General features: G+C 70.8%; 54 protein-coding genes, 2 pseudogenes and 1 riboswitch (3 of these 57 only partly in view). Of the genes and pseudogenes, 36 read left to right on the forward strand and 20 right to left on the reverse strand.

Translation table 11 applies throughout. The annotated features are described in order from the left end of the window. The 11 genes from lepB (ABZ953_RS11830) to ABZ953_RS11880 all read left to right on the forward strand — a co-directional run. A protein-coding gene (gene lepB / locus ABZ953_RS11830; RefSeq protein WP_361720689.1) for a signal peptidase I crosses the window boundary here: on the forward strand, positions 1-76 show its 3' end. It extends 647 nt beyond the left edge of the window; the window shows 76 of its 723 coding nt (coding positions 648-723); its start codon lies beyond the left edge, outside the window; it ends in the stop codon at positions 74-76. Next, on the forward strand, positions 69-1154 hold the full coding sequence (lepB, locus tag ABZ953_RS11835) for a signal peptidase I (RefSeq protein ID WP_361720692.1): 1086 nt from the start codon (positions 69-71) through the stop codon (positions 1152-1154). Before lepB (ABZ953_RS11830) ends, lepB (ABZ953_RS11835) begins: the two co-directional genes overlap by 8 nt. Then, entirely contained in the window at positions 1039-2001 is a 963-nt protein-coding gene (gene lepB, locus ABZ953_RS11840) for a signal peptidase I (RefSeq protein WP_361720695.1), read from the forward strand. The genes lepB (ABZ953_RS11835) and lepB (ABZ953_RS11840) overlap by 116 nt, the downstream gene beginning before the upstream one ends. Before the next feature lie 80 nt (positions 2002-2081). Then, positions 2082-2837 carry a signal peptidase I gene (lepB, locus tag ABZ953_RS11845; protein ID WP_361720698.1) on the forward strand — a complete coding sequence of 252 codons (756 nt, stop codon included), beginning with the start codon at positions 2082-2084 and terminating at the stop codon, positions 2835-2837. Between the two features lie 73 nt (positions 2838-2910). Continuing rightward, a complete protein-coding gene (locus ABZ953_RS11850; RefSeq protein ID WP_361721016.1) occupies positions 2911-3429 on the forward strand; it encodes an NUDIX hydrolase in 519 nt (172 codons plus the stop codon). A 55-nt stretch (positions 3430-3484) separates the two neighbouring features. Beyond that, entirely contained in the window at positions 3485-3793 is a 309-nt protein-coding gene (locus ABZ953_RS11855) for a DUF2469 domain-containing protein (protein WP_005311352.1), read from the forward strand. Between the two features lie 143 nt (positions 3794-3936). Beyond that, positions 3937-4314: a YraN family protein gene (locus ABZ953_RS11860; RefSeq protein WP_361720701.1), complete on the forward strand. Its 378-nt coding sequence runs from the start codon at positions 3937-3939 to the stop codon at positions 4312-4314. Further along, positions 4314-5933: a YifB family Mg chelatase-like AAA ATPase gene (locus ABZ953_RS11865; RefSeq protein WP_361720704.1), complete on the forward strand. Its 1620-nt coding sequence runs from the start codon at positions 4314-4316 to the stop codon at positions 5931-5933. Before ABZ953_RS11860 ends, ABZ953_RS11865 begins: the two co-directional genes overlap by 1 nt. Beyond that, positions 5930-7090, forward strand: coding sequence for a DNA-processing protein DprA (gene dprA, locus ABZ953_RS11870; RefSeq protein ID WP_361720707.1), 1161 nt, complete (start codon positions 5930-5932; stop codon positions 7088-7090). The genes ABZ953_RS11865 and dprA overlap by 4 nt, the downstream gene beginning before the upstream one ends. 380 nt (positions 7091-7470) lie before the next feature. Next, complete coding sequence (gene whiG / locus ABZ953_RS11875; protein WP_361720710.1) at positions 7471-8313, forward strand: RNA polymerase sigma factor WhiG; 843 nt, start codon at positions 7471-7473, stop codon at positions 8311-8313. A gap of 104 nt (positions 8314-8417) precedes the next feature. Next, positions 8418-8975 carry a helix-turn-helix domain-containing protein gene (locus ABZ953_RS11880; RefSeq protein WP_361721019.1) on the forward strand — a complete coding sequence of 186 codons (558 nt, stop codon included), beginning with the start codon at positions 8418-8420 and terminating at the stop codon, positions 8973-8975. 104 nt (positions 8976-9079) lie between these two features. On the opposite strand, the gene ABZ953_RS11885 is transcribed toward ABZ953_RS11880, so the two are convergent. Next, on the reverse strand, positions 9080-9625 hold the full coding sequence (locus ABZ953_RS11885; protein WP_361720713.1) for a M23 family metallopeptidase: 546 nt from the start codon (positions 9623-9625) through the stop codon (positions 9080-9082). Between the two features lie 407 nt (positions 9626-10032). On the opposite strand from ABZ953_RS11885, the gene rpsB reads away from it, so the two are divergent. The 9 genes from rpsB to ABZ953_RS11930 all read left to right on the forward strand — a co-directional run bounded on the left by rpsB (position 10033) and on the right by ABZ953_RS11930 (position 19973). Then, on the forward strand, positions 10033-10983 hold the full coding sequence (gene rpsB / locus ABZ953_RS11890; protein ID WP_361720715.1) for a 30S ribosomal protein S2: 951 nt from the start codon (positions 10033-10035) through the stop codon (positions 10981-10983). Between the two features lie 100 nt (positions 10984-11083). After that, complete coding sequence (gene tsf, locus ABZ953_RS11895; RefSeq protein ID WP_361720718.1) at positions 11084-11920, forward strand: translation elongation factor Ts; 837 nt, start codon at positions 11084-11086, stop codon at positions 11918-11920. A gap of 185 nt (positions 11921-12105) precedes the next feature. Next, the gene (gene pyrH, locus ABZ953_RS11900; RefSeq protein ID WP_361720721.1) at positions 12106-12867 is read left to right on the forward strand and encodes a UMP kinase; all 762 of its coding nucleotides are present in this window, start codon (positions 12106-12108) and stop codon (positions 12865-12867) included. A 156-nt stretch (positions 12868-13023) separates the two neighbouring features. Next, entirely contained in the window at positions 13024-13581 is a 558-nt protein-coding gene (frr, locus tag ABZ953_RS11905) for a ribosome recycling factor (protein WP_361720724.1), read from the forward strand. 32 nt (positions 13582-13613) lie between these two features. Continuing rightward, the gene (locus tag ABZ953_RS11910; RefSeq protein ID WP_361720728.1) at positions 13614-14723 is read left to right on the forward strand and encodes a phosphatidate cytidylyltransferase; all 1110 of its coding nucleotides are present in this window, start codon (positions 13614-13616) and stop codon (positions 14721-14723) included. Between the two features lie 103 nt (positions 14724-14826). After that, positions 14827-15933: a 23S rRNA (adenine(2503)-C(2))-methyltransferase RlmN gene (rlmN, locus tag ABZ953_RS11915; RefSeq protein ID WP_361720731.1), complete on the forward strand. Its 1107-nt coding sequence runs from the start codon at positions 14827-14829 to the stop codon at positions 15931-15933. Between the two features lie 65 nt (positions 15934-15998). Then, a riboswitch (TPP riboswitch) is annotated at positions 15999-16115 on the forward strand. Positions 16116-16192: 77 nt separating this feature from the next. Then, on the forward strand, positions 16193-17278 hold the full coding sequence (locus tag ABZ953_RS11920; protein WP_361720734.1) for a thiamine ABC transporter substrate-binding protein: 1086 nt from the start codon (positions 16193-16195) through the stop codon (positions 17276-17278). Next, complete coding sequence (locus ABZ953_RS11925; RefSeq protein WP_361720737.1) at positions 17254-18945, forward strand: iron ABC transporter permease; 1692 nt, start codon at positions 17254-17256, stop codon at positions 18943-18945. The genes ABZ953_RS11920 and ABZ953_RS11925 overlap by 25 nt, the downstream gene beginning before the upstream one ends. After that, positions 18945-19973, forward strand: coding sequence for an ABC transporter ATP-binding protein (locus ABZ953_RS11930; protein WP_361720740.1), 1029 nt, complete (start codon positions 18945-18947; stop codon positions 19971-19973). Before ABZ953_RS11925 ends, ABZ953_RS11930 begins: the two co-directional genes overlap by 1 nt. A gap of 28 nt (positions 19974-20001) precedes the next feature. Here the strand turns inward: ABZ953_RS11930 and ABZ953_RS11935 are convergent, their stop codons facing one another. From ABZ953_RS11935 to ABZ953_RS11960, 6 genes and pseudogenes are all read right to left on the reverse strand, one after another. Then, the gene (locus tag ABZ953_RS11935; protein WP_361720743.1) at positions 20002-21144 is read right to left on the reverse strand and encodes a Rossmann fold nucleotide-binding protein; all 1143 of its coding nucleotides are present in this window, start codon (positions 21142-21144) and stop codon (positions 20002-20004) included. A 124-nt stretch (positions 21145-21268) separates the two neighbouring features. Next, on the reverse strand, positions 21269-21673 hold the full coding sequence (locus ABZ953_RS11940; RefSeq protein WP_361720745.1) for a VOC family protein: 405 nt from the start codon (positions 21671-21673) through the stop codon (positions 21269-21271). A gap of 143 nt (positions 21674-21816) precedes the next feature. Next, a complete protein-coding gene (locus tag ABZ953_RS11945; RefSeq protein ID WP_361720748.1) occupies positions 21817-22992 on the reverse strand; it encodes a hypothetical protein in 1176 nt (391 codons plus the stop codon). A 377-nt stretch (positions 22993-23369) separates the two neighbouring features. Beyond that, positions 23370-24059, reverse strand: a pseudogene (locus tag ABZ953_RS11950) (ATP-binding cassette domain-containing protein); the annotation flags it as partial. A 218-nt stretch (positions 24060-24277) separates the two neighbouring features. Continuing rightward, positions 24278-25663: an aspartate aminotransferase family protein gene (locus ABZ953_RS11955; RefSeq protein ID WP_361720751.1), complete on the reverse strand. Its 1386-nt coding sequence runs from the start codon at positions 25661-25663 to the stop codon at positions 24278-24280. Continuing rightward, positions 25648-26088, reverse strand: a complete 441-nt coding sequence (locus ABZ953_RS11960) for an Lrp/AsnC family transcriptional regulator (protein ID WP_150215914.1) — start codon at positions 26086-26088, stop codon at positions 25648-25650. The genes ABZ953_RS11955 and ABZ953_RS11960 overlap by 16 nt, the downstream gene beginning before the upstream one ends. A 270-nt stretch (positions 26089-26358) precedes the next feature. Here ABZ953_RS11960 and ABZ953_RS11965 point away from each other — a divergent pair, with 270 nt between their 5' ends. Then, the gene (locus ABZ953_RS11965; protein ID WP_361720754.1) at positions 26359-27798 is read left to right on the forward strand and encodes a gamma-aminobutyraldehyde dehydrogenase; all 1440 of its coding nucleotides are present in this window, start codon (positions 26359-26361) and stop codon (positions 27796-27798) included. A gap of 70 nt (positions 27799-27868) precedes the next feature. On the opposite strand, the gene ABZ953_RS11970 is transcribed toward ABZ953_RS11965, so the two are convergent. Together ABZ953_RS11970 and ABZ953_RS11975 are read right to left on the reverse strand one after the other, a co-directional pair. Further along, positions 27869-29410 (reverse strand): alpha/beta hydrolase, encoded by a 1542-nt coding sequence (locus ABZ953_RS11970; RefSeq protein WP_361720757.1) that lies wholly within the window; start codon positions 29408-29410, stop codon positions 27869-27871. Between the two features lie 17 nt (positions 29411-29427). Next, entirely contained in the window at positions 29428-29829 is a 402-nt protein-coding gene (locus tag ABZ953_RS11975) for a DUF4190 domain-containing protein (RefSeq protein ID WP_361720760.1), read from the reverse strand. Between the two features lie 139 nt (positions 29830-29968). On the opposite strand from ABZ953_RS11975, the gene ABZ953_RS11980 reads away from it, so the two are divergent. The 4 genes from ABZ953_RS11980 (at position 29969) to ABZ953_RS11995 (ending at position 36098) form a co-directional block, all read left to right on the forward strand. After that, the gene (locus ABZ953_RS11980) at positions 29969-31222 is read left to right on the forward strand and encodes a histidine kinase (protein WP_361720763.1); all 1254 of its coding nucleotides are present in this window, start codon (positions 29969-29971) and stop codon (positions 31220-31222) included. Next, on the forward strand, positions 31219-31932 hold the full coding sequence (locus ABZ953_RS11985; protein ID WP_361720766.1) for a response regulator transcription factor: 714 nt from the start codon (positions 31219-31221) through the stop codon (positions 31930-31932). The genes ABZ953_RS11980 and ABZ953_RS11985 overlap by 4 nt, the downstream gene beginning before the upstream one ends. A gap of 148 nt (positions 31933-32080) precedes the next feature. Then, the gene (locus ABZ953_RS11990) at positions 32081-34684 is read left to right on the forward strand and encodes an MXAN_6230/SCO0854 family RING domain-containing protein (RefSeq protein ID WP_361720769.1); all 2604 of its coding nucleotides are present in this window, start codon (positions 32081-32083) and stop codon (positions 34682-34684) included. A 250-nt stretch (positions 34685-34934) separates the two neighbouring features. Then, entirely contained in the window at positions 34935-36098 is a 1164-nt protein-coding gene (locus ABZ953_RS11995) for a spermidine/putrescine ABC transporter substrate-binding protein (RefSeq protein WP_361720772.1), read from the forward strand. Positions 36099-36131: 33 nt separating this feature from the next. On the opposite strand, the gene ABZ953_RS12000 is transcribed toward ABZ953_RS11995, so the two are convergent. The 5 genes from ABZ953_RS12000 to ABZ953_RS12020 all read right to left on the reverse strand — a co-directional run bounded on the left by ABZ953_RS12000 (position 36132) and on the right by ABZ953_RS12020 (position 39365). Beyond that, positions 36132-37112 carry an alpha/beta hydrolase gene (locus tag ABZ953_RS12000; protein WP_361720775.1) on the reverse strand — a complete coding sequence of 327 codons (981 nt, stop codon included), beginning with the start codon at positions 37110-37112 and terminating at the stop codon, positions 36132-36134. 126 nt (positions 37113-37238) lie between these two features. Continuing rightward, a complete protein-coding gene (locus tag ABZ953_RS12005) occupies positions 37239-38360 on the reverse strand; it encodes an epoxide hydrolase family protein (protein WP_361720778.1) in 1122 nt (373 codons plus the stop codon). An 11-nt stretch (positions 38361-38371) separates the two neighbouring features. Then, positions 38372-38839, reverse strand: coding sequence for an MFS transporter (locus tag ABZ953_RS12010; protein WP_361720781.1), 468 nt, complete (start codon positions 38837-38839; stop codon positions 38372-38374). 8 nt (positions 38840-38847) lie between these two features. After that, a complete protein-coding gene (locus ABZ953_RS12015; RefSeq protein ID WP_361720784.1) occupies positions 38848-39108 on the reverse strand; it encodes a hypothetical protein in 261 nt (86 codons plus the stop codon). Beyond that, a complete protein-coding gene (locus ABZ953_RS12020) occupies positions 39105-39365 on the reverse strand; it encodes a hypothetical protein (RefSeq protein WP_361720787.1) in 261 nt (86 codons plus the stop codon). The genes ABZ953_RS12015 and ABZ953_RS12020 overlap by 4 nt, the downstream gene beginning before the upstream one ends. A gap of 166 nt (positions 39366-39531) precedes the next feature. Between ABZ953_RS12020 and ABZ953_RS12025 the strand changes: the two genes are divergently transcribed. Beyond that, positions 39532-40116, forward strand: coding sequence for a CGNR zinc finger domain-containing protein (locus tag ABZ953_RS12025; protein ID WP_361720790.1), 585 nt, complete (start codon positions 39532-39534; stop codon positions 40114-40116). Here the strand turns inward: ABZ953_RS12025 and ABZ953_RS12030 are convergent. The 3 genes from ABZ953_RS12030 to ABZ953_RS12040 are packed head-to-tail and all read right to left on the reverse strand — an operon-like array spanning position 40089 to position 42765. Beyond that, on the reverse strand, positions 40089-40976 hold the full coding sequence (locus ABZ953_RS12030; RefSeq protein WP_361720793.1) for a DUF72 domain-containing protein: 888 nt from the start codon (positions 40974-40976) through the stop codon (positions 40089-40091). The genes ABZ953_RS12025 and ABZ953_RS12030 overlap by 28 nt on opposite strands. Before the next feature lie 23 nt (positions 40977-40999). Continuing rightward, positions 41000-41680, reverse strand: coding sequence for a glycerophosphodiester phosphodiesterase (locus ABZ953_RS12035; protein WP_361720796.1), 681 nt, complete (start codon positions 41678-41680; stop codon positions 41000-41002). Positions 41681-41700: 20 nt separating this feature from the next. Next, on the reverse strand, positions 41701-42765 hold the full coding sequence (locus tag ABZ953_RS12040; RefSeq protein ID WP_361720799.1) for an adenosine deaminase: 1065 nt from the start codon (positions 42763-42765) through the stop codon (positions 41701-41703). Between the two features lie 307 nt (positions 42766-43072). Between ABZ953_RS12040 and ABZ953_RS12045 the strand changes: the two genes are divergently transcribed. Next, on the forward strand, positions 43073-43642 hold the full coding sequence (locus tag ABZ953_RS12045) for a DUF4190 domain-containing protein (RefSeq protein ID WP_361720802.1): 570 nt from the start codon (positions 43073-43075) through the stop codon (positions 43640-43642). 38 nt (positions 43643-43680) lie between these two features. On the opposite strand, the gene ABZ953_RS12050 is transcribed toward ABZ953_RS12045, so the two are convergent. After that, positions 43681-45000, reverse strand: a complete 1320-nt coding sequence (locus ABZ953_RS12050; protein ID WP_361720805.1) for an aminotransferase class I/II-fold pyridoxal phosphate-dependent enzyme — start codon at positions 44998-45000, stop codon at positions 43681-43683. Positions 45001-45065: 65 nt separating this feature from the next. Between ABZ953_RS12050 and ABZ953_RS12055 the strand changes: the two genes are divergently transcribed. Continuing rightward, on the forward strand, positions 45066-46367 hold the full coding sequence (locus ABZ953_RS12055; RefSeq protein WP_361720808.1) for an MFS transporter: 1302 nt from the start codon (positions 45066-45068) through the stop codon (positions 46365-46367). A 10-nt stretch (positions 46368-46377) separates the two neighbouring features. Here ABZ953_RS12055 and ABZ953_RS12060 read toward each other — a convergent pair whose 3' ends face one another. Then, entirely contained in the window at positions 46378-46935 is a 558-nt protein-coding gene (locus tag ABZ953_RS12060) for an NADAR family protein (protein ID WP_361720811.1), read from the reverse strand. Positions 46936-47153: 218 nt separating this feature from the next. Between ABZ953_RS12060 and ABZ953_RS12065 the strand changes: the two genes are divergently transcribed. The 8 genes and pseudogenes from ABZ953_RS12065 to ABZ953_RS12100 all read left to right on the forward strand — a co-directional run. Continuing rightward, on the forward strand, positions 47154-48656 hold the full coding sequence (locus ABZ953_RS12065) for a gamma-aminobutyraldehyde dehydrogenase (protein WP_361720814.1): 1503 nt from the start codon (positions 47154-47156) through the stop codon (positions 48654-48656). A gap of 61 nt (positions 48657-48717) precedes the next feature. Next, entirely contained in the window at positions 48718-49968 is a 1251-nt protein-coding gene (locus ABZ953_RS12070) for a spermidine/putrescine ABC transporter substrate-binding protein (RefSeq protein WP_361720817.1), read from the forward strand. A gap of 120 nt (positions 49969-50088) precedes the next feature. After that, a complete protein-coding gene (locus tag ABZ953_RS12075; protein ID WP_361720820.1) occupies positions 50089-51258 on the forward strand; it encodes an ABC transporter ATP-binding protein in 1170 nt (389 codons plus the stop codon). Continuing rightward, the gene (locus ABZ953_RS12080; RefSeq protein ID WP_361720823.1) at positions 51255-52199 is read left to right on the forward strand and encodes an ABC transporter permease; all 945 of its coding nucleotides are present in this window, start codon (positions 51255-51257) and stop codon (positions 52197-52199) included. Before ABZ953_RS12075 ends, ABZ953_RS12080 begins: the two co-directional genes overlap by 4 nt. Next, a complete protein-coding gene (locus ABZ953_RS12085) occupies positions 52199-53011 on the forward strand; it encodes an ABC transporter permease (protein ID WP_361720826.1) in 813 nt (270 codons plus the stop codon). The genes ABZ953_RS12080 and ABZ953_RS12085 overlap by 1 nt, the downstream gene beginning before the upstream one ends. Positions 53012-53042: 31 nt before the next feature. Next, positions 53043-54461 carry an FAD-dependent oxidoreductase gene (locus ABZ953_RS12090; protein ID WP_361720829.1) on the forward strand — a complete coding sequence of 473 codons (1419 nt, stop codon included), beginning with the start codon at positions 53043-53045 and terminating at the stop codon, positions 54459-54461. 184 nt (positions 54462-54645) lie between these two features. Beyond that, positions 54646-55152, forward strand: a complete 507-nt coding sequence (locus ABZ953_RS12095; RefSeq protein WP_361720832.1) for a hypothetical protein — start codon at positions 54646-54648, stop codon at positions 55150-55152. A gap of 337 nt (positions 55153-55489) precedes the next feature. Continuing rightward, positions 55490-56472, forward strand: a pseudogene (locus ABZ953_RS12100) (chitinase) (its annotated part continues 22 nt past the right edge of the window); the annotation flags it as partial. Then, positions 56448-56472: the end of a phosphatase PAP2 family protein gene (locus ABZ953_RS12105; RefSeq protein ID WP_361720835.1), read on the reverse strand. It continues 686 nt past the right edge of the window; 25 of the gene's 711 nt are visible here — the last part of the coding sequence; the start codon falls outside the window, past its right edge — the gene reads right to left on this strand; the stop codon is at positions 56448-56450. The pseudogene ABZ953_RS12100 and the gene ABZ953_RS12105 overlap by 47 nt on opposite strands.

Consider the following 56472-nt stretch of genomic DNA (forward strand, 5'->3'; position numbering starts at 1 on the left):
GGTCGGCCGCTGGACGTCCCTGGAGCGGCCCGACGGGTACGCGCGCGTGCCGGACCCGGGTGGCACGCATGGGTAACCGGGGGCGGATGCGCGGCGCCGGCGACCAGGCGGACACCCGGCTGCCCACGGGGTCCCGGCCGACGGATGGCCCCGTACTGCCCGGCCGGGCCGACCGGCGCAAGCTCGCGAAGAAGGTCAAGCGGCGCAGGCGGCGCTCGGCGATCAAAGAAGTGCCGCTCCTCATAGGCGTGGCCCTGCTGATAGCGCTGGTCCTGAAGACCTTCCTCGTACAGGCCTTCGTGATCCCCTCGGGGTCCATGGAGCAGACGATCCGGATCGGTGACCGGGTCCTTGTGGACAAGCTCACCCCCTGGTTCGGGTCGAAGCCGGAGCGCGGTGATGTCGTCGTCTTCAAGGACCCCGGCAACTGGCTCGAAGAGGAGCAGGGCAAGAAGAAGGACGACCCGGTGGTCGTCAAGCAGCTCAAGGAGGGTCTGACGCAGATCGGTCTGCTCCCCTCCGACAGTGAGCGGGACCTGATCAAGCGCGTGATCGGCGTCGGTGGCGACACCGTGAAGTGCTGCGACAAGAACGGCAAGGTCACGGTCAACGGCGTCCCTCTGGACGAGCCCTACATCCACCCCGGGGACAAGCCCTCCGCCTTCGCGTTCGAGGTGAAGGTCCCCGAAGGGCGCCTCTTCATGATGGGCGATCACCGGAGCGACTCGGCCGACTCCCGCTTCCACCGCACCGAGAAGTTCCACGGCACCATCTCCGAGGACGAGGTGGTGGGGCGCGCGATGGTCATCGCCTGGCCCTTCGGACACTGGCGCAAACTGGAAGAGCCCGACACGTATGCGTCGGTTCCCGACGCGCGTGCGGCATCGGACACCGCCACAGGTGTGTCGCATAGGGTGGCCCCCGACGATCGATATGGATTGATCCGGCTCCCGACCCCTGCGGAACTCCCGCTCGTTATGGGAGTGGTGGGCCTGCATCGCATCTGGGGCAGGCGGCGGCACGGACTGAGGAGTGGATGTGGGGGATTTGGCGGTCGGCGCACGATCCGGACACGAGGGGCCCGAAGAGCGGCCGGAGCGATCCGACGAGCCGGGCGTCGAGGGCGTCGAAGGCGGTGCCACCCCCGGGAATGACGTCGCGGACGGCGATGGCGCGACGCGCGAGCAGGATGCCAAGCAGCAGAAGAAGCCCCGTTCCTTCTGGAAGGAGCTTCCTCTTCTCATCGGCATCGCCCTCGTCCTGGCGTTGATCATCAAGACCTTCCTGGTCCAGGCGTTCTCGATCCCGTCGGACTCGATGCAGAACACGCTGCAGCAGGGCGACCGCGTTCTCGTCGACAAGTTGACTCCGTGGTTCGGCTCCGAGCCCGAGCGCGGTGAGGTCGTGGTCTTCAGGGACCCGGGCCACTGGCTGGACGGTGAGCCCACGCCCGACCCGAACGCGATCCAGCGGGTCCTCGGCTGGGTCGGCCTGATGCCGTCGGCCGACGAGAAGGACCTCATCAAGCGCGTGATCGGGGTCGGCGGCGACACCGTGGAGTGCAAGGGCACCGGCCCGGTGAAGGTCAACGGCAAGGCGCTGAACGAGCCGTACGTCTTCGCGGGGAACACCCCGTGCAGCGTCGACGACCAGGGCGGCCAGTTCAAGGTGACCGTGCCCAAGGGCAAAATCTGGGTCATGGGTGACCACCGGCAGAACTCGCTGGACTCCCGCTACCACCAGAACCAGCCCGGCGGCGGCGCGGTCCCCGTGGACAACGTCGTGGGCCGCGCCATCGTGATCGCCTGGCCGCCCACCCGCTGGGCCACGCTGCCCAAGCCGGACACCTTCGACCAGCCGGGCATCAACGCGCTCTCCAGCGCGGCGCCGGGCGTCCTCGGTCTCGCGGGCTCGGTGCCGATCGTGCTGTGGCGCAGGCGGCGCCTGACGGTCGCGGCCGCGCAGGGCGCGAGGGTTTCTGGCGGGGGTACCGCCAGGTAGGGTGCCGTCCCAGATCGCCGATCTTCCGCCGTCCGTAGCTACGGACGGCGGGGTCGTCTCCGAGACGGGGGAGCACCGGGATGAGCAGGACACGTCGTACGGACGAGGGCCGCGGACGGCTCGGCAGCGTGCTGTCGGGTGTCGCCGTGGCCCTCGGCTGTGTGCTCTTCCTCGGAGGGTTCGCCTGGGGCGCCGTCCAGTACCAGCCGTACACCGTCCCCACCGGATCGATGACGCCGACGATCGGCTCCGGCGACCGGGTGCTCGCGCAGCGGATCGACGGTGACGACGTCCGCCGCGGCGACGTCGTCGTCTTCAAGCAGTCGACCTGGGGCGACCTGCCTATGGTCAAGCGCGTCGTCGGCATAGGCGGCGACAAGGTCGCCTGCTGCAAGGAAGGCAAGCTGACCGTCAACGGCGAGGAAGTCGCAGAACCGTATCTTCCCGAGGGCCAGGGCGCGGCGGCCACGGGCATCCCTACCACGACGGTCCCCAAGGGCCGCCTCTTCCTGCTCGGCGACGAGCGCAGCGGCTCCCTGGACTCCAGCGTGCACCTGGGCGACGGGGACCACGGTTCGGTGCCGCGCGGCGCCGTGAAGGCACGGGTCGACGCGGTGGCCTGGCCGATGGACAAGTTCGGCTTGCTGGCGCGGCCCCAGGGCTTCTCGGACATGCCGGGCGGCATCTCGCAGCCCGGTCCGCTGCGCATGGTGGTGATCGCGATCGTGGTGGGCATGGTGCTCGTCCTGGGCGGCGCGGCGTACGGACCGGTGGCCAAGCGCCTGGGCCGCGGACGCGGCAGGAACCGCACGCAAGAGGCCGCCGGTGTCGGCTGACGGGGCGTCGGTGTCGGCTGACGGGGCGTCGGGCGAGGGCGCGTCGACCGATGCGTCCGCGGCCGAGGAGACGGTGATCGCCGGAGGTCCCGGGCCCGCACTGTCGGGGCGGCCGCTGCGCAGGGTGGCGCGGGTGATCCTGCTCGATCCGAGCGACCGCATCCTGCTGCTGCATGGATACGAGCCCGGCGACCGGACGGACGACTGGTGGTTCACGCCGGGCGGCGGTGTGGAGGGCGACGAGTCGCGGGAGCAGGCGGCCCTGCGCGAGCTGCGGGAAGAGACCGGTATCACAGAGGTCGAGCTCGGCCCCGTCCTGTGGCGGCGGGTCTGCTCCTTCCCGTTCGCCGGGCGGCGCTGGGAGCAGGACGAGTGGTACTACCTGGCACGTACGGCACAGACGGCGACCGTGGCCGAGGGCCTCACCGAGCTGGAGAGGCGCAGTGTCGCCGGAGCACGTTGGTGGACGTGCCGAGAACTGACCGAGGCTCATGAGACGGTGTATCCGACCAGGCTCGCCGAGCTGCTTCGCAGGCTGCTCGACGAGGGGCCCCCGGACGGGCCCGAGATCCTCGACACGGAAATCGTGTAGCGGTTCGCGGGGCTGACGCACAATAGGGGGACGCACGGCTGAAGGGGAACATGCCATGAGCGCCGAGGACCTCGAGAAGTACGAGACCGAGATGGAGCTGAAGCTCTACCGGGAGTACCGCGATGTCGTCGGTCTGTTCAAATATGTGATCGAGACCGAACGGCGCTTCTACCTCACCAATGACTACGAAATGCAGGTGCATTCGGTCCAGGGTGAGGTCTTTTTCGAGGTGTCCATGGCGGACGCCTGGGTGTGGGACATGTATCGGCCCGCTCGGTTCGTCAAGCAGGTGCGGGTCCTCACGTTCAAGGACGTGAACATCGAGGAGCTCAACAAGAGCGATCTCGAACTGCCGGGCAGCTGATCGGCGAGCCGGGGAGCCAGGGGCCGGGCGCGGGGGAGTTCACCCGCAAGGGTGGCGGAGTTTTCCACAACCGGTGAGTTGTGCACCAAGATCCAATAGGTGCGGGCGGACGCGTGACTGTGGGTGCCGGAGGTGGTGCCGACATGAACGCACGGGGAGCGATCGGCAGGTACGGCGAGGATCTGGCCGCGCGGCGGCTGGTCGAGTCGGGGATGACGGTTCTGGAGCGCAACTGGCGCGCGGGCAGAACCGGTGAGATCGACATCGTGGCCATGGACGGGGAGGCCCTGGTCGTCTGCGAGGTCAAGACGCGCAGGGCGGGCCGGGCCGGCACCGCGCTGTTCGAGCATCCGATGGCGGCCGTGAGCCGGACCAAGGCGGAGCGGCTGCGGAGACTGGCCGAGCGCTGGATCGAGGAGCGCGGCGGTCCACCGCCCGGCGGCGTCCGCATCGATCTGATCGGCGTCCTCATCCCGCAGCGCGGTGTCCCCGTGGTCGAGCACGCGCGGGGGGTGGCCTGATGGGTTTCGCGCGTACGTGTTCCGTCGCTCTGGTCGGCGTCGAGGGCGTGGTCGTCGAGGTGCAGGCCGATCTGGAGCCGGGCGTCGCGGCGTTCACGCTGGTGGGCCTCCCGGACAAGAGCCTCACCGAGAGCCGCGACCGGGTCAGGGCCGCCGTGGTCAACTCGGGCGCTGAATGGCCCCAGAAGAAGCTCACGGTCGGGCTGAGCCCGGCATCGGTGCCGAAGAGCGGCAGCGGTTTCGATCTCGCGGTGGCCTGCGCCGTTCTCGGGGCGGCCGAGCGGATCGACCCGAAGGTCCTCGCCGACATCGTGATGATCGGGGAGCTGGGCCTCGACGGCCGGGTGCGGCCGGTCCGTGGGGTGCTTCCCGCGGTCCTCGCCGCGGCCGACGCGGGGTATGAGCAGGTGGTCGTCCCGGAGTGCACGGCCGCCGAGGCCTCGCTCGTGCCGGGCGTCTCCGTTCTCGGCGTGCGCAGCCTGCGGCAGCTCATCGCGGTGCTCACCGACGAGCCGGTTCCCATGGAGGAGCCGGACGAGACGGGCCGGCCCGATCCGATGCTCGCGGGGCTCTGCGTCCCCGGCACCGGCATCGGCACGGGCCTCAGCGGCGCCCTGGACGACACCCATGCCCTGGACCTGTCCGACGTCGTCGGACAGGGACCGGCCAGGACCGCCGTCGAGGTGGCCGCGGCAGGGGCGCACCACCTCTTCCTGCAAGGGCCACCGGGAGCAGGGAAGACGATGCTCGCGGAGCGCCTGCCGGCCGTCCTGCCCCGGCTGACCCGGGAGGAGTCCCTGGAGGTCACCGCGGTCCACTCGGTGGCGGGCATGCTGCCACCGGGCAAGCCGCTGGTGGACATCGCGCCGTACTGCGCACCGCACCACTCCGCGACGATGCAGTCGCTCGTGGGCGGCGGCAAGGGCATCCCGAGGCCGGGGGCGGTGTCGCTCGCTCATCGCGGGGTGCTCTTTCTGGACGAGGCGCCGGAGTTCAGCAGCCAGACCTTGGACTCCCTGCGCCAGCCCCTCGAATCGGGGCATGTGGTGATCGCGCGCAGTGCGGGGGTGGTGCGGCTGCCCGCGAAGTTCTTGATGGTGCTCGCGGCCAACCCTTGCCCGTGCGGTCGGCACACCCTGCTGGGTGACGGCTGCGAGTGCCCGGCCTCCGTCATCCGGCGCTATCAGGCTCGTCTCTCGGGCCCACTGCTCGACCGGATCGACCTGAAGGTCGTGGCGGAACCGGTCACCCGCTCCGAGCTGGCCGGGTACGGCACGCGCGGGGAGTCCACCCAGACCGTCGCCGACCGGGTGCGGGCCGCCCGGGAACGGGCGGCGGCCAGGCTGACCGGCACCGGCTGGCGGACCAACAGCGAGGTCCCCGGGCACGCGCTGCGCACACGCTGGCCGGCCGACCCCGGCGCGCTGGACGCGGCCGAACTGGATCTGGAGCGGGGCTTCCTGACCGCCCGCGGCCTGGACCGCGTCCTGCGGGTGGCCTGGACCGTCGCGGACCTCGCGGGTCATGGCAGGCCTTCCGCCCAGGACGTCGCGCTGGCGCTGCAACTGCGCACCGGAGTGTCACGCGGCGTGCCGATGGCGATCGGGGCTCCGACGTGACCGCCGCCCCGCCGCCGGAGGACGAACGGCTCGCCCGGGTCGCCCTGACGCGGGTGTTGGAGCCGGGGGACGCGATCGGCGGGCGGTGGCTGCGCGAGGTGGGGGCCGGTGAGGTGCTGCACCGGCTCCGGGGAGAGGAGAAACCGCTGGCGGGGGTGACCGCGCGGCGGTGGGAGGGGCTGCGGGCGCGGGCGGCGAAGGTGCGGCCGGAGCGGGATCTGGAGGTGGCGCGGGGCGTCGGGGGGAGGTTCGTGTGCCCGGGGGACGCGGAGTGGCCGGTGACGCTGGACGACCTGGGGGACGCGCGGCCGGTCGGGCTCTGGGTCCGGGGGCGGCCCTCCTTGCGGATCTGGGCGCTGCGGTCGGTGGCCGTCGTAGGGGCGCGGGCCTGCACGGAGTACGGCGCGCACATGGCGGCCGGGCTCGCCGCGGGGCTCGCGGAGCGCGGCTGGGTCGTGATCTCCGGTGGGGCGTACGGCGTGGACGGTGCCGCGCACCGAGGGGCGCTCGGAGCCGGTGGTGCAACCGTGGCCGTGCTGGCCTGCGGCGTCGACCGGCCCTATCCGCGCGGGCACACCGAGCTGATCGGCCGGATCGCGGAACAGGGTCTGGTCGTCGGTGAGTTACCACCGGGTGATCATCCGACGCCGAGCAGGTTCATCCAGCGGAACCGGCTGATCGCGGCACTGACCAGGGGGACCGTGGTGGTGGAGGCCGCCTACCGCAGCGGGGCGCTCGCCACGGCGCGCAGCGCTCAGGAGTTGGGGCGCTTCACCATGGGGGTTCCAGGGCCCGCGACCAGTGGCCTCTCCGCCGGAGTCCACGAACTGCTGCGGGGTGACGGCGTCCTGGTGACCGATGCCGCCGAAGTAGTCGAGCTCGTCGGCGACATGGGGGATCTCGCACCGGCCCGGCGCGGCCCCGTCGTGCCGCGTGACCTGCTCACTTCCGGGGCGCAGCGCGTCCTGGCGGCCCTGCCCGCACGGGATCGTGCCGTGGTGCGGGACGTCGCGGTCGGCGCCGGGACGACCGAGGACGACGCGATAGGGCGACTGTACGAGCTTCAGTCGTTGGGGTTCGTCGAACGACACGGCGACGGCTGGCAGTTGACACGCCAGGCGAATCCGCCTGTCTTCACCGAGGGAGGTGGGTCGTGACCGAGCGTGTTCCGCCGGACGGATGACCGCCGACGACCTTGAGAAATCGCGGAGTTGACGGTTCGGGGTCGTCACGCAGAGCGACCGGGTCGACTTGCTGGAGCGCCCAGCGGAACGTATCTGCGCCCGCGCGATCCCCTACTCTTCGCTCACTGCAACACTTCAGTCACGCTACGCTCACAAGGATTCCGGCACGGACAGGCAACCAGACGGACAACCTCATTCATTCCACGCACGCTCCCCATCGCACCGGCGCGAGCGACACCGGCGACTCGACCGGTTCGCGCGAGGCCACTGATCCACGCGATCTCCCCAGTCCACGCGATCTCCCCAGTCCACGCGACATCACCGGTTCACGGCAGAACGGCTCAAGGCGACGAATGCCCCAGCACACCTCAGGGTCCGACCGGGCAGCGGTTCCCCCCGCCGCTCGTAGCGGCGAGCGGGAGCGGCCTCCCGCGCCGTCGTCGCTGGACGAGCTGTGGCGGTCGTACAAGGAGACGGGCGACGGGCGGCTGCGCGAGCAGCTGATCCTGCACTACTCGCCGCTGGTGAAGTACGTCGCGGGCCGGGTGAGCGTGGGGCTGCCGCCCAATGTCGAGCAGGCCGACTTCGTCTCGTCCGGGGTGTTCGGGCTGATCGACGCGATCGAGAAGTTCGACATCGAGCGGTCCATCAAGTTCGAGACGTACGCGATCACGCGCATCCGTGGCGCGATGATCGACGAACTGCGAGCGCTCGACTGGATCCCCCGGTCCGTGCGGCAGAAGGCACGCAATGTCGAGCGGGCCTACGCCACGCTGGAGGCGCAGCTGCGACGGACTCCCTCGGAGGGGGAGGTCGCCGCCGAGATGGGAATCGCACTGGAGGAACTGCACGCGGTTTTCAGCCAGTTGTCGCTGGCGAACGTGGTGGCCCTGGAGGAGCTGCTGCACGTCGGCGGCGAGGGTGGCGACCGGCTGAGCCTGATGGACACGCTCGAGGACCACGCGGCCGACAACCCGGTGGAGGTAGCCGAGGACCGGGAACTGCGGCGGCTGCTCGCGCGGGCGATCAACACGCTGCCGGAGCGTGAGAAGACCGTCGTAACGCTCTACTACTACGAAGGCCTCACGCTCGCCGAGATCGGCAATGTGCTCGGGGTGACCGAGAGCCGGGTGAGCCAGATCCATACGAAGTCCGTGCTGCAGCTGCGGGCGAAGCTGGCCAGTTTTGGCCGCTGAGCGCGCTGAATCGTCCCTGCCCGAGGGCGTGCGCGCGGGAGCGGCTCCCGCGCGCGGCGTCCCGTCCGTAAAGTGGAGCTGTGCCAAGGATTCGAGCGGCCTCAGTGGCCGAGCACCGGTCGATGCAGCGCGGCGCCCTGCTGGACGCCGCGCGTTCCCTGCTGTCCGAAGGCGGTACGGAGGCGTTGACCTTCCCCGCCCTCGCTGAACGAACCGGGCTCGCCCGGTCCTCCGTGTACGAATATTTCCGGTCACGGGCAGCCGTGGTGGAAGAGCTGTGCGAGGTCGACTTCCCCGTCTGGGCGGCGGAGGTGTCGGCGTCGATGGAGGGCGCGGGATCGGCCGAGGGCAAGGTCGAGGCCTATGTGCGGCGGCAGCTGGCACTGGTGGGGGACCGACGGCACCGGGCCGTGGTCGCCATCTCCGCGAGCGAGCTCGACGCCGGGGCCCGGGAGAAGATCCGTGCCGCGCATGGCGGTCTCATCGCGATGATCGTCGAGGCGCTCGAGGAGCTGGGGCACGAGCAGCCCCGTATGGCGGCGATGCTGCTCCAGGGCATCGTGGACGCGGCGGTGCGGCGGATCGAGCTGGGTGCCGCCGAGGAGCCCACGGCCATCACCGAGGCGGCCGTGGCCATGGCTCTGCGGGGTGTGCGGGGCTGAGTCCTTGGATGCCGGGGGTCACGTATGCCGGTACCGGGGGTCACGTATGCCGGGGGTCACGCATGCCGGGGGTCACGCATGCCGGGGGTCACGCATGCCGGGGGTCACGGTATGCCGGTGGTCACCGGCAGCAGGCGGGACGGGCCCCGGTGCAGGAGCCATGGGGGCAGCAGGGTCAGGGGATCCAGGTAGGTTCCGGCCCTGAGCAGGCCCCAGTGGAGGCAGCTTCCCGGGCAGTGGCTCGTCGGGAGCTCCATGGTGCCGACCACGTCGCCCGCCTCCACCTCGTCGCCCGCCCTCAGTGACGCCCTCACCGGTTCGTATGTCGTGCGCAGAGGCGGATCACCCGTGCCGTCCAGTTCCACCGAGACCACGCCTCTGCCCGCCACCCGGCCCGCGAAGGCGATCCGGCCGGGGGCCACGGCCCGTACCGCACTGCCCGGCGGCGCGGCGAGGTCCACGCCCCGGTGACCCGCGCCGTACGGGGTCGAGGGCGGGTCCCACGCACGGATGACCTCGGGGCGGGTGCCCACCGGCCAGGAGGCGGCCGGGGACGGAGTCGGGGACGGGGCCGGGGTCGAAGGCGCGGGCGAGGGCAAGACGGTCGCGAGCAGGGCTGCCAGCACCGGCAGCAGAAGTTCCAGGCGCATGGGAGAACCGTCCCGCGCCGGGTCCCGCCGTGGGGATCATGGACCGGATCTGTGGATGACCGGGCGGTTGTGGATATCGGCGTCACCCGGTCGTGGGAGCCGGGGTGGGATCTGTCGTGGGGGCGGCCATGAGAGCTGCCGTCAGAGCTGCCACGGGAAGCCGCGTCCGCCCCGCGGACCGCCGTCACCTGGGCATCGACGGCGGCGTCACCCGCCACCCCGTGGGTCCCGTACACTTCTCGTGGCGATCCGGGTCACCGGGTCGACTTCGCACGCCCCGGCACCTGGCCATGAAACAGCCGGTGTCAGCGCCCCTCGGTCCCTCGTGGGCAAGGCGCGGAGCGGGCGTCAGGCGCGAGTGCCGTCCGGCACACGCGGCACAACCGAGATTCTCAAGGAGAACGGCCATGGCCGTCGTCACGATGCGGGAGCTGCTGGAAAGCGGCGTCCACTTCGGTCACCAGACCCGTCGTTGGAACCCGAAGATGAAGCGCTTCATCTTCACGGAGCGCAACGGCATCTACATCATCGACCTGCTCCAGTCGCTGTCGTACATCGACCGCGCCTACGAGTTCGTCAAGGAGACCGTTGCCCACGGCGGCACGGTCATGTTCGTCGGCACGAAGAAGCAGGCGCAGGAGGCCATCGCGGAGCAGGCCACCCGCGTCGGCATGCCCTACGTCAACCAGCGCTGGCTGGGCGGCATGCTCACCAACTTCTCGACTGTCTACAAGCGCCTGCAGCGCCTGAAGGAGCTCGAGCAGATCGACTTCGAGGATGTGGCCGCGTCCGGCCTCACCAAGAAGGAGCTGCTCGTCCTCTCCCGCGAGAAGGCCAAGCTGGAGAAGACCCTCGGCGGTATCCGCGAGATGTCCAAGGTGCCCAGCGCCGTCTGGATCGTGGACACCAAGAAGGAGCACATCGCGGTCGGCGAGGCCCGGAAGCTCAACATCCCGGTCGTCGCCATCCTCGACACCAACTGTGACCCCGACGAGGTCGACTACAAGATCCCGGGCAACGACGACGCGATCCGCTCCGTCACCCTGCTCACCCGCGTGATCGCCGACGCCGTCGCCGAGGGCCTCATCGCCCGTTCCGGCGTGGCCACGGGCGACCAGAAGCCGGGCGAGAAGGCCGCCGGCGAGCCGCTCGCCGAGTGGGAGCGCGACCTGCTCGAGGGCGAGAAGAAGGCGGACTCCGAGGAGGCTGCCAAGGCCGAGGAGCCGAAGGCCGCCGAGGCCGAGGCCGAGGTTCAGAAGTCCGCCGAGACGGAGAAGGCCGCCGACGCCGAGCAGGCCGAGGCCCCCGCCGAGGTTGCCGCCGTCGAGGCGCCCGCCGCGGACGCCGAGCAGGCCTGACCTCACAGGTTCGGTAGTTGACGGCGGGGGCCCATCGGCCCCCGCCGTTCACCCGTAGACCTCCGTAGATCTTTCAGACTTCGAGAGAGAATTTTCGATCATGGCGAACTACACCGCCGCTGACGTCAAGAAGCTCCGTGAGCTCACGGGCGCCGGCATGATGGACTGCAAGAAGGCGCTCGACGAGGCCGATGGCAGCGTCGACAAGGCCGTCGAGGCGCTCCGCATCAAGGGCCAGAAGGGCGTCGCCAAGCGCGAAGGCCGCTCTGCCGAGAACGGCGCGGTGGTCTCCCTCATCGCCGACGACAACACCTCCGGTGTCATCGTCGAGCTGAAGTGCGAGACGGACTTCGTCGCCAAGGGTGACAAGTTCCAGGCCGTGGCGAACAACCTCGCCGCCCACATCGCCAAGACGTCCCCGGCCGACCTCGAGGCGCTGCTCGCGTCCGAGATCGAGGCCGGTAAGACCGTCCAGGCGTACGTCGACGAGGCCAACGCCAACCTCGGCGAGAAGATCGTCCTTGAGCGCTTCGCGCAGTTCTCGGGCGCCTACGTCTCCGCGTACATGCACCGCACGATGCCCGACCTGCCCCCGCAGATCGGTGTCCTCGTCGAGCTGGACAAGGCAGACGCCGCTGTCGCCAAGGGCATCGCCCAGCACATCGCCGCCTTCGCGCCGAAGTACCTCTCCCGTGAGGACGTCCCGGCCGAGGTCATCGAGACCGAGCGTCGCGTCGCCGAGGAGACCACCCGCGCCGAGGGCAAGCCCGAGGCCGCGCTGCCGAAGATCGTCGAGGGTCGTGTCAACGGCTTCTTCAAGGAGGCCACCCTCCTCGGTCAGCCGTACGCGCTGGACAACAAGAAGTCGGTCGAGAAGGTTCTCGCCGAGGCCGGTGTCACCCTGAAGCGCTTCGCGCGCATCAAGGTCGGCATCTGAGTCCGTACCGCGATCGACGGTAGACCCCGCTAGGGTCGACAGCGGTCGCCCGCGCACGGTCCTCGTGCGCGACGTACGACCGCAGGATCTGACGAGGAGGCCACTGCCGAGCATGGGATGCGAACGACACCCCACCGGCAGTGGCCTTCTTCGCATGTGTGCCAAGTAAGAGAAGCGAGAACCACATGACCACCAAGGCCGACTCGAAGAGTGACGACGACAAAGTTGCCGGACGCTTCCTGCTGAAGCTCTCCGGCGAGGCGTTCGCCGGTGGAGGCGGCCTCGGGGTCGACCCTGACGTGGTGCATGCCATCGCCCGCGAGATCGCGGCCGTCGTCCGTGACGGCGCGCAGATCGCCATCGTCATCGGCGGCGGCAACTTCTTCCGCGGCGCCGAACTCCAGCAGCGGGGCATGGACCGGGCCCGCTCCGACTACATGGGCATGCTCGGCACGGTCATGAACTGCCTCGCTCTCCAGGACTTCCTGGAGAAGGAGGGCATCGAGTGCCGCGTCCAGACCGCCATCACCATGGGTCAGGTCGCGGAGCCGTACATCCCGCTGCGCGCCGTGCGGCACCTGGAGAAGGGCCGTGTAGTCATCTTCGGCGCCGGCATGGGCATGCCGTACTTCTCCACCGACACCACCGCCGCGCAGCGCGCCCTGGAGATCGACGCCGAGGCGCTGCTCATGGGCAAGAACGGCGTGGACGGGGTCTACGACTCCGACCCCCGGACCAACCCCGACGCGGTGAAGTACGACGCTCTCGGCTACGGCGAGGTCATCACCCAGGACCTGAAGGTCGCCGACATGACGGCGATCACGCTGTGCCGGGACAACAAACTGCCCATCCTCGTCTTCGAGCTGCTCTCCGAAGGCAATATCGCCCGGGCCGTCAAGGGTGAGAAGATCGGCACACTCGTGGGCGACCAGGGAAACCGGGCCTGACCTCCGGGACCTGGACCAGCCTCAAGGGACCTATGCGAGACGGCCTTTGAGGGGATGGACAAAGCCCTGCCGGTCGGACACCGTGCAGGAAAGACACGCGACGCAGCCGGCCACCCCGTGCCGGCCGGGCCTACTCAAGACACGCAGGAGCAAGTGGTGATCGAAGAGACCCTCCTCGAGGCCGAGGAGAAGATGGAGAAGGCCGTCGTGGTCGCCAAGGAGGACTTCGCCGCGATCCGCACCGGCCGTGCGCACCCGGCGATGTTCAACAAGATCGTGGCTGACTACTACGGCGCGCTTACGCCGATCAACCAGCTGGCCTCGTTCTCGGTGCCCGAGCCGCGGATGGCCGTGGTGACCCCGTTCGACAAGAGCGCGCTGCGCAACATCGAGCAGGCGATCCGGGACTCCGACCTCGGCGTCAACCCGAGCAACGACGGCAATATCATCCGTGTGACGTTCCCCGAGCTGACCCAGGACCGTCGCAAGGAGTACATCAAGGTCGCCAAGACCAAGGCCGAGGACTCCAAGATCTCGATCCGGTCGATCCGTCGCAAGGCCAAGGAGGCCCTCGACAAGGCGATCAAGGACGGCGACATCGGTGAGGACGAGGGCCGCCGCGGTGAGAAGGAGCTCGACGACACCACCGCCAAGTACGTCGCCCAGGTGGACGAGCTGCTCAAGCACAAGGAAGCCGAGCTGCTCGAAGTCTGAGTCTCGAGTCCGAGGAATCAGGGAACCGATCCGTGAACGACTCTTCCTGGGGGGCGCCGCCCAGAGCCGGGTATTGGGGGCCGCCCGACCACGGACCTGGTCAGGGGGCGACCCCGCCAGGTCCCGCGTACGATGCGCAGGACGCGCTGTTTCCGTCTGAGACACAGCCCATGCCCATCGTGCCCGACGTACCCGTGAACGGCGGAGACCAGGACGACGACCGGGGGGCCACTCCGATGGGCGGCCCCCTGTTCCGTGACGAGCCTCCGCAGGAGCCCATGCCCAGCGCACCTCAGCCGCAGCCCGCCCCGGTGGCACCGCAGAAGAAGAGCGCGGGCCGCGATCTCGGGGCGGCCATAGGAGTCGGTGTGGGACTCGGCGCGGTGATCATCGCGTCGCTTTTCATCGTGAAGGCCGTCTTCATCGGCGTCATAGCGGTCGCTGTCGTGGTCGGCCTCTGGGAGCTCACGTCGCGGCTCGAGGAGCGCAAGAGCATCAAGGCGCCGCTCGTGCCGCTCGCGGTGGGCGGCGCGGCGATGGTCGTCGCCGGGTATGTGCGGGGGACGGAGGGTGCGTGGGTCGCGATGGCCCTCACCGCGCTCGCGGTCCTCGTCTGGCGCATGACCGAGCCTCCCGAGGGCTATCTGAAGGACGTCACGGCGGGGGTCTTCGCCGCCTTCTACGTCCCGTTCCTCGCCACGTTCGTGGCGCTGATGCTCACCGCCGACGACGGCCCGAAGCGGGTGCTCACCTTCCTGCTCCTGACCGTGGTCAGCGACACCGGTGCGTATGCGATCGGCTGGCGCTTCGGCAAGCACAAGCTCGCGCCGCGCATCAGCCCCGGCAAGACCCGCGAGGGCCTGGTCGGCGCGGTCACCTTCGCGATGGCCGCGGGCGCGCTGTGCCTGCAGTTCCTGATCGACGACGGCGCGTGGTGGCAGGGCCTGGTGATCGGCTTCGCGGTGGCGGTGAGCGCCACGCTCGGCGACCTCGGCGAGTCGATGATCAAGCGGGACCTCGGCATCAAGGACATGGGCACGCTGCTGCCGGGACACGGCGGCATCATGGACCGCCTCGACTCGCTGCTGCCGACGGCGCCGGTGGTCTGGCTGCTGCTCGTGCTGTTTGTCGGGTCGGGCTGAGCGACTTGGCGTACGCCGTCTGACCTGCGTATATGTGGGTGAGGGGCTCGTTGTCCACAGGGCGGCGGGCCCCTTGTCGTATGTCTGCGACACTGGATGGACCATGCCTGTACCCGGAGAACTCACTTTCGTCGCGCCCCGCGGAGCCAAGAAGCCGCCGCGGCACCTCGCCGACCTCACGCCCGCTGAGCGCAAGGACGCCGTCGCCGCCATCGGCGAGAAGCCGTTCCGCGCCAAGCAGCTCTCGCAGCACTACTTCGCGCGGTATGCGCACGACCCGGCGGAGTGGACCGACATTCCCGCCGGTGCGCGCGAGAAGCTCCGTGAGGCGCTGCTGCCCGACCTGATGTCCGTGGTGCGGCACATCAGCTGTGACGACGACACGACGCGCAAGACGCTGTGGCGGCTCTTCGACGGGACGCTCGTGGAGTCGGTGCTCATGCGGTATCCGGACCGGGTGACCATGTGCATCAGCTCGCAGGCGGGCTGTGGGATGAACTGCCCGTTCTGTGCCACGGGGCAGGCCGGTCTGGACCGGAACCTGTCGACCGGTGAGATCGTGCACCAGATCGTCGACGGGATGCGCGCGCTCAGGGACGGCGAGATTCCGGGCGGGCCCGCGCGGCTCTCCAACATCGTCTTCATGGGCATGGGTGAGCCGCTGGCCAACTACAACCGCGTGACCGGCGCCATCCGCCGCCTCACCGACCCGGAGCCGGACGGCCTCGGCCTGTCGCAGCGCGGGATCACGGTGTCGACGGTGGGCCTCGTGCCCGCCATCCACCGGTTCTCCGACGAAGGCTTCAAGTGCCGGCTCGCGATCTCGCTGCACGCGCCGGACGACGACCTCCGCGACACCCTCGTACCGGTGAACACGCGGTGGCAGGTGCGGGAGGTGCTCGACGCGGGCTGGGAGTACGCGGCCAAGTCGGGCCGTCGCCTCTCCATCGAGTACGCGCTGATCCGCGACATCAACGACCAGGCATGGCGTGGTGACCGGCTCGGGCGGCTGCTCAAGAACAAGCCGGTGCACGTCAACCTGATCCCGCTGAACCCGACGCCGGGCTCGAAGTGGACCGCGTCGCGCCCCGAGGACGAGAAGGCGTTCGTGGCGGCCATCGCCGCCCACGGGGTGCCGGTCACGATCCGGGACACCCGGGGCCAGGAGATCGACGGAGCGTGCGGCCAGCTCGCCGCGGCCGAGAGGTAGGCCGAGGGGTAGTCTGACGGGCGTGCGGGCGTACGCCTCGTATATGGATCCGCTATACATCTGCATATTTCCGACAGGGGAGCGCCACAGCGCTGAGAGTGCGGCACCTTGGACAGGTGGGCCGCAGACCCTCTGAACCTCGCCCGGGTCATTCCGGGTAGGGAGTTCGGGCACGACTCAAGCTGTAGCGCCCTGCCCGCGGCCACCCGGCCGGCGGGCGGGGCCGCGTCTCTTCCTGGACACCCAGGAGGAAGTTTCAGTGAGCACCACCAAGAAGGTCACGTTCACCGCGGTGGCGGTGGGCATCGGGCTTGTCGCCGTCTCCGCGTGCGGCAGTTCCGACGGCGGTTCCGGGACGTCCGGCTCCAAGAGCGTGACGCTCGTCAGCCATGACTCCTTCAACGTCTCCAAGGACGTCCTCAAGGACTTCGAGAAGCGTTCCGGTTACCAGGTCCACGTCCTCAAGGACGGCGACGCGGGCGCCGCGGTGAACAAGGCGATCCTCTCCAAGGACAACCCGCAGGGCGACGTCTTCTTCGGCGTCGACAACACGCTCCTGTCGCGGGCGCTCGACAACGGCCTCTTCCAGACGTACGAGGCCAAGGGCTCGGAGCGGATCAAGCCGGAGTTCCGGGTCGACGGGGACAAGCGCCGGGTGACGCCCGTGGACAGCGGCGACATCTGCGTGAACTACGACAAGAAGTACTTCGCCGACAAGAAGCTGGCGCCGCCGAAGTCCTTCGAGGATCTGACCAAGCCCGCTTACAAGGACCTGCTGGTCACCGAGAACACCTCGACGTCGTCGCCCGGCCTCGGCTTCCTGCTCGGCACCGCCGCCAAGTACGGCGACGACCGCTGGCAGGGCTACTGGAAGAAGCTCAAGGCCAACGGCGTCAAGGTCGTCGACGGCTGGGAGCAGGCCTACAACGAGGAGTTCTCCGGGTCCGCGGGAGGCAGGAAGGCCAAGGGCGACCGGCCGCTCGTCGTCTCCTACGCCTCCTCGCCGCCCGTCGAGGTGCTCTTCGGCAAGCCGCAGCCCAAGGAGGCGCCGACCGGCGTCGCGACCGGCACCTGCTTCCGCCAGGTCGAGTACGCGGGCCTGCTCAGCAACGCCAAGAACACCAAGGGCGGCAAGGCGCTCCTGGACTTCCTCGCGGGCAAGGAGTTCCAGGAGGACATGCCGCTGAACATGTTCGTGAACCCGGTGCGCGAGGGCACCAAGCTGCCGGAGCTGTTCACGGAGCACGGGGTGACCGTCGACAAGCCGCAGACCATGGACCCGAAGAAGATCGCCGACAACCGTGAGCCGTGGATCAAGTCGTGGACCTCGCTCGTACTGAAGTGACGAAGTCCCGTCCCTGCGCGCGCTTCAGCAGGGGGAGCGCGGCGCGGCTCGGCCTGATGACCGGGCCCGTCGCGTTCTTCGCGCTCTTCTTCGCCTATCCGGTCTCGGCGATCGTCGCGCGCGGGCTGCACGTCGACGGCGTCTGGCAGTTCGGGCGGATCACGGAGGTGCTCGGGCAGTCCGACATCCGGCACGTGCTGTGGTTCACCACCTGGCAGGCGCTCGCGTCGACGGCGCTGACGCTGCTGATCGCGCTCCCCGGCGCGTACGTCTTCGCGCGCTTCGACTTCCCCGGCAAGCAGGCGCTGCGGGCCGTCGTCACCGTGCCGTTCGTGCTGCCGACGGTCGTCGTCGGGACGGCCTTCCTCGCGCTGATCGGGCGGGGCGGGCTCTTCGACGAGCTGTGGGGCGTCCGCCTGGACACCACCGTCTGGGCGATCCTGCTCGCGCACGTCTTCTTCAACTACGCGGTCGTCGTCCGCACCGTCGGCGGGCTCTGGTCGCAGCTCGACCCGCGGCAGGAGGAGGCCGCGCGGATGCTCGGCGCCTCGCGCTGGACGGCGTGGCGGACGGTCACGCTGCCCGCCCTTGGACCGGCGGTGGCCGCTGCCGCGCTCATGGTGTTCCTCTTCACCTTCACCTCGTTCGGCGTCGTGCAGATCCTCGGCGGACCCGCGTACTCCACCCTCGAAGTGGAGATCTACCGGCAGACCGCCCAGCTGCTCGACCTGCCGACGGCCGCCGTCCTGACGATCGTGCAGTTCGCGGCGGTGGGGCTGATCCTCGCCGTGCACGCGTGGACGGCACGGCGGCGCGAGAGCGCGCTGAAGCTCGTGGACGCCGCGGCCGTCGCGCGTCGGCCGCGCGGGGCGGGGCAGTGGACGCTGCTCGGAGTAGTCGTCGCGACGGTCGCGCTGCTGATCCTGCTGCCGCTCGGGGTGCTGATCCAGCGGTCCTTCGACGGTCCCGACGGCTTCGGGTTCATGTATTACAAGGAGCTGACCTCGGCGGACGGCGGGGCCTTCCTCGTGCCGCCGATCGAGGCGATCTGGAACTCCTTGCAGTACGCGGTCGTGGCCACCGCCATCGCGGTCGTCATCGGAGGGCTCGCCGCCGCCGCGCTCACGCGCCGTGCCGGGCGCCTCGTCCGCGGCTTCGACGCGCTGCTCATGCTGCCGCTCGGGGTCTCCGCGGTGACCGTCGGCTTCGGATTCCTGATCACGCTGGACAAGCCGCCGCTCGATCTGCGGGCCACCTGGATCCTGGTACCGCTGGCCCAGGCGCTGGTCGGCGTGCCCTTCGTCGTACGCACCATGCTGCCGGTCCTTCGCGCGGTGGACGGACGCCTGCGTGAGGCGGCTGCCGTGCTCGGCGCCTCGCCGCTGCGGGCCTGGCGGGAGGTCGACCTGCCGATGGTGCGGCGGGCGCTGCTGATCGCCGCCGGGTTCGCCTTCGCCGTGTCGCTCGGCGAGTTCGGGGCGACCGTCTTCATCGCACGGCCGGACAACCCGACGCTGCCGGTCGCCGTGGCGCGGCTGCTCGGCCGGGCCGGTGACCTCAACTACGGGCAGGCGATGGCCCTTTCGACGATTCTCATGGTGGTGTGCGCGGTGTCGCTATTGCTCCTGGAACGCGTTCGGACGAACCGCACCACGGGGGAGTTCTGATGACGGACGCCCTGCTGAGGCTGCGGAACGCGACGGTACGTTTCGGGGCGCGGGCCGTGCTCGACGCCGTCGACCTCGATGTCGACGAGCACGAGATCGTCTGCGTGCTCGGGCCGAGCGGCAGCGGCAAGTCGACGCTGCTGCGGGCGGTCGCCGGGCTCCAGGGGCTCGACGGGGGGCAGGTCCTCCTCGGCGGTCGCGACCAGCGCGGGGTGCCCGCGCACAAGCGGGGCGTCGGCCTGATGTTCCAGGACCACCAGCTCTTTCCGCAGCGCGACGTGGCGGGGAACGTCGCGTTCGGGCTGCGTATGCACGGCGCGTCGCGGGGCGAACAGGCGGACCGCGTCGCCGAGTTGCTTGACCTCGTCGGGCTGCCGAACGCACAGCGGCGCGCGGTGGCCTCACTCTCGGGCGGCGAGCAGCAGCGGGTCGCCCTCGCGCGAGCGCTGGCCCCGCGGCCCCGCCTCCTGATGCTCGACGAGCCGCTCGGCCAGCTCGACCGCTCACTGCGGGAACGCCTGGTCGTCGAACTCCGGGAACTCTTCGACGAGCTGGGCACCACCGTGCTCGCCGTCACGCACGACCAGGGTGAGGCCTTCGCCCTCGCCGACCGCGTCGTCGTCATGCGCGACGGCCGGATCGCCCAGTCCGGCACGCCACTTGAGGTGTGGCAGCACCCGGCGGACGAGTTCGTGGCGCGCTTCCTCGGCTTCGACAACGTCGTCGACGCGGCGGTGAAGGGCGGGGTCGCCGCGACGGTGTGGGGCAGCATCCCGGTACCGACGGGAACGCCCGCCGGACGGCACAAGATCCTGGTGCGCCCTGCCGGGGTGCGGCTCGTCTCCCTCGACGAGGGGCTGCCGTGCGAGGTGGTGGCCCGCACGTTCCGCGGTACGCACGTCGCGGTGCGCCTGCAGCCGAAGGAAGGCCCGCGCCTTGAGGCGGCCTGCGCGCTGCGCGAGGCACCGGGGGTGGGCGAGACGGTGGGGGTCGCGTTTGATGCGGGGGATGTGGTGGTGCTCGGCTGAGGGCGACGGGGAAAGACCCGTTACCCCGTTACCCCGTCACCGCTCCGAGCCTTCGCAGTGCCGCCGGTGCGTCCTCCACCCGGTCCACCAGCGCGATCCGCGACTCCATCGAGCGGTCGCGGGCCAGTGACTGGAGCAGGGGCCATACCGGCAGGTGTTCGGTCCAGTGGGTGTGGTCGACCAGGACCATGGGGGTGGGTTCGCCGCGCGACTCGTAGTAGTTGGGCGTGGCGTTGTCGAAGACCTCCTGGACCGTGCCGGCCGCGCCCGGCAGGAAGACGACGCCCGCGTTCGAGCGGGCCAGGAGGCCGTCCTCGCGGGTGGCGTTGGCGAAGTACTTGCCCAGGTGGGAGGCGAACGCGTTCGGCGGCTCGTGGCCGTAGAACCAGGTGGGGATGCCCACCGAGGAGCCACCGGCGGGCCAGCGCTCGCGGACCGCGAACGCCGCCTGCGCCCAGTCGGTGACCGACGGCGTGAACGACGGGGCCTTGGCGAGGAGCGCCAGGGCGTCGTCCAGCATGCCGTCGTCGAGGGGCGCCGCGTAGCCGCCGAGGTTCGCGGCCTCCATCGCGCCGGGACCGCCGCCCGTCGCGACCGTGAACCCCGCGCGGGCCAGCGCGCGGCCGAGGCGTGCCGCACCGGCGTAGGCGTCGGTGCCGCGGGCCATCGCGTGGCCGCCCATGACGCCCGCCACCCGGGCCCCGACGAGGTGCTCGTCGAGGGCGTCGGAGATGGAGTCGTCGTGGATGGCGCGCAGCATCGACGAGAACACGTCGCCGTCGGCCTTGGTCCGCTGGAACCAGGCGTACGCGGTGGCGTCCGGCGTCGCCTCGTACCCGCCCTCGGCGAGGCCGGAGAACAGGTCGTCGGGGGTGTACAGCAGCCCGCGGTAGGGGTTGAACGGCAGCCCCGGGACCGGCGGGAAGACCAGTGCGCCACCGGCCCGCACCTTCGCCGCCGCGTCCTCGCGCATCGGGCAGCCGAGGAAGACGGCGCCCGCGACATCGGCGGCGAGGAGCGCGGAGGTCCGCTCCGTCAGGTCGACGGCCTGGACGCGGCACCCCGCGAGGGCGCCACGGCCGGAGACCTCGTCGAACTCGGCGAGGGTCTCGATCTCACGGTCCTCGCCGGGGAGTTGCGGGGCGGATGCGTGTTCGGGAGTCGGCTGCATCCGCCCATGCTAAGCAGGGGGCGCGGAGAGGGTCGGTCCGTGGGTGCCCCGGGCCGTTCCGCCCCACCTCTCGACCGACGCGGCCCCCGGCTCGCGCCCCCGCCCCCGGCTCCGGCTCCGGCTCTCAGCCCTGGACCTGCGACGGGTCCATCCACATGATTTCCCAGGTGTGGCCGTCCAGGTCGTCGAACGCGCGGCCGTACATCATGCCGTAGTCCTGGACCTTCCCGGCCGTGCCACCTGCGGAAATCGCCTTGTCGACGAGCTCGTCGACCTTCTCTCTGCTCTCCGCGCTCAGACAGATCAGCGTCTCGCTGGTCTTGGTGGAGTCCGCGATCTCCTTCTGCGTGAAGTTCGCGTAGTGCCCCTTGCTCAGCATCATCGCGACGATGGTGTCGCTGATCGTCACGCACGCGCATTCGTCGGTCGAGAACTGCGGGTTGATCGAGTAGCCGAGCTCCGTGAAGAACTTCTTCGTCGCGGCGACGTCGGACACGGCCAGGTTCACGAAGATCATCTGCTGGTACATGAGTGTCTCTCCCGGTGAGTGCGTGTGCCTTACGGAGGGTTAGACATCCGTTCGACACAGAACTCATCGCCCGGCGGAAACTTTTCTCATGACTTTCTCTCGGCCTCTCAACGTGCCGGTCAGCGTGCCTCTCAGCGCGCCGGTCAACGTGCCAGCGGCAGCGCGGCCAGCTCCGCGACGATCCAGGTCAGCGGCCCGAACACGGCGGCGAGCGCGCCCGCGCGGAGCGCCGCCGAACCGCGAAGGAGTGTCGCGGGCGCCCCGAGTTGCAGCAGCGCGCCCGTCGTGTGCGAGCGGGACTGCTTGGCCTCGACGGCCGCCGTGGCCAGGGTCAGGACCGCGCAGCCCGCGACGAGCAGCCCGCCGAGCGTGGTGAGCGGGCCCACCCGGGGGCTCGGCCCCGCGTACAGGATGAGCGACGCGTACGCGCCCGACGCCACCGCGCACAGCACCCCGAGCGGTCGTCCGATGCGCCGCGCCTCCTCCTGCAGGACACGTCCGGCGAGCAGCCGTGCCGCGCCGGGCCGCACAGCCTGCAGGATCCGTCCGCTGAGATAGGTGAGGCCGGGGCCCGCGAGCACGAGGCCGAGGGCGGTCAGGGCCCAGCCCGCGAGGACACCCACCGGGCTGCCGTCGGCGCCGCCCGGCATCGGGAAGCCGCCGCGCGCACGGCCGTCGGAGCCGCTCGCGTACGTTTCCACGGCGAGGCCCGCCGCGAGCAGCGCGACGCCCCAGGGCAGACCGCCCGGCGGCCGGGCCGGAGCGGCCGGGTCCGCGGCGGGCGCCGGGCCGTCCACCGCGCCGGTGGCCTTGACGGGCCGCGGCCGCAGTACGAGGGCGCTCGCGGCCGACGCGGCGGCCGGGACCAGCGCGAGCAGGGTCAGCGCGCCCGCGAGCGGCAACGGTTCGCCGCCGGCGAGCAGGTCGGTCGCCGCCCCGTCGAAGGGCAGCCCGCTGATGTCGCCGCGCAGGTGCAGGAAGAACAGCAGCGCCACCATGGAGCCGAGGACGCAGGACACGGCCGTGGAGATCGCCGCGAGCACCGCCAGGCGGCCGGGGCCGAGGCCCACCGCGGAGAGCCCGCCGCGCGGCCGGGTGCCGGGGTCGGTGCGGGCCACGGCGACGGCGAAGTACACGGTGGCGGTGATCGGCGCGAGGCACCACGCGAGACGCAGCACGGCACCCGCTCCGGGGTGCTCCATCGCGTACGCCAGGGTGCACAGCAGCATGAAGCCGGTGCCGGCGGACGCGGCGGCCACGAGGAGGCGCCGCAGTTGGACGAGGGGGTGCGCCCCGCGGGCTAGACGGAGAGCGAGCACGCGGCCCGGCCTTCCGTGGCGGGGACGGGGGCGCCGGTGCCGGGGGTGGCCGTGGCCTCGGCTGCTCCGACGGGTGCGGAGCCGACGGCCGGGTCGGACGCGCCTGGCGCACTTGGCGTAACGGGCGCATCTGGCGCACCGGGCACATCGGGTACCTCGGACGCCTCAGGTGCCGCAGACGCCTCAGATGCCGCAAGCACCTCAGATGTCGTGGGTGTCTCTGGCGTATCGGCTGAACTCGTCGCGTCGACCGGGCTCGGAGTCTCGGTCTCGTCGGCGGCACCGGCTGCGCCAACCGCACCGGCAGCCGCAGCCGCACCCGAGGCCGCACCCGAGGCCGCCCCCCGCCCCCCACCTCTCACGAGCCCCTCCCCGCCCGGCAGATGCACCGTGTTGACGCGGCGGCCGTCGAGCAGCGCCACCGTTCGGTCGGCGAGTGTGGCGACGTCCGCGTCGTGCGTGGCCAGGACGACGGTGATGCCGTGCGAGCGGGCCGCCGTCGTCAGGGTGCGCAGGGCGTGGGCGCGGTCGGCGCGGTGCAGGGTGGCGGTGGGCTCGTCGGCGAAGAGGACGGACGGCGTGGTGACCAGGGCGCGGGCGATGGCGATGCGCTGACGCTCGGACTGCAGCAGGGCGTGCGGGCGTTTACGGGCGCACGTGCCGATGTCGAGCCGGTCGAGCCACTCCAGGGCGGCGGGCTTGGAGACCCGGTGGGAGGCGCCGCGCAGCATCAGCGGCAGCGCGACGTTCTCCCAGGCGGTGAGTTCGGGGACGAGCTGCGGTTCGGGGTCGATCCAGCCGAAGCGGTCGCGGCGCAGGCGTTCGCGTACGAGCGAACTCATCGTGTGGACGGGGGTGCTGTTGAACCACACCTCGCCCTGCTGGGGGAGCCGCTGCCCCGACAGGCACTGCAGGAGTGTCGTCTTGCCGGAGCCGCGCGGGCCGTTGACGGCGAGGATCTCGCCCTCGCGGACACCGAGCGAGACGCCGGTGAGGGCGGGGGAGCCGTTGTGTGTGACGTGGAGTGCGCGTGCCCACAGCACGTCGTTGTCCGGCGGGGCCACCATGGCGTACACCTCGGTTCAGATCAGCTCGACTCCCCCGTACGGGGGAACGAAGGCGGGGCCGATCGGTCACTGGGCACGCTATGGATTCGGGCGGAATGCCCGGAAACGACGCGGCCCGGGGGCGCCCGTTCTCACTCGAACGGGCGCCCCCGGGGCCGGTGTTGATCACTCGATCACACCATGGGTCACACCAAGCAAGCTATGGGTCACGCCATGGGTCAGAGCTTCGTCCACGCCTCCGTGAGGACCTCGCGCAGGATCCCCTCGATCTCGTCGAAGGTCTCCTGGGTGGAGATCAGCGGCGGGGCGAGCTGGACGACCGGGTCACCGCGGTCGTCGGCGCGGCAGTACAGGCCGTTCTCGAAGAGCGCCTTGGAGAGGAAGCCGTACAGGACGCGCTCGGTCTCCTCGTCGTTGAACGTCTCCTTGGTGGCCTTGTCCTTCACGAGCTCGATGCCGTAGAAGAAGCCGTTGCCGCGGACGTCGCCGACTATCGGCAGGTCGTGCAGCTTGCGCAGGGTCTGGTAGAACGCGTCCTCGTTGTCGAGGACGTGCTGGTTGAGACCCTCCTTCTCGAAGATGTCGAGGTTGGCGACGCCGACCGCGGCCGACACGGGGTGGCCGCCGAAGGTGTAGCCGTGCAGGAAGGTGTTGTCGCCCTTGTAGAACGGCTCGGCGAGCTTGTCCGAGATGATGCACGCGCCGATCGGGGAGTAGCCCGAGGTCATGCCCTTGGCGCAGGTGATCATGTCCGGGACGTAGCCGAACTTGTCGCAGGCGAACATCGTGCCGAGGCGGCCGAAGGCGCAGATGACCTCGTCCGAGACGAGCAGCACGTCGTACTTGTCGCAGATCTCGCGCACGCGCTGGAAGTAGCCGGGCGGGGGCGGGAAGCAGCCGCCCGCGTTCTGCACCGGCTCAAGGAAGACGGCGGCGACGGTCTCGGGGCCCTCGAAGAGGATCTCCTGCTCGATCTGGTCGGCGGCCCAGCGGCCGAAGGCCACAGGATCATCGGCGTGAGCGTGGCTCGGCGCACGGTAGATGTTCGTGTTCGGCACCTTGTGCGCGCCCGGGACGAGCGGCTCGAAGGGGGCCTTCAGGGCGGGCAGACCGGTGATGGACAGGGCGCCCTGCGGGGTGCCGTGGTAGGCGACCGCGCGCGAGATGACCTTGTACTTCGTGTGGTTGCCGGTGAGCTTGTGGTACTGCTTCGCCAGCTTCCAGGCGGTCTCGACGGCCTCGCCGCCACCGGTGGTGAAGAAGACCTTGTTGAGGTCGCCCGGCGCGTAGTCGGCGAGACGCTCCGCCAGCTCGACGGCCTTCGGGTGGGCGTAGCTCCAGACCGGGAAGAAGGCCAGCTCCTGCGCCTGCTTGTACGCGGTCTCGGCGAGCTCGTGACGACCGTGACCGGCGTTGACCACGAACAGGCCGGAGAGGCCGTCGAGGTACTTCTTGCCCTTGTCGTCGAAGATGTAGGTGCCCTCGCCACGCACGATGGTGGGCACGGGTGCGTTCTCGTAGTCCGACATGCGGGTGAAGTGCATCCACAGGTGGTCGTACGCGGTTTGGCTGAGGTCCTTGCTCACGGCTATCGGGTTCCCCACATATAGGTCTGCTTCTTGAGCTTGAGGTAGACGAAGCTCTCGGTGGAGCGCACGCCGGGGAGGGCGCGGATGCGCTTGTTGATGACTTCGAGCAGGTGGTCGTCGTCTTCGCAGACGATCTCCACCAGGAGGTCGTGCGAGCCCGCGGTCATCACCACGTACTCGGCCTCCGGCATGGCGGCCACTGCGTCCGCGACCGGGTCCACATCGCCCTCGACGTCGATGCCGACCATCGCCTGCCTGCGGAAGCCCACGGTGAGCGGGTCCGTGACGGCGACGATCTGCATCACGCCCTGATCGAGCAGCTTCTGGACGCGCTGGCGCACGGCTGCCTCGGACAGGCCCACGGCCTTGCCGATGGCGGCGTACGGACGGCGTCCGTCCTCCTGGAGCTGCTCGATGATCGCCAGAGAGACGGCGTCCACGGGGGGAGTGCCGTTCCCGTTGCCGCTTCCGCCCGGGTTTCCGGTGCGGGAGCCGCGAGGGCTGCTGGGGTCTGCGCTGCGACTGGCCACGAGCTCACTCTGCACGACGTCTCGTCACTTCCGCAAGGCCAGATCGATGAAATTCGTTGTCTGAGACTTCAATCGTCACGGATTCCGCAGTTCTGGGCCGCTGGGTATGTTGAAAGCGTCGGTGCAGCGACTAGGGTGGGTGTCTCATCCACTGGACATCTGACTTGGAGGGCCGCGGAAGTGACCACCGAGCTGCGCCGTCTGCGCAACTACATCAACGGAGAATTCCGGGACGCGGCCGACGGACGGACCACCGAGGTCATCAACCCGGCGAACGGCGAGGCGTACGCGACCGCGCCGCTGTCGGGTCAGGCCGACGTGGACGCCGCCATGAAGGCCGCCGCCGACGCGTTCCCCGCCTGGCGCGACCTGACGCCCGCCGAGCGGCAGAGGGCCCTGCTCAAGATCGCCGACGCGTTCGAGGAGCGGGCCGAGGAGCTCATCGCGGCCGAGGTCGAGAACACCGGCAAGCCGACCGGACTCACGCGGTCCGAAGAGATTCCGCCCATGGTCGACCAGATCCGCTTCTTCGCGGGCGCGGCCCGGATGCTCGAAGGCCGCGCCGCCGGTGAGTACATGGAGGGTCTGACCTCCATCATCCGCCGCGAGCCGATCGGCGTCTGCGCGCAGGTCGCGCCGTGGAACTACCCGATGATGATGGGCGTCTGGAAGTTCGCCCCGGCGCTCGCCGCGGGCAACACCGTCGTCCTGAAGCCGTCGGACACGACGCCCGCGTCGACCGTCCTGATGGCCGAGATCATCGGCTCCATCGTGCCGCCCGGCGTCTTCAACGTCGTCACGGGCGACCGCGACACCGGCCGCGCCATGGTCGAGCACCCCACCCCGGCGATGGCCTCCATCACCGGCTCCGTGCGCGCCGGCATGCAGGTCGCCGAGTCCGCCTCCAAGGACCTCAAGCGGGTCCACCTGGAGCTCGGCGGCAAGGCGCCGGTCGTCGTCTTCGAGGACACCGACATCGCCAAGGCCGTCGAGGACATCTCGGTGGCGGGCTTCTTCAACGCGGGCCAGGACTGTACGGCCGCCACGCGCGTGCTCGTCCACGAGTCCATCCACGACGACTTCGTGACGGCCCTCGCCAAGGCCGCCGCCGACACGAAGACCGGCCAGCCGGACGACGAGGACGTGCTCTTCGGCCCGCTCAACAACGCCAACCAGCTGAAGCAGGTCACCGGCTTCATCGAGCGGCTCCCCGCGCACGCCAAGGTCGAGGCGGGCGGCCAGCGGGTCGGCGAGAAGGGCTACTTCTTCGCGCCGACCGTGGTGTCGGGCCTGAAGCAGGACGACGAGATCATCCAGAACGAGGTCTTCGGACCCGTCATCACCGTGCAGTCCTTCACGGACGAGGCGCAGGCCGTCGAGTACGCGAACGGCGTCGAGTACGCGCTCGCCTCCTCCGTCTGGACCAAGGACCACGCGCGCGCGATGCGCATGTCCAAGGTCCTCGACTTCGGCTGCGTCTGGATCAACACGCACATTCCGCTCGTCGCGGAGATGCCGCACGGTGGCTTCAAGAAGTCTGGTTACGGCAAGGACCTCTCGGCGTACGGCTTCGACGACTACACGCGCATCAAGCACGTGATGACGTCGATCGAGGGCTGAACCGCCCAACCATGTGGGGCCTTCCGCCGGAAGCGGGAGGCCCCACATCAGTACGTGCGGGATCAGTACGTCAGGGGTGGCGGTCGCGTGGTCGGCAGGTCAGGTCATCGGCCGGGAGCCTGCCCGTGGTCAGGTAGGCCGTGGCGCTCCTGTCCGCACAGGAGTTGGTGCCGTTGACGATGTGCCCCTCTCCACCGACGACAGTGACCATCCGGGAGCCGCGCAGGGCCCGGTGCATGGCCCGAGCACCGGCCAGGGGCGTCGAGGGGTCCCACTCGTTCTGCAGGATCAGCGCGCGGACGGAGTTGTCCACCTCTGTTCTGGGCTCGCTGCCCGGCTGCCAGAAGGCACACGGCTTGATGCCGGACGCGAAGTCGCCGGACAGCGGATACCGGGCCCTGTCGCGGATCGCGTCGCTGCGGTACCGCTCGGGGTCGCGCGGCCACGATGCGCGGGTGTCGGCGCAGAGGACGGCCCAGGTGCCCGAGGCGTCTCCGTCGGAGGGAAAGCCGGGGGCGGGCTCCGGCGGCCGACGGCTCGCGGGCTGTCCGGAAGTGCCGTACGGAGGCGGCTTGCCGCTCTCGGCCGCCCTCTTCAGCCCGGCGACCCACGCGGCGGCTTTCCGGACGCGGGAGAACGTGTCGCGCTGGGCGCGGATGATGTCACCGGTGAAGCGCGTCCCTTCGTAGTCGACGGGTTCGCGGTCGGCCCGTGCGACCAGGCCCCAGAAGGTCCCGCGCACCTCGGCCGGGGTGCGGCCCAGTGCGTACGTCGCGTGGTGCCGGGCGGTCCACTCGGCCCAGCGCGCGAAGGCGGGCTCGGCCCTCTTCGCCATCGCCTGGAACATGCCGCGCCCGTAACCCGTGGGATCGGCCGCGCTGTCGAGGACGAACCGGTCCGTTCGCCGGGGGAACAGCTGCGTGTAGACGGCGCCGAGGTAGGTGCCGTAGGAGAACCCCAAGTAGGAGATCTTCTTCTCACCCAGCACGCCGCGGATGACGTCCATGTCGCGCGCGGTGTTGCGGGTGGTGAGGTGGCGCAGCGTGGCACCCGCCGCGGCCCGGCACTTGGCGGCCACCGTACGGGCCCACCGCACGTCCTTCGCGAAGGTCCAGGGCGTGTACGGGTGCTCCGCGTCCAGTTCGCCGCCGGTCAGACCGCAGCCGACGGGCGAGCTGCGCCCGACGCCTCTCGGGTCGAACCCGATGAGGTCGTACTGCCTCTGCACGTCCTTGGACAGCGCCACGACCGGGTCGACCGGCAGGTTCAGGCCCGGCTGGCCGGGGCCGCCGGGGTTGAGCAGCAGAACGCCGCGCCGTTCCTTCGCGCTGCTCGCCCTCAGCCGGGATATCGCGATGTCGATGGTCCTGCCGCCGGGATCGCCGTAATCCAGCGGCACTTCGAGAGTCGCGCACTGAAAGGCGGCGGGGCTTTTCGCGTCGCAGCGCTGCCAGTGCGGTTTCGGCTTCGGCTTCTGCCGCGCCGCGGATGGAGATGGCTCGGTCGCGACAGAGACGGTGCTGGGTGTCGGCGCTGATGTGGGTGTCAGCAGGGAGATGAGAACGGACAAGGCGCCGACGGCCACGAGAGACGGAACTCTTACGTTTCGCACCGCGTTTCGCACCACGGTCAGTCTCCCGTGAGCTGCTGGTGGACGCACTGCTCGTACTGCCGGAAGCTGTCGGGCTGATAGCACTCCTGCGTTCTGTCGGCGTACCAGAGCAGGGCAACGGCGACCAGGACGGAGACCGTGATCGCGAGGGCCGACGTCACCACGCCGGTGATGGCCTTGCCGCGGCCGACACCGGTCCGTCCGGACGCCACCAGCGCGATGATGCCGAGGACCAGGCCGACGGCGCCGAGCAGGCCGCCGATGAAGACGACCGAGGTGCTCAGGCCGATGATGCCGAGCACCATGGCGGCCCCGGCCGGGCCGGTCCTTTTCGGTGGTGGCGTCGGAATCGTCGGTGACGTAGGCCGAATTGTCGGCGTCATCTCTATCCCTTGCGTGTTCAGCAGCTGCGTGTTCATCAGCCGTCCTCCGGTCAACTGGTCAGGGCACGATCCTGACTTCCGGAGGCCCCGGCGCACATCGCGGGAAGGCGGGAGAATTTCCTCCCTCGATCGGGGGAGGACCCCCGGTGAGCTGCCCGGTCATACTGAGCGGACCATGATTGAGGGAATTCGGCCGCTGCTGCGCGGCTCCACGTATTCGGGCATGCTGTTCGCTTTGTGCGGCGCGATGGCGAGCATTCCACTGCTGCCTTTCGCCGTGCTGCCCGCGCTGGTGTGGCCATCCGCTCCCTATGGTGTGCAGGCCGCGCTGACCCTGTCGGTCTGGGCCGCGCTGATCGGCGCGGTCGGTCTTGCCCGCACCACGCGGCGGGCGCTGATCGCGTTCGCCCGCAGGCTGCTGGGGGTGACGTTGCCGGATCCCGCGGCATCGGGCGGCGAGCGACGGCGGACTCCGCTCTGGCTGGTGCTGCACGTGGCGCTGGGGTGGACGGGTGCGCTGGTCGGCGGTGTGCTGCTGCTCGCGGGTCTGACCCTGCCGTTCGGCGCGCTGCGCCCCGAGGCGGAGCTGAGCCTCTTCGGCAGGTCGGCGCGGGTGGCGGGCGGCTGGCAGAGCTGGGTCTCGGCGCTCGGCTGCCTGCTGCTCGCCGCGGTCGTGTGTGTGGCCGTGTCGAGTGCTCTGCGGTGGTCGGCGCCCAGGCTGTTGGGCCCTTCGCCGGTCGAGCGGCTCGCGCTCGCGGCCGAGCGGGAGCGGGCCCTTGCCGAACGCAACAGGCTGGCCCACGAGTTGCACGACTCGATCGGACACACGCTGACGGCGACCACGATCCAGGCGGCGGTGGCGGGCGAGGTGCTCTCCGCCGACCCGGTGGCGGCGCGGGCCGCCCTGCGCAGCATCGAGGAGTCGTCACGGGCCGCGCTCGAGGACCTGGACTACGTACTGGGCGTGCTGCGCGAACAGCAGGCGGAGACGGCGCCGACCCGGACCCTTGCCGACCTGCCCGAACTGCTCGACCGGCTGCGGCACGCGGGCGCGGTGGTGGAGCCGGACCTTTCGGGCGACCTGGCGCAGGTGCGGGGGACGCTCTCGCGGGCGGCGTACCGGATCGTGCAGGAGGGGCTGACGAACGCGCTGCGGCACGGGGCGGGCGGTCCCATCGAGGTCCGGGTGGCGGCCGCGCCGGACAGCCTGGAGCTGAGCGTGGTCAACGCGACCGGGGCGGGCTCGGGTACGGGTGCGGGTGCGGGTTCGAGAGCCTTCCCGACGTCCGGGCACGGCCTGCCCGGACTCGCCGAGCGGGTGCGGATGCTGCACGGTGAGATCGAGGCGGGACCGGCGGGACCGGGGGGACCGGACGGGCAGCGGTACTGGCGTCTTTCGGTCCGGCTGCCGGTGCGGGCGTCGGTGTGACCGACCTCAGCGACACCCCCACCGGCAGCCCCGTCGGCACCCCCGCCCCGATCACCCTCCTGATCGCGGACGACGACGAGGTGACCCGCAGCGGGCTGCGCACGTTGCTCGCGGCGCAGCCGGGGATCGCGGTGGTCGGGGAGGCCGCCGATGGCGTCGAGGCGGTCGAGCAGGCGCGGCGGCTGCGGCCCGACGTGGTCCTGATGGATGTGCGGATGCCGCGGCGCAACGGAATCGAGGCCACCCGGCAGCTGCTCGCCGAATCGGCCGAACCGCCGCGGGTCGTGGTGATCACCACCTTCGAGAACGACGACTACGTCACCGCCGCGCTCGGCGCGGGAGCCAGCGGGTTCGTGCTCAAACGGCTTCCTGTGCGGCAGATCGCGGAGGCGGTGCGGGTGGTGGCGGCGGGAGAGGCGATCCTCTTCCCGACGGCTCTGCGCCGGATGGTCGCCGCCCGCCCGCTGGACTCCGCGGCGGCGCTGCCGAAGGCGGCGCTGACCGGGCGGGAGGAGGAGGTGCTGCGGCTGATGGCCACCGGCCTGTCCAACCCGGAGATCGCGGAGATCCTCACCGTGACCTTGGAGACGGTGAAGACACACGTCGGGAACGTGCTGACCAAGCTCGGCGCGCAGAACCGGACCCACGCGGTGGTGATCGCGTACGAATCGGGTCTGGTGGTACCGGGGTCGGCCCGCGGCCCGCGGTAAATCGTGTGACGCCTGGTCAGCCCCCGCGTACCGTTGCGTACGCGGGGGCGGCTCCGCGGTGTGCTTCCTTCTTTCTCATCTCTGTAAAAGATCCGTAGCGCACCCACTCTCCGCCCCCGCTTCTCTCTGCATCACGGGGTGGGACCTGATGACGACGATGACGAGCGCCGACGACCTCGCCGGGCTGCTGCTGCGCCGACGGCAGAGCGTGTACGTGACCGAGGGCACCGGACGGACCGCCGTGACCGACGCCGCCGTCGTGGTCCTCGAAGCCGAACTCGCCGACCGCGGGCACCTGCTGACCGCCCCGCTGCGCCGCGCCCTGACCGCGCTCTCCGTCGACGGACTCGCCGCCACCGGCCGCGAGATGCTCGCCGGCGTCGACGCCCTGATGGGCTCCGACCGGCACCACGCGCCGCTCTTCCGCCGGTTCCCCGACGAGATCCTGTACCAGTACGCCCGCAACCACTACGTCGACGCCGTCGTCGCGTACCTCGCCGCGCAGCCGCACCAGCCCTGCATGAACTGCGGGAGCGCGAAGGCCCGCGTGCGCGCGCTCGGTCCCTGCGCGCACCTGCTGTGCGAAGGCTGCGTCGAGAAGATCGACAACTGGGGCTGCTGCGAGGAGTGCTGCGTCTGGTACGCCTGCCCCATCTGCGAGGAGCGCTACGAGACGGACGGGCCCACCGACCCCTGGCTCGACACCGGGGCGGGCCGCGGCGGCGACGGCGGCGCGATCCTGCGCACCCTGCGGCTCGGCGCGCCCGGCGACGCCGCGGCCGAACTCGCCGCGCTGCTCGCCCGCCGCACGCCCCTGAGCCCCCAGGACCACGACGACCTGCTGCTGCTCCTCGGCACCGTGCGCCCGGCCGACGCCGCCGACTGGCTGCCCGCCGAGATCCCGCTGCGCGAGAGCAAGGCCCTCGCCCTCGCGCCGCTGCTCGAACTGCCCGAGGCGATGCCGCTGGTCGCGCGGTACGCGGACACCGCCACGGACGTGCTCCGCCTCGTCGTCGTACGCTCCGGAGGCGACCCCGACCTGCTCGAACTGCCGCGCCTGCGCGGTCTTCCCCGGCCCGTGCGCCGCGCACTCCTCACCCTGCTCGACGGATTCGACTTCCGGCGCCTCGCCGAGGACATGGCCCGCCACCCGCGCGCGTGGAAGCGGCTCGGCGAAATCCTGCACCCCTTCGAACAGGCGGGCCGCCACGCGCGCGTGGCGCTCGCCTTCGCCGCCCTGCGCGGGACCCGCGTCGGTGACGGCGCGCTCGGCGAGGTGCTGCTCGCGGAGGCGGCCCGTCACGCGGACGTCCGCATCGTCGGGGACCGGCTGCGGATCGTCACCTGGCAGGGGCGCGTCGAGGAGGCGCTCGCCCGCTGGGACGTCCCGGCCGCCGTCCGGCTCCTGGGCGAACGCCCCGGCGAGCTCCTTCGCCGCCTCGACCTGCTCCTTGCCCGCTCCGGCTCGACGACCCTGCCCGCCGCGGTCGGCGAGGCGCTCGCCGACGCCCTGCCGCGCTCCGGTCCCGGCCCGCTGCTCGGCGCGTACGGCCGGATGAAGATCCGTGCCGTGCCGGGGCGGCGCCGCGTCTTCTTCCCGCGCGGGCGCGTCACCCGGGCGTTCGCCGTCGAGGACCACCGGCCGCCGCTGCCCGCCCTGGTCGCGGGCCGCGCGGGCGAGCTGATCGAGGCCGAGGCGGTGCGGCGCCTCGCCGAGCGCGCGGGGGAGCGGTACGACGTGGCCGTCCTGGACGCCTCGCTCGCCGACCTGCCGGTGCCGTTCGCCGAGCGGGCGTCCGCGGCCTCGCTGGTCGCGGTGTCGCGCGGCAGCTCGCTGCCCGTGCCCGCGGACGGCGAGACCGTGCGGCTCTTCCTGCACTGGATGCAGCCCAAGGGCACGCGTGTCGACCTCGACCTGTCCGTCGCGCTCTACGACGACCAGTGGCGCTTCGTCGGCCTCTGCGACTACACGCACCTGCAGTACGCGGGCGGCGCCGCCCGGCACTCCGGGGACCTGACCTCCGCGCCCGCGCCGAACGGCGCCACGGAGTACCTGGACCTCGACCTGCCCCGGCTCGCGAACGCGGGCGTGCGGTTCGTGGTGCCCGCGGTGCTCTCGTACAACAACGTCCCCTTCGACGAACTGCCGGACGCCTTCGCGGGGTTCATGGCGGTGGAGGGCAAGGGGCGGGCCGTCTACGATCCGCGCACGATCCGGCAGCGCTTCGACCTCGCGGGCGACGCGACGCTGCGCGTGCCGATGATCGTCGACCTGCGGTCGCGGCGCGCGTGGTGGACGGATGTCACGGTGGCCACGGACGAGGGCAACCACTCGGTGTGGCGTTACAAGCGGCAGTTCGGGCGGATGGGGAACGATCTGCTCGACACCTTCCAGCCGTGCGGCCGGGCCACCCTGTGGGACCTGGCCTGCTGGACGGCCGCCGCGCGCACCGAGGGCACGGTGTACGTGCGCGGCCGCGGCCACGTCCTGTGGGGCTACCGCCGTGCCGAGGACGAGCCGCGCGCCGACTTCGCGCTCCGCATCCGCGACGGCTGGGAGCCGGACGCGCTGTGCGCCGAGCCGGAGCTCACCGACCGGCGCGTGCTGCTCGCGCTGCTGCACGGCGAGCAGAAGGGCGTGGACAAGGCGGCGTCCGGCACGGCGTACCGCCTCTACCCGGGGCCCGTCGACGCGGCGCCGCTGGAGCGGGTCACGGCGGGGGACTTGGCGGCGTGGCTGGAGCCCGCGTGAGGCGGGCCGCGTGATGCGCGCCGGGTGACCGGCCTCGGGCGGGCGGTACCCGGGTGTCGAGTGGCGGGTGCCGGGTGCCGGGTGCCGGGTGCCGGGTGCCGTGTGTCGAGTGCCGGGTGCCGAGTGGCCGGTGCTGGCTGATCGACAAGGTGTCGGCTCCTCGCGGCGCGGCTCGACGCTGCGTCCATTGCGGGGGCTCCGCGCGCGGGCGCATGCTGCCGGGGTGCGAGCGAACCCCATAGCCTCCTCCGTGTCCCGCCGTTCCCTGCTGCGCGTCCTGGGCGGCGGTGCCGCCGTCGGCGCCCTCGCGGGATGCGGTGTGCCCGCCGCGTACATCGCGCCGGACGAACGCGCCGCGGGCGACCGTTCGGCGCGGGACAAGAAGCTGATGTTCGCCAACTGGCCGCTGTACATCGACACCGACGACGAGAACAAGACGAAGCGCCCTTCGCTGGACGCCTTCGAGAAGCGGACCGGCATCGACGTCCGCTACACGGAGGAGATCAACGACAACGACGAGTTCTTCGGCAAGATCAGCCCGTCCCTGATGAACCACCAGGAGACCGGCCGCGATCTCATCGTCATCAGCGACTGGATGTGCGCCCGCTTCGTGCGGCTCGGCTGGGTACAGGAGATGGACCGTGCCCGGCAGCCGAACGTCACCAAGTACCTGGACCCGCTGCTGCGTTCGCCGCACTTCGACCCCGGGCGCCAGTACACCGTCCCGTGGCAGTCGGGCATCACCGGCATCGCGTACAACAAGCGGAAGGTCGGCCGCGAGATCAAGCAGGTCTCCGACCTGTGGGCCGACGACCTCAAGGGCCGGGTCACGCTCCTCTCGGGCCTCGACGAGGCGTTCGCGCTCCTCCTCCAGGGCGACGGCGTCGACATCACCAAGTGGCGGGCGGACGACTTCCACCGGATGTGCGACAAGGTCGAGAAGATGGTGGACAGCCACCACATCCGCCGCTTCACCGGCAACGACTACATCAAGGACCTCTCCAGCGGCGACGTCCTGGCCTGCCAGGCCTACAGCGGCGACGTCATCCAGCTCCAGGCGGACGACCCGGACATCGAGTTCGTCGTCCCCGAAGAGGGCGGGGAGCTGTGGGCCGAGTCCCTGATGATCCCCAACCTGGCCCGCCACAAGCGGAACGCCGAGCGGCTCATCGACCACTACTACGAGCCGGAGGTGGCGGCGGAGCTCGCCGCCTGGGTCAACTACGTCTGCCCGGTCCCGGCCGCCCGCGACATCCTCGCCTCCGCCAAGGACAAGGAACGCGCCGCCCTCGCCGAGGACCCCCTGATCTTCCCGGACGACGCGATGCGCGAGCGGCTCAAGATCGCGCGGGACATCACGTCGAAGGAGCGGACCGAGTTCGCCAAGCGGTGGAATTCGCTGGTGGGGTTGTAGCGGGCGACGGTTCCGACTGACTCGTACGGGACGTCAGTCCGCCGCCAGCACCCGCTCCAGCCAGGAACGACGGGCCTGCCACGCCGCCCGGCTGATCACCGCGTCCGGGACCACCAGGTCGAACGTGTGATAGCCGCCGGACCACACATGCAACTCGGCGGAGCCGCCGGCCCGCCAGATCCGGTCGGCGTAGGCGACGGCCTCGTCGCGCAGCGTCTCCGCGGAGCCGACGTCGATGAAGGCGGGCGGCAGTCCGGACAGATCCGTGGCGCGGGCAGGCGCGGCGTAGGGCGACACGTCCGGGCCCCCACACTCGGAACCGAGCAGGGCCTGCCACCCGAAGCCGTTCCAGCCACGGTCCCAGACGTCGACACCGTCCATCTGATGAGCCGAAGCACTGTCGTTGCGGTCGTCGAGCATCGGGCACATCAGCAACTGCCCGGCCAGCCGCGGACCGCCCTTGTCGCGCACCGACAGACTCAGCGCGGCGGCCAGGCCCCCTCCGGCACTCGTCCCCGCGACGACGATCCGGTCCGCGTCCAAGCCGAGTTCGGCCGCGTGCTCAGCGGTCCACAGCAGCCCGGCGCGGACATCGTCGAGCGGTGCGGGATGCGGATGCTCCGGCGCGAGCCGGTATCCGGCCGAGATCAGCGACGCCCCGAACCGCTCGGCCTCGTCCAGCAGCGGTTCGAGGAAGAAAAGGTGCCGCGGATCGCCGCTGAAGTAGCCGCCGCCGTGCACGAAGTAGATGGCCGGGCGCGGCGCGGCCGGGCCCGAAACGGCGGCAGGCGTGCAGATCAGCAGCTCGGCCTCCGACGTACCGGACGCCCCGGGAACCGAGCGCGACGTCACCTCGAACCGCCCGCCCCGCCGCAGCTCGTCGAGCATCGGCACCTCAGCGGCGTCTTCGGCCCGGACCTTCGGCAGCCGCTCCAGGCTCATCGCGCCCGAACCGGCCTCACGCACCGCCCGGTACCCGTCAAGCAGCGCCGCATCGAAAGGTATCGCCACCATCAGTCCACCTTCGTCGGAATTCGCGCGCCACCCTCGGGGATGGCGATCGGGTGCTGTAGATCTTGCTCGACCACCACGTGGTGGTGCCAGGGTGGCGCGGACAGTCAGCGGACAGCCAGCGGACAGTCAGCGGAGCAGGCGGAAGAACCCGCGCACCTGCTCGACCAGCGACTCCGGCTGCTCCAGGGCGGCGAAGTGGCCACCATGCGGCAGTTCCTCGAACCAGCGCAGGTCGGTGAACCGCAGCTCGGCCTCCCGCCTCGACGGACGGGTGATGTCGCGCGGGTAGACCGAAAGTCCGGATGGGGCGGTCACCCTGTCCCGGAAGTCGGCGAAGCTCTCCCAGTACAGGCGCGCCGACGACGTGGCCGACGCGGTGAACCAGTAGACCGAGATCTCGTCGAGGATCGTCTGCCGGGACAGAGCGTCCTCGGGATGGCCGTCGTTGTCCGTCCACGCCCAGAACTTCTCGGCGATCCAGGCGGCCTGCCCCGCCGGGGAGTCGGTCAGGCCGTAGCCGAGCGTCTGCGGCCGGGTCGCCTGGATCGCCGAGTACCCCCGGCCGGTGCGCCGCATCTCCTTCTCGGCCTCGAGATTCGCCCGCTCCGCGGGCGTCGGGTCGTCGAACGTGCCCGCCGCCACGGATCCCAGGTTCAGGTGCACGCCGACGACCCGCTCGGGCGCCACCTCGCCAAGCGCCCCGGACACCGCCGAACCCCAGTCACCCCCCTGCGCGCCGTACCGTTCGTAACCCAGCGAGACCATCAACGTGTCCCAGGCGCGCGCGGTGCGAGTGATGCCCCACCCGGTCGTCGACGGCTTGTCACTCCAGCCGTACCCGGGCAACGACGGCGCGACCACGTGGAACGCGTCCGCCGGGTCACCGCCGTGCGCGCGCGGGTCGGTGAGCGGGCCGAGGACCTCCAGGAACTCGAGCACCGAACCCGGCCACCCGTGCGTGAGCACGAGCGGGAACGCGTCCGGCTCCGGCGAGCGGACGTGCAGGAAGTGGATGCCGAGGCCGTCGATCGTGTCGCGGTACTGCGGGAACACGTTCAGCCGCTCGGCGAACCCGAAGTCGTAGTCCTCGGCCCAGCTGCGGCAGAGCTCTTGCGCGTACGCCAGCGGCAAACCCTGTGACCAGTCGTCCACCGGCTCGCGCTCGGGCCACCGTGTCCGTCGCAATCGTGTACGCAGGTCCGCGATCTCAGCTTCGGTGACGTCGACCGCGAATGGCTCGGCGGACATGGCAAGGCTCCTTACTGGTGGTGGTGGTGGTGGTGGTGGCGGCGGCGGTGGCGGCGGTCGGTGGTGGGGCGCCGGGTCAGGCTGAGGACGAGTCCGGCCAAGGGGAATGCCGCGAGCACCGCGAGGGCCACCGGCTCCGGCACGAGGCCGGACAGACCCGCGACCACAGCCGGACCGATCCCGCCACCCAGGGCGTTCATGAAGTTGAGCAGGCCCTGGGCGGTGTCGCGGTCGTCCGCGGTGACCAGGTCCGGCGCGAGGCTCATCAGTACGGCTTGGGCGCCGGAGAACCCGCACACGGTCAACGCCGTGCCGACGACAACGGGGATCGGCCCGGTGAAGATCGCGACCACGAGCACACCGACGACGGTGAGTGCCGCAGGCCCGGCCGACACCTGCCGACCGGTGAACCGGTCGGTCAAGGCGCCGACCAACCGCGCGGCCGGCACCGAGCAGGCGGCGGCCGGGACCAAGAGCACGCCTGCTTTCAGGGGCCACCGCCCGTGGCCCGCTCGATCAGGGACGGGGCGCGGAACAGCACCCCGTAGTAGCCGGCGAGTACCGACAGCACCCCCGCGCCGACGACGTCGAGCCGCCCGGTCGAGCCGATTTTCAGCTCGCCGCTACTGCTACTGCTACCGCTACTGCTCCGCGTCAGCGCGCGCCTGCTCGGCAGCGCGGTCGGCAGGAGGGGCAGCGCGAGGACCGGGATCGCGAGCACGGCACGCCACCCGAGCCATGCGGTCACCGCCCCGCCCAACAGCGTCCCGCACCCCGACGCCGTCGCGGCGGAAGGGCGGTGGCCGCGGCAAAGACCGCGATCACGGTCGCGCCCGCCCCGGCGCCGCCGATCAGTCGGCCGACGATCACGACGGACAGTGTCGGCCCGGCCCCGGCGAGCGCGGAGCCCGCGGCGAGCGTGACGACCCCGGCGACGAGGACGTGGAAGGCGGGCAGGGCCGCCGACGGTGCTCCCAGTGCCACGTACATCGGCAGCACAAGCATCCCCAAAGTCAGCCCCGGCCGACGCCCGTCCGGGGCGTCGGTTCGCTCCGGCGCCGGGGCCCCTCCAGACGAGATCATCTGCGGCGACGCCCCCCGACTGGGTATGGTGTGACACGCTAAGGCTCCTTTGGGTGTCACGTTACGGAGCAGTGAGGAGATACGTCAAATGCTGGATGCGTGTCACAGCCCATCGGCGGTCCAGACGGCCGTCGACCTGGCCAACACCTTGAGGCCGATCAAGGGAGAGGACGGGCTGGAGACCCTGGAGCAGCTCCGGGACTTCCTTGACGGCCACCCCGAGGCTGAGCCTCCGAGTTCGGCCGCGAACCGGGGGACCGCTCCGCGGCATCTCACCCGCGCCGACCTGGCGGAAGTCCGCGCGTTGCGCGAGACGGTGCGTGACGTGCTCGAACGGGCGACCGCGGACGCGGTCGAAGCCGCGGCACTGATCAACGACGGTCTGCGTCGCAGCCGCGCCACCCCGGTACTGCGCCACGAGGACGGCCGCTGGTGGACCGAGGTGACCTCCGACACCGACCGCTGCTCGGCGCACCTTGCCGCGACCACGCTCAGCGCACTGGCCGCCGTGATCGCCACGCTCGGTCCCGCTCGTCTCGGCGTATGTGCCGGGTCGGCCTGCCGGGCCACTTTCGTGGACCTTTCGCGCAACGGCTCGAAGCAGTACTGCACCCGGACCTGCGCACACCGGGCCAGCGTCGCGGCCTACCGGAGTCGGCGCGGCCCGAGTTGATGCGGGGCGTCGTCCCGCCGGGCCAGCAGGCGGCTCATCGTCTCCGCCGCGCGGACCGACGCGTCCGCGCAGCAGTTGTTGAACAGGACGTGGACCTCCTCGGACCGCTCCGCCAGGTGGCGTATGCGCGGGAGCCACTGGGCGAGTTCCGCCTCCGTGTAGGTGTGCCGGAACTTGTCCTCCTTGGAACCGGTGCCCCACGCCTCGTTCCGGCCGTGGAAGCGGACCACCGCGTGCCGGGGAGCGGTGACCGGGGTGACCGGGGGCATGGAGTGCGGCAGGCCCTGCGCCGTGTCGACCGCCACCGCCGCCAGGCCGAGGTCCGACAGGAGCGCGGCCGTGCCGGGCCGTCGGCTCTCGCTCCACCAGTCCGGGTGCCGGAACTCCACGGCCACCGGCCACCCCGCGGTGCGGCGCGCGCACTCCGCGAGCGCGTCCCGCGCCCTGCTGCCCGGGGTGAACCACGGCGGGAACTGGAAGAGCAGGGTCCCCAACCGGCCTGCGGCGCGCAGCGGTTCGAGCGCGTCGCGAAAGCGCTGCCACACTTCGTCGACGAGCTCGGGGCCCGCCGGCCGACCGCGCAGGTCGGGCGGGAGGGCCGCCTGCCGCGTCCGGTGCCCGGTGAGCATCGAGAACGCCTTCACGTCGAAGCGGAAGCCGTCCGGCGTGCGCTCCGCCCACACGTGGCTGTTACGGATCTGGGGGAGTGCGTAGTACGTCGAGTCGACCTCGACGACAGGGAAGCGGCCGGAGTAGTGCCGCAGTCTCCCCGCCGAGTCCCGCAGGCCCGGCGGGTACCAGCCGCCGGCCAGCAGCGCGCGGTCCGTCCACGAACAGGTCCCCACCAGAATCTCGCTCATCCGGCCCGGGTACCCCGAGGAGCTCAGGAGGTGCGCAGGGCGGCCAGTACGTCGACGCGGTTGGTGGTGATCGAGTCGACGCCCGCGTCGAGCAGGCGGCGCATCGAGCGGCGCGTGTCGGGGGTCCAGGCCGAGACGAGCATGCCGTGGCGGCGCACGTGGATCGCCAGTTCGCGGTCGACAAGCGGGAAGCGGTAGTTGAGCCAGCGCGGCTTCACGGCGTCGAGCAGGACGGGGCGGGGCGGGGCCAGGGTCGTCCAGGTCAGCGCGATCTCCGCGCCCGGATCGGCCGCGCGCAGGGCGAGCATCGTCTGCCCGCCCGCGCAGTAGTACACCCGCTCCGCCGCGCCGCACTCCGCGACGGCCCCGACGACCGCGCGCACGTCGTCGTGCGTGGCGCCCGGCAGGTCGATCATGAGCCGGTGCCCTTCGGTGGCCGCGAGGGCCGCTTCGAGGGTCGGTACGCCGCCCTCGGTGAGGCCGTCGACCTCCGCGGCGGACAGCGCGGCGAGCGGCCGGTCGCACTCCCACAGCCGCTTGAGCGTCGCGTCGTGCAGCAGGACGGGCACGCCGTCGCTGGTCAGGCGGACGTCGACCTCCACCGCGTCCGCGCCCCTGTCGAGCGCGGAGCGCAGGGACGGGAGGGTGTTCTCGCGGACGCGGTAGGGATCGCCTCGGTGGGCCACAGCAGTCACGGTGCGCATGGGCCCATTGTGGTGCCGTCCTACCGGGCGAGCCACGTCTGCGTGTACGTGTCGATCTCCGCCGCGATCCGGGTCTTGCCTGCCGGGTCGAGGAACGACGCCTCCACGGCGTTCTTCGCGAGGGCCGCGATGCCGCGCTCGTCGAGGCCGAGGAGACGGGCCGCCACCGCGTACTCGGTGTTCAGGTCGGTGCCGAACATGGGCGGGTCGTCGGAGTTGACGGTGACGGTCACCCCGGCCTCCACGAACTGCCTGATCGGGTGCTCGTCGAGGGTGCGGACCGCGCGCGTCGCGATGTTCGAGGTCGGGCAGACCTCCAGGGGGATGCCGTGCTCGGCGAGGTGGGCGAGCAGCTTCGGGTCCTGCGCGGAGGTCGTGCCGTGACCGATGCGCTCGGCGCCCAGGTGGTTCAGGGCGTCCCAGACCGTCTCGGGCCCGGTCGTCTCACCGGCGTGCGGCACCGAGTGCAGGCCCGCCGCGATGGCGCGGTCGAAGTACGGCTTGAACTGCGGGCGCGGGACGCCGATCTCGGGCCCGCCGAGGCCGAAGGAGACCAGGCCCTCGGGGCGCAGCTTGTCGGTGGTGGCAAGGCGGACCGTCTCCTCGGCCGCTTCGAGGCCGGCCTCGCCCGGGATGTCGAAGCACCAGCGCAGCACGGTGCCGAACTCGCTCTCGGCGGCCTTGCGGGCGTCCTCGATGGCGTCCATGAAGGCGCGGTCGTCGATGCCGCGGCGGACGGAGGAGAACGGGGTGAGGGTCAGCTCGGCGTAGCGGACGTTCTGCCGGGCCATGTCGCGGGCCACCTCGTAGGTGAGCAGGCGCACGTCCTCGGGGGTGCGGATCAGGTCCACGACGGAGAGGTAGACCTTGATGAAGTGCGCGAAGTCCGTGAACGTGAAGTAGTCGGCGAGGGCCTCGGGGTCGGTCGGCACCGCGGAGTCGGGGTGCCGGGCGGCCAGCTCGGAGACGATGCGGGGGGAGGCCGAGCCCACGTGGTGGACGTGCAGTTCCGCCTTGGGCAGTCCGGCGATGAAGGCGTGCGGGTGGCCTGCTGTCGCGGCTGAGGTCTTCTGCTGCTCGGTCACGGTTTCCTCCCCAGGAACGGGTTTGATCGGCTGATCGGTGGGTCGGGGATCATCGTAGGCGGCGGTCGGCGCGGAGAAAGCTGGGGCCGTAGCATGACGGAACGTACGAAAGAGGTGACCCGTCATGTCCGCGAAGCCCGAGGACGATGCCGTGCCCGGCGCGGGGGCGCCCGGGGCGCCTGAGACGCCGGAGGAGCGGGATCCGTGGGCGCCGCCCGCGGAGGGCTCGCCGGGGCCGGGGACTTCTCCGGGGGCATTTGCGTCGCCGTCGCCTTCGCCCCCGTCTTCACCTTTGCCCCCGTCACCTGTGCCCGCGTCGCCGATGCCCCAGGCGGGACCGCAGGGCGGCAACCCCTTCGCGGCGCCCGGCGAGCCCGTGCCGCCGCCCCCGATCTCGCCGGACGGGCCGGGACAGGTGCCGTACGGGTATCCGGCGCAGCACGCGCCCGCCGGGCCCGCCGGGTACCAAAGCCACACGGGCTACCCCGGCTACCTCGGCTACACGGGCTATCCGGGGCACCCCGGCGGCCAGGGCGGACCCGGCTACGGGTGGCCCGCCATGCCGATGGCGCCCGCGAACGGCATGGGCGTGAGCGCGCTCGTCCTCGGGATCATCGCGGCCGCCGGTTTCTGTCTGTGGCCGCTGGCGATCGTCCTCGGCATCCTCGCGGTGATCTTCGGTGCGGTGGGGCGCGGGAAGGCGCGGCGGGGCGAGGCGACGAACGGTGGGCAGGCCCTTGCCGGGATCATCTGCGGAGCCGCGGGCATCGTCCTGGGAGTGGCGCTCCTGGTGATTCTGATCGTGCTGCCGGACGACTACACGGACGCGGGGTCCCCGCCGGACGACCCGGGCTATTCGGCGACATCGGTCACATAGGCCACCTCGCCCACCTCGCCCACCTCGCCCACCTGGGCTCAACCCCCGTACGTAGCCTCCGACTCGCCGAGCACGGCGGCGAAGTCCGCGGCGAGGCGGGCCGCGTCCGGCATCTCAAGCGCGGACGTGGTGATGCGCACGGCGGTGGGCGTGGCGATGCGGAACCGCGTTCCCGCGGCCACCCACCACCCCCGCGAACGCAGCCCGTTGACCACCGCGGACTCGTCTCGCACGGGCACCCAGACGTTCATCCCGCTCGCCCCCCGCGCCGTGATCCCGTGCCCCGCGAGCTCGCGGATCAGCGCTTCGCGCCGCTCCGTATAGGCGCGCTCGGCCCGGCCCACCACCTCGCGCGTCGCGGGGTCGTTCACCGTCCGCTCGACCGTCTCCTGCAGTACGTGACTGACCCACCCAGAGGTGAGCAGCATCCGCCCCTCGTGCCTGGCCAGCGTGGTGGCGTCGCACGCGAGGGCCGCCCACCGCAGGTCGATGCTCAGATGCTTGGAGACGGTGCGCACCTGCGCCCAGCGCCGGAGTCCGCCGGTCGCCAGTGAGTGCGGGGCCGCCCCCGCCACCTCGGCGTTGTGGTCGTCCTCGACGACGAGTACGTCCGGGTAGCCGCCGAGGGCGTCGAGCAGCGCCTCCCGCCGCGCCGCCGTGAAGCAGCCGCCCATCGGGTTCTGCCCGCGTGGGCTGCACACCAGGGCCCTTGCGCCCGCCCGCAGCGCGCCGCGCAGCGCGTCCGGCCTGATGCCCTCGTCGTCCACGGCCACCGGCACCATGCGGAGCCCCAACGCCGGTACGAGGTCCAGGAGATGGTGGAAGCCCGGGTCCTCCACGGCCACCGCGTCACCCGGCTTCAGCTCCACCGAGAGCAGCCGGGCCATGCAGTCGAGCGCTCCGTGCGCGAAGGTCACCCGGCCGTCGGGCACCCCGTCCCGCGCGAACCACTCCCGGGCCAGCTCCTCCAGGCCTGCCAGGCGCGGTGCCGCGCGGTGCGAACCGCTCACCGGCTCCACCCGGCCAGGTGGCATCAGGACCGGAAGGAGGGCCGAATCCGGATGCCCGCCCGCCAGGTCGCGCACTCCCCGCGGTGCCCGGGGCGGCCTGCGGGCCGCCACCGCGGGGGCCTGCGCCACGACCGTTCCGCCCCGGCCGCGGGTGACCACGATCCCGCGCTGGCGGAGTTCCTTGTAGGCCGTGGCGACCGTGCCCGCGCTGACCCCCAGATCGTCCGCGAGCCTGCGCACCGGAGGCAGCGCGGCGCCCGGCGCCAACCCGCCGTCGGCCACGGCCTGTTCGACCGACGCGGTAATGCCCTTGGCGGTCGAGCCGCTGATCACATATTGTGCTGCCACGTAACCAACTATGTACCGGTACAAAAGATTTCGTCAAGCCGACATCAGCACGTCCAGGGGGATGGGTGAGCCTCAGTCGTCAGCGGGCCGCGTTGTACGCACGGATACCAGGGGGTGCCGACGGCCGCCGCATGCTCTGGATCGCCCTGATCAACAAGGCGGGGACCGGCCTCTGGATGGGCGCGGCCGCCCTCTACTTCACCCTGGTCACCGGGTTGTCCGTCGCCGAGGTCGGCGTCCTCCTGGGGGTCTCGGGCGCCGTCGGCATCGCGGGCGCGCCGCTCGCCGGTCACCTCGCCGACCGCTTCCCGGTCACCCGCGTCATCATCGGCGCCCAACTCCAGCAAGCCGTCGCGCTGCTGGCGCTGCTCACGACGGACGACTTCGCGCTGCTCCTGCTGTACTCGGCCGTCAACAGCCTCGCCGACCGCGGCGCCAACGTGCTCACCAAGCTGTACGCCGCCCGGATCGCGGGCCCGGACCGCACCACGTACCAGGCCGTGCAGCGCACCGTCTCCAACGCGGGCTGGGCGCTCGGCGGTCTGGCCGGTGCGCTCGCTCTCGCCGTCGGCACCACCCACGCCTACCAGGCACTGCTGGTGGGCAACGTGGTCAGCTTCCTCGCCGCCGCGGCCCTCACCCTGCGCTGCGCCGAACCGCCCTCACCGTCCCGGCTGGTCACCGGCTCGACGGCGACCTCCGCACCCGGGCCCCCGAGTCCGCCCGCCAGCCCCTGGCGCGACCGCTCCTACCTGCTCTTCACCGTCACCGAAGCGGCCCTCTTCCTGGACGACGCGGTGCTCCAGGTCGGCATCCCCCTGTGGATCGTCCACGCCACCGACGCCCCGCACGGCCTCGCGCCACTGCTCATGGTGCTGAACTGCGTGCTGGTCGTCTGCTGCCAGGTCCCGCTGTCCCGGTTCGGCAGCACCCCGGAGCGGGCCCGCGCCCTCCTGACCCCTCTGGCGTGCTGCTTCGTCGTCGGGTGTGCCGCGCTGACCGCGTCCGCGCTCGGCGGCGCGTGGCTCGCCGTCGCCGCCCTCACGGTCGCCGCCGTCGCCCTCACCTTCGCGGAGATACTGCACGCCATCGCCTCCTGGGAGCTCTCGATCGCGCTCGCCCCGGACGATGCCCAGGGCGCCTACCTCGGGGTGCACGGCCTGGCCTCCTCGGCCCAGCGCAGTGGCGGGCCGCTGCTGGTTACGGCCGTGATCGCGGCGGGCCCGCTCGCCTGGCCGGTCCTCGGCGCGGGTGTGCTCGTGACGGTGGCGGCGCAGCGCCGTCTCGTACGGAAGCGGCTGGTCCGGCAGGGCCCCGCGGCGGATCACGCCGTGGCGGACGATGCCGCGGTGCCGCGGGCGACCTAGGGCTCGTGTTTCAGAGGCGGGCGCGCGCCTCCATGAGGGCGAAGCCGAGGAGGTTGGGCCCCTGCCACTGCGCGGGGTCCTCCGCCCGGGGGTCGTCGGCCGCCAGGCCGATGCCCCAGATGCGGTCGAGGGGACTCGCCTCGACCAGGACCCGGTCGCCCGTGCCCAGGAGGAAGTCGCGCAGGGCGGGGTCCGAGGCGAACTTGTGCGTGCTGCCCCTGACCACGATCTCGAAGCGCTCGCGCGTCCATGTCTCGTTGTCGAAGCCCCGTACGAGCCGCCCCGCGGTCTTCGCCTCCGCCGGGGTCCGGGCCGAGAGGGCCACCCGCTCCGCCTCCGGGTCGTCGAAGAGGCGGGCCTTGGCGGCCATCATCCAGTGCTCGGCCGTCGCGTACTCCACGCCGTCCACGGTGAACGGCGAGGGCCACCACTGGCTGAGGCAGCTCGCGCCCAGCGTGCCGTCGCGTCGCGGGGCGTGGCCCCAGAAGTGCAGGTACTTCACCTTCTCGCCCGCGTGCACCGCGTGGACCAGGGCCTCCGTCGTCCGGATCGAGTCGATCTTCGTCATGCACGCGAGTCTGGCACGCACCACGGACACTCCGTCCCGGGTTTTCCGGGGGAACTCGACACCTGGTCAACAGTCGGTCGACAGATTTCGTCGCGTAACCAAAAGGCAACAACGGAATCACTTGTTGGGCTACCGCAGCTCTGCCAGGATCGTCACTCAAATCGATCTGGAGCTACGCCGACCCCCGCGGGACGGGGAGGGCGGCGGAGGAGAGCGTCATGCACAACTTCCAGGCGCAGGACCACTTCGCGGACGGCGCGCAGTTCATCGCCGGGCGGCTGACCAAGGGGACGTCGGGCACCAGCCATGCCGTCGTCGACCCCGCCACGGGCGACGAGGTCCACTCGTACGAGCTCGCCGGGAAGGCCGACGTGGACGCCGCCGTCGCCGCGGCCGCCGAGGCCTTCCCGGGCTGGGCGGGCGCCAGTCCGGGCGAGCGCTCCGACGCCCTGCACCGGTTCGCGGGCGTCCTGGCGGAGCGTGCCGAGGAGATCGCGCAGGCCGAGTCGCTGCAGTGCGGCAAGCCGATCAAGCTCAGCCGGGAGTTCGACGTCCCCGGGACCGTCGACAACGCCGCCTTCTTCGCGGGCGCGGCCCGGCACCTGCAGGGCCAGTCGGCCGGCGAGTACACCGGTGACCACACCTCGTACGTACGACGTGAGCCCATCGGCGTCGTCGGCTCCATCGCCCCCTGGAACTACCCCCTCCAGATGGCCGCCTGGAAGGTGCTGCCCGCCATCGCCGCGGGCAATACGATCGTCCTCAAGCCCGCCGAGCTCACCCCCTTCACCTCGCTCCTGTTCGCGCAGGCCGCCACGGAGGCCGGTATCCCGGACGGCGTCGTCAACATCGTCACGGGGGCCGGGCGCGACGCCGGTGAGCATCTCGTGGGCCACCCCGACGTCGCCATGACCTCGTTCACCGGGTCCACCGGCGTCGGCAAGCGCGTCGCCGAGATCGCCACCGCCACCGTCAAGCGGCTGCACCTGGAGCTCGGCGGCAAGGCGCCGTTCGTCGTGTTCGACGACGCCGATCTGGAGGCCGCCGTGCACGGCGCGGTCGCCGGTGCGCTCATCAACTCCGGGCAGGACTGCACGGCCGCCACCCGCGCGTACGTGCAGCGTCCCCTCTACGACGCCTTCGTGCAGGGCGTCGCCGACCTGATGGAGAGCGTGCGGCTCGGCGACCCGTTCGACCCGAGCACCGACATGGGGCCGCTCATCTCGCACGCGCACCGCGACCGCGTCGCCGGTTTCGTCGACCGGGCCCGGTCCTACGCGCGCGTGGTCACCGGCGGCGAGGCGCTCGCGCACCCCGGCGCGTACTACAAGCCCACCCTCATCGCGGACGCCGCGCAGGACAGCGAGGTCGTGCAGTCCGAGATCTTCGGGCCGGTGCTCGTCGTGCTGCCCTTCGACTCCGACGACGAGGGCATCCGGCTCGCCAACGACACCCCGTACGGCCTCGCCGCCTCCGCCTGGAGCCGTGACGTGTTCCGCGCCAACCGCGCGACCCGCGAGATCAAGGCCGGGTGCGTATGGGTCAACGACCACATCCCGATCCTCAGCGAGATGCCGCACGGCGGCTACAAGGCGTCCGGCTACGGAAAGGACATGTCCGCGTACTCCTTCGAGGAGTACACGCAGGTCAAGCACGTCATGTTCGACAACACCGCGGTGGTCCGCAAGGACTGGCACCGCACGATCTTCGGGGACCGATAGCCGACAGGCCACAGGCCGCGCGACCAGCGGCCGCCTTCCTCCCGAAAGGGCAACCACGCGTATGGAGCAGTACGAGCCCGAACGCCTCTCCCCGGCCCAACTGGCCGCCATGCACCGCAGTTTGCGGCGCGGCAGGGGGTCCCTGACCCGGCGTTCGCTGCTGCGCGCCTCGACGGGCGGCGCCTTCGCCGTCGGCGGTCTCGGCGCCCTGAGCGCCTGCGGGATCCCCGCGGCGGGCAAGAAGCAGGGCGAGGTCTCGTCGGAGGACCACTCGGCGGAGGAGAAGCGGATCGCCTTCTCCAACTGGGCCGAGTACATGGACGTCGACGAGAAGGACAAGAACCGGCGGCCGACCCTGGCGGCGTTCACGAAGCGCACCGGGATCACGGTCAAGTACACCGAGGACATCAACGACAACGTCGAGTTCTTCGGCAAGGTCAAACCGCAGCTCGCCGCGGGCCAGGACACCGGACGCGACCTCATCTGCGTCACCGACTGGCTGGCGGCCCGGTTCATCCGCTTCGGGTGGGTCCAGAAGCTGGACCCGGCCAACCTGCCGCACGCGTACGCCAACCTCTCCGCCCAGTTCCGCGACCCCGACTGGGACCCGGGCCGCGCCTACTCGTACCCGTGGACCGGCATCTCCACGGTCATCGCGTACAACAAGAAGGCCACCGGCGGGAAGAAGATCACCTCGGTGTCCGAGCTCCTCGACGAACCGAAGCTGAAGGGGCGCGTCGGGTTCCTCTCGGAGATGCGCGACACCGTCGGCATGACCCTCCTCGACCTGGGCAAGGACCCCGGTGACTTCACCGACGACGACTTCGACGCGGCCATCGCCCGCCTCCAGAAGGCCGTCGACAAGAAGCAGATCCGCCGCTTCACCGGCAACGACTACACCTCGGACCTCGCCACCGGCGACATCGCCGCCTGCCTCGGCTGGGCCGGTGACATCGTGCAGCTGAAGGCCGACAACCCCGACATCGACTTCCACATCCCGGACCAGGGCTACATCACGTCCACGGACAACCTCCTCGTCCCGAACAAGGCGCGCCACAAACGCAATGCCGAGCGGCTCATCGACTACTACTACGAGCCGGAACCCGCGGCTCACCTCGCGGCGTACATCAACTACGTCTGCCCGGTCGACGGGGTGCGGGACGCGCTCGCGAGGATCGACGAGGACGCCGCGTCGAATCCGCTGATCATCCCCAGCAAGGAGATGAAGGAGAAGTCCCGGGCGTTCCGGTCGCTCACGCCCGAGGAAGAGACCGCGTACGAAGAGAAGTTCGCGAAGCTTACGGGCGCGTAGCGCTCGAACGGTGCCGGTCGGCTGTTCGGCTGCCGGTCCGTTGTGGCTTGTCGCGCAGTTCCCCGCGCCCCTGAAGACACGGGACGCCTCCGCCCCCTCCACTTCTCCCTGGACCACACCATGACCACTGCTCAAGAAACCGGCGGCGACGTTCGTCTCTCCGGGATCAGTAAGACCTATGGCTCCTTCACCGCCGTGCAGCCGCTCGATCTCACCGTGCCGCAGGGCTCCTTCTTCGCGCTGCTCGGGGCGTCCGGCTGCGGCAAGACCACCACGCTCCGCATGATCGCGGGCCTGGAGGAGCCGAGTTCGGGGACCGTGCACCTCGGCGACCAGGACGTCACCGCCCTGCCGCCGTACAAGCGGCCCGTGAACACCGTCTTCCAGTCGTACGCGCTCTTCCCGCACCTGGACATCTTCGAGAACGTCGCCTTCGGTCTGCGCCGCCGCGGCATCAAGTCGGTCAAGGGCAAGGTCGGCGAGATGCTCGACCTGGTCCAGCTCGGCGAGCAGGCCCGCAAGAAGCCGCACCAGCTCTCCGGCGGCCAGCAGCAGCGCGTCGCCGTCGCCCGCGCCCTCATCAACCACCCCAAGGTGCTCCTCCTCGACGAGCCGCTCGGCGCCCTCGACCTGAAGCTGCGCCGCCAGATGCAGCTGGAGCTCAAGCGCATCCAGACCGAGGTCGGCATCACCTTCGTGCACGTCACGCACGACCAGGAGGAGGCCATGACCATGGCCGACACCGTGGCCGTGATGAACGGCGGGCGCGTCGAGCAGCTCGGCGCCCCCGCCGACCTCTACGAGAACCCGCGGACCACCTTCGTCGCCAACTTCCTCGGCACCTCCAACTTCATCGAGGCGGAGATCCAGGGAGGCGCCGCCAAGAACGGCGACGACCTGACCGTCAAGGCCGGTGACTGCAAGCTGACGCTGCCCGTCGCCCGATGTACCGGCCCCACCGCCACCGGCGACAAGGTCCTGGTCGGCGTACGGCCCGAGAAGATCGCCCTCACGCACGCCGACGACGCGGGGCGGATACCCGAGGGCCGCAACCGCATCACGGGCCGCATCGCCGACAGCAGTTTCATCGGCGTCTCCACGCAGTACGTCGTCCGCAGCCCGGTCTGCCCCTCCTTCGAGGTGTACGCGCAGAACATCGAGCGCGACGGCCGCCTCACCCCGGGCGCCGATGTCGTCCTGCACTGGAACCCGGCGCACACCTTCGGCCTGGACGCCGCACAGGACGTCGCGGCGGGCGTCGAGAAGGTCGAGGAGGAAGCCTCCGCATGACCACCGTGACCGACGCGCCACCCCCGGCCCCCGGGGCCGCACCCGACGACAGCGCCCCGGCCCCGCGCAAGCCCCGCAAGCGCGGCCGCCTGGTCCCGTACTGGCTGCTGCTCCCCGGCCTGCTCTGGCTGGTCGTCTTCTTCGCGCTGCCGCTGGTCTACCAGGCGTCGACCTCCGTACAGACCGGCTCGCTCGAAGAGGGCTTCAAGGTCACCTGGCACTTCGCCACCTACTGGGACGCGGCTGCCGACTACTGGCCGCAGTTCCTGCGCTCGGTGCTCTACGCGGGCGCCGCCACGGTCCTGTGCCTGCTGCTCGGCTATCCGCTCGCCTACCTCATCGCGTTCCGCGCGGGACGCTGGCGCAACCTCATCCTCGTCCTGGTCATCGCGCCGTTCTTCACCAGCTTCCTGATCCGCACCCTCGCGTGGAAGACGATCCTCGCGGACGGCGGCCCCCTCGTCGGCGCCCTCAACACCCTGCACGTCCTCGACGTCACCAGCTGGCTCGGCGTCACGGACGGCGACCGGGTCCTCGCCACGCCCCTCGCGGTGATCTGCGGACTCACGTACAACTTCCTGCCGTTCATGATCCTGCCGCTCTACACCTCGCTCGAGCGCATCGACGGACGCCTGCACGAAGCCGCGGGCGACCTGTACGCCAGGCCGTCCACGACGTTCCGCAAGGTGACCTTCCCGCTCTCCATGCCGGGCGTCGTCTCCGGCACGCTGCTCACCTTCATCCCGGCGGCGGGCGACTACGTGAACGCCGACCTGCTCGGCTCCACCGACACGCGCATGGTCGGAAACGTCATCCAGACGCAGTTCCTGCGCATTCTGGATTACCCGACGGCCGCCGCGCTCTCCTTCATCCTCATGGCCGCCATCCTCTTCATGGTGACCTTCTACATCCGCAAGTCAGGGACGGAGGATCTCGTCTGATGGCCGCTTTCTCCGCCGTGTTCCGCTGGCTTCGGCGCCATGTCATCGTCATTGCGGGTCTGCTGACGCTCGCGTATCTGCTGCTCCCCAACATCGTCGTGACGGTGTTCTCCTTCAACAAGCCGAAGGGCCGCTTCAATTACTCCTGGCAGGAATTCTCGCTCGACGCGTGGAAGGACCCGTGCGGCGTCGCCGACATGTGCGGCTCGCTCTCGCTGAGCCTCCAGATCGCCACCTGGGCGACGATCGGCGCGACCGTGCTCGGCACGATGATCGCCTTCGCGCTCGTGCGCTACCGCTTCCGGGCGCGCGGCGCGGTGAACTCGCTGATCTTCCTGCCGATGGCGATGCCCGAGGTCGTGATGGCTGCCTCCCTGCTCACGCTCTTCCTCAACATGGGCGCTCAGCTCGGTTTCTGGACCGTGCTCATCGCCCACATCATGTTCTGCCTCAGCTTCGTCGTGACCGCCGTCAAGGCGCGCGTCATGTCGATGGACCCCCGCCTCGAACAGGCCGCGCAGGACCTCTACGCAGGTCCCGTGCAGACGTTCCTTAGGGTCACACTGCCGATCGCCGCACCCGGCATCGCGGCGGGCGCGCTGCTCGCCTTCGCGCTCTCCTTCGACGATTTCATCATCACGAATTTCAACGCGGGCTCGACTGTGACGTTCCCCATGTTCGTCTGGGGATCCGCACAGCGGGGCACACCCGTTCAGATCAATGTGATCGGTACGGCGATGTTCTTCGTGGCCGTCCTTCTCGTACTCGCCGGAATGCTCGTCGGCAAGCGCCGCAACAAGCAAGCGAAATAGCGCACGCACCAATTCTGAAGGAGTGGAAATCATGGCCCCAAGCGCCATGACCCGTTGGACCTCGTCCCTCGCCGACGCCCGGCCCCTCTCGTACTGGCTGGACGACCCCGGCAGGCCCGCCCCCGAGCCCGCCCTGACCGGCGACGACCGGTGCGACCTGCTTGTCGTCGGCGGCGGGTACAGCGGCCTGTGGACCGCGCTGATCGCCAAGGAGCGCGACCCGCACCGCGATGTCGTCCTCGTCGAGGGCCGCGAGGCGGGCTGGGCCGCGTCCGGCCGCAACGGCGGCTTCTGCGCCGCCTCCCTCACCCACGGCATCGGCAACGGCCTGGCCCGCTGGCCCGGCGAGATCGGGAAACTGGAGGAGCTCGGCGCCCGCAACCTCGACGAGATCGAGGCGGCCGTCAAGCGCTACTCCATCGACTGCGACTTCGAGCGCACCGGCGAGATCGACGTGGCCACCGAGCCGCACCAGCTGGCCGAACTCCGCGAGATGTACGAGGAGATGGCGGAGCACGGCCTGGCGGGCGGCGCCGAACTGCTCGACGCGGACACCCTGCGCGAGCAGGTCGACTCGCCGACCTTCCTCGGCGGGCTCTGGGACCGCGACGGCGTCGCCATGCTCGACCCGGCCAAGCTGGCCTGGGGCCTGAAGCGGGCCTGCCTGGCGAAGGGGGTGCGCTTCTACGAGCACACACCCGCCCTCGAACTGGCCGCGTCCGGAGCCGGTATGGCGATTCGCACGCCGTACGGCAGAGTCTTCGCCGGGCAGGTCGCGCTCGCCACGAACATCTTCCCCTCGCTGGTCAAGCGCCTGCGCCCGTACACCGTCCCGGTCTACGACTACGCGCTGATGACGGAGCCCCTGACCGACGGGCAGCTGACGGCGATCGGCTGGAAGAACCGGCAGGGCCTCGGCGACAGCGCCAACCAGTTCCACTACTTCCGGCTCTCCGCCGACAACCGCATCCTGTGGGGCGGCTACGACGCGATCTATCCGTTCGGCGGCAAGGTGCGCGCCGAGTACGACGACCGCCCCGAGACCTACGCGAAGCTCGCCGGGCACTTCTTCACCTGTTTTCCGCAGTTGGAGGGGGTGCGCTTCACCCACGCGTGGGGTGGCGCCATCGACACGTGCTCGCGCTTCTCGGCGTTCTTCGGTACGGCGCACAAGGGCCGCGTCGCCTATGCGGCGGGGTACACGGGTCTCGGTGTCGGGGCCACCCGGTTCGGCGCCGACGTGATGCTGGACCTGCTGTCCGGCGAGCGGACGGAGCGCACGGAGCTGGAGATGGTCCGTACGAAACCGCTGCCGTTCCCGCCCGAGCCCTTCGCGTGGACCGGCGTCGCCCTGACCAAGTGGTCGCTCGCCCGGTCCGACGCCAACGGCGGCAAGCGGAACCTCTGGCTCAAGACGATGGACAAGCTGGGCCTCGGCTTCGACAGCTGAGCGGCCGGGCCGTCCGAGAACGTAACGGGCCACTGAGCGGGGCGTGCTCGACCGGCGCACGCCCCGTTCGCCCCCTGTGCCCCTCGCACCCCCAACCGGCAGCCGGAACCCGCGTAATGCGACGCCCCGAACCCCCTCTCCCCAGTGCACGCACTGTTGTCGTACGGGAGAGAGAGGTTCTGTCATGACTGGCTCGACTGGTCCGGGTGGCTCGACTGGTCCGGGTGGTCCGGGTGGTCCGGGTGGTTCGGGCGTGAGGGCGGCGGTCGAATGGCTGGCGTCGGCGGCGCCCGACCCGGACGCCTGCCGCTTCGAATGGGAGCGGAACCCCCTCGGGATCGCGCTCCTGCCGGCCGGGCGGCGCTGGGACGTGCTGATCCTGCCCGCCGAACTCGGCTATCCCACGCTCGACGTGCTGACCCGCTGCGTCGACCACCCCGGCCCCGTGCTCGCCGACTTCGGCGATGAGCGCACGGGGTTCTTCGTGCCGCCGGGCACGGTCTCGCGCTGGCTCGGTACAGGTGTACGCGGCGTCGGCAGCGGCACCTGGCTCGTCGTGCCCCACCCCGGCCGGCCCACGGGCGGCATCCGCTGGCTGGTCCCGCCGGACGGCTCCGGCACGCTCACGGACCCGGCGGTGCTTGAGCTCGCGATGCACGAGGCGGCGGCGTGGCTGGCGCGGGAGGGGTGATGCGCCGCAAGCGAGAAGTGAGTCGCCGGACTCCTTGACAACTCAATTGGTCTGGACCAAGTTAAGCGCGACCCGCCCTCCAATCCCCCCATGCCCGGAGGCAGTTGTGGACCGCTCCTTGTTGCCCCGAACCAGCGGCATCAGTGGCATCAGCGGCATCAGCCGTGTCAGCCGCACCAGCCGTGTCAGCCGCGTCAGCCGCATCAACCGCGCGACCCGCGTCGGACGTCTCGCCGCGGTCGCCGTCGCCGCCTGCGCGCTGACCGCTTCCGGCCTGCTCTCCACCCGCGCGACAGCGGCACCCGACCAGCCGGGCGCCGACCGGGCTCTCGCCGACCACGCCCTCGTCGGCTATCTGCACACCAGCTTCGCCAACGGCTCCGGCTATACCCGCCTCGCCGACACCCCCGACAGCTGGGACATCATCGACCTCGCGTTCGGCGAGCCGACCTCCGCGACCTCGGGCGACATCCGCTTCGGCCTCTGCCCGAAGACCGAGTGCCCGAACGTGGAGACCAAGGACGAGTTCAAGGCGGCCGTCAAGGCGAAGCAGGCCGCGGGCAAGAAGGTCCTGATATCCATCGGCGGCCAGAACGGCCAGGTCCAGCTCAAGACGGCGCAGGCCCGCGACACCTTCGTCTCCTCGGTCTCCAGGATCATCGACGAGTACGGGCTCGACGGCCTCGACATCGACTTCGAGGGCCACTCGCTCTCGCTCAACGCCGACGACACCGACTTCAAGAACCCGAAGACCCCGGTGATCGTCAACCTCATTTCCGCGGTGAAGACCCTCAAGGCCAAGTACGGCTCCGGCTTTACGCTCACCATGGCGCCGGAGACCTTCTTCGTGCAGCTCGGGTACCAGTACTACGGCACCGGAAAGTGGGGCGGCCAGGACCCGCGCGCGGGTGCGTACCTCCCGGTCATCCACGCCCTGCGCGACGACCTCACGCTGCTGCACGTCCAGGACTACAACTCGGGTCCGATCACGGGCCTGGACAACCAGTACCACTTCATGGGCGGCGCGGACTTCCACATCGCGATGACCGACATGCTGCTCACCGGCTTCCCCGTGGCGGGCGACAAGAACAACGTCTTCCCGCCCCTGCCGCCCCGGAAGGTCGCCATCGGCATGCCGGCGTCCGTCAACGCGGGCAACGGCCACGTGGCGACGGGCGAGGTCAACAAGACCTTGGACTGCCTGACCAGGGGCGCCAACTGCGGCTCGTACAAGACCCACGGCACCTGGCCGGACCTGCGCGGCCTGATGACGTGGTCGATCAACTGGGACCGCTTCAACAACTGGGAGTTCTCGAAGAA

The organism is Streptomyces sp. NPDC046465 (assembly GCF_040646035.1).
Taxonomy (GTDB): domain Bacteria; phylum Actinomycetota; class Actinomycetes; order Streptomycetales; family Streptomycetaceae; genus Streptomyces.

Bases quoted from the DNA above. Each gene is read 5' to 3' on its own strand.
- lepB (WP_361720692.1), top strand. From the start codon at position 69: ATGGGTAACCGGGGGCGGATGCGCGGCGCCGGCGACCAGGCGGACACC.
- lepB (WP_361720698.1), top strand. From the start codon at position 2,082: ATGAGCAGGACACGTCGTACGGACGAGGGCCGCGGACGGCTCGGCAGC.
- ABZ953_RS11855 (WP_005311352.1), top strand. From the start codon at position 3,485: ATGAGCGCCGAGGACCTCGAGAAGTACGAGACCGAGATGGAGCTGAAG.
- ABZ953_RS11860 (WP_361720701.1), top strand. From the start codon at position 3,937: ATGAACGCACGGGGAGCGATCGGCAGGTACGGCGAGGATCTGGCCGCG.
- ABZ953_RS11865 (WP_361720704.1), top strand. From the start codon at position 4,314: ATGGGTTTCGCGCGTACGTGTTCCGTCGCTCTGGTCGGCGTCGAGGGC.
- whiG (WP_361720710.1), top strand. From the start codon at position 7,471: ATGCCCCAGCACACCTCAGGGTCCGACCGGGCAGCGGTTCCCCCCGCC.
- ABZ953_RS11885 (WP_361720713.1), bottom strand. From the start codon at position 9,625: ATGCGCCTGGAACTTCTGCTGCCGGTGCTGGCAGCCCTGCTCGCGACC.
- rpsB (WP_361720715.1), top strand. From the start codon at position 10,033: ATGGCCGTCGTCACGATGCGGGAGCTGCTGGAAAGCGGCGTCCACTTC.
- tsf (WP_361720718.1), top strand. From the start codon at position 11,084: ATGGCGAACTACACCGCCGCTGACGTCAAGAAGCTCCGTGAGCTCACG.
- pyrH (WP_361720721.1), top strand. From the start codon at position 12,106: ATGACCACCAAGGCCGACTCGAAGAGTGACGACGACAAAGTTGCCGGA.
- rlmN (WP_361720731.1), top strand. From the start codon at position 14,827: ATGCCTGTACCCGGAGAACTCACTTTCGTCGCGCCCCGCGGAGCCAAG.
- ABZ953_RS11930 (WP_361720740.1), top strand. From the start codon at position 18,945: ATGACGGACGCCCTGCTGAGGCTGCGGAACGCGACGGTACGTTTCGGG.
- ABZ953_RS11935 (WP_361720743.1), bottom strand. From the start codon at position 21,144: ATGCAGCCGACTCCCGAACACGCATCCGCCCCGCAACTCCCCGGCGAG.
- ABZ953_RS11940 (WP_361720745.1), bottom strand. From the start codon at position 21,673: ATGTACCAGCAGATGATCTTCGTGAACCTGGCCGTGTCCGACGTCGCC.
- ABZ953_RS11975 (WP_361720760.1), bottom strand. From the start codon at position 29,829: ATGAACACGCAGCTGCTGAACACGCAAGGGATAGAGATGACGCCGACA.
- ABZ953_RS11980 (WP_361720763.1), top strand. From the start codon at position 29,969: ATGATTGAGGGAATTCGGCCGCTGCTGCGCGGCTCCACGTATTCGGGC.
- ABZ953_RS11990 (WP_361720769.1), top strand. From the start codon at position 32,081: ATGACGACGATGACGAGCGCCGACGACCTCGCCGGGCTGCTGCTGCGC.
- ABZ953_RS12000 (WP_361720775.1), bottom strand. From the start codon at position 37,112: ATGGTGGCGATACCTTTCGATGCGGCGCTGCTTGACGGGTACCGGGCG.
- ABZ953_RS12005 (WP_361720778.1), bottom strand. From the start codon at position 38,360: ATGTCCGCCGAGCCATTCGCGGTCGACGTCACCGAAGCTGAGATCGCG.
- ABZ953_RS12020 (WP_361720787.1), bottom strand. From the start codon at position 39,365: ATGCTTGTGCTGCCGATGTACGTGGCACTGGGAGCACCGTCGGCGGCC.
- ABZ953_RS12025 (WP_361720790.1), top strand. From the start codon at position 39,532: ATGCTGGATGCGTGTCACAGCCCATCGGCGGTCCAGACGGCCGTCGAC.
- ABZ953_RS12030 (WP_361720793.1), bottom strand. From the start codon at position 40,976: ATGAGCGAGATTCTGGTGGGGACCTGTTCGTGGACGGACCGCGCGCTG.
- ABZ953_RS12035 (WP_361720796.1), bottom strand. From the start codon at position 41,680: ATGCGCACCGTGACTGCTGTGGCCCACCGAGGCGATCCCTACCGCGTC.
- ABZ953_RS12060 (WP_361720811.1), bottom strand. From the start codon at position 46,935: ATGACGAAGATCGACTCGATCCGGACGACGGAGGCCCTGGTCCACGCG.
- ABZ953_RS12065 (WP_361720814.1), top strand. From the start codon at position 47,154: ATGCACAACTTCCAGGCGCAGGACCACTTCGCGGACGGCGCGCAGTTC.
- ABZ953_RS12070 (WP_361720817.1), top strand. From the start codon at position 48,718: ATGGAGCAGTACGAGCCCGAACGCCTCTCCCCGGCCCAACTGGCCGCC.
- ABZ953_RS12075 (WP_361720820.1), top strand. From the start codon at position 50,089: ATGACCACTGCTCAAGAAACCGGCGGCGACGTTCGTCTCTCCGGGATC.
- ABZ953_RS12080 (WP_361720823.1), top strand. From the start codon at position 51,255: ATGACCACCGTGACCGACGCGCCACCCCCGGCCCCCGGGGCCGCACCC.
- ABZ953_RS12085 (WP_361720826.1), top strand. From the start codon at position 52,199: ATGGCCGCTTTCTCCGCCGTGTTCCGCTGGCTTCGGCGCCATGTCATC.
- ABZ953_RS12090 (WP_361720829.1), top strand. From the start codon at position 53,043: ATGGCCCCAAGCGCCATGACCCGTTGGACCTCGTCCCTCGCCGACGCC.
- ABZ953_RS12095 (WP_361720832.1), top strand. From the start codon at position 54,646: ATGACTGGCTCGACTGGTCCGGGTGGCTCGACTGGTCCGGGTGGTCCG.